Below are 56802 nucleotides of genomic sequence, written 5' to 3' on the forward strand. Positions count from 1 at the left end.
AGCAGGCCCCGTTCGTCACCGGCGAGATCCTGCATGTCGACGGCGGCCAGAGCGCCGGTTTCTGATCCTCATTCCGCCCTGCCAGGGAAGGCAGGCGCCCAGTCCCCCCTCGGGTCGGTGGTCTGCCCCACCTCGATCAGGTGGCCGTCGGGATCGCGGAGGTAGCAGCGGGTCTCGTACGGGTGCTGCTTCGGCGGCGTCAGGAACTGGGCACCACGGGCGCTCCACTCGGCGTACACGGCCTCGATGTCCTTGACCCGGAAATTCAGGAAGCTGGTGACCCGGTCGGGATCGCGCGGGGTCTCCAGGGTGACCGTCGGCTTGTCGTCGGTCGGACCGCCGCCGGTGTTGATGACGATCCAGGTGTTGGACACAGCGACGACGGTCGGCACTCCGTCGAAGATCGTGGTGCCGCCGAGCACCTCGGTGTAGAAGCGCCGAGAGCGCTCGACATCGTCCGAGACGATGAAGTGTCCCAGCAGAATGCCCTCGAGGGGCGGTGGGAGCTCGACCATCGGATACCTCCATAGCAAGGAGCCGCAGACGTCAGAAGGCGAGTTGCTGGCCGCCGTCGATGTCGTAGGTGGCTCCGGTGAGGGCGGTGTTGGTCATGAGGTGGACCGCGAGGGCGGCGACGTCGCCGGGGGTGACGACGCGTCCGATCGGGAGCTTCGCGGTGAGTTCGGTCCGGCGTGCGTCGAGTTGGTCCTCGAGCAGTGAAGCCGACAGCGGGGTGTCGACGAATCCCGGGGCGATGGCGTTGACGCGGGCTGGTGCGATCTCCAGGGCCAGCGCGGCGACGAACGGCGGCATCACGGCGCTGACCGCGGAGGCGATGCCGACGCCGGGTGCGACGCGACGCGAGCCGGAGTCGCCCATGAAGATCAGCGAGCCCCCGGGCCTCATCGTGCCGATCGCGTTGCGCGCGACCTCGAGTCCCAGCTCCACGTGGCCGGCGAGGGAGTCGCGCAGCTGTGCCGAGTCCATGGTGAGCACAGGGCCGTAGTGCGGACCCCCGGCCGTCACCATCACATGGTCGATCGGTTCCGGCAGGTCCTGGAAGAACCGCTTCAGGGCCGCGGAGTCGGTGGCGTCGAAGGCTGCGGTTTGTCGCGCGCCGACTTCGTCTGCCGCCTGCTTGAGCCGGTCTGCGTTGCGACCGGTGAGGACGACCTCGGCGCCCTCGGCCCGGGCGCGCAGGGCGGTCTGGAGACCGATCCCCGAGCTGCCGCCGATCAGGACGACGATCTGGCCGAGGAGCTCCGGGTCGTGCCGGGGCGAAGCGGTGTCGGTCGTGCCGGTCATCAGCGCTCCTTGGTGGATTGGTTTGGTGGATTGTCGCGGTTCGGGTCCGGACCTCGGGCGGTGCGTGGTTTGTCAGGGTTCTGGGTCACTGGCGCGAGGTGGATCGTGCAGTGCGGACTTGAGTGCGTCCACGGCCAGGCGGCGGGCGAGGTTGGCGGCGTTGGTGTCGCGCAGGCTGTCGAGCATCAGGAAGTCGTGCACCATCCATGCGCGCACGGACGGCTCCCCACTCGCCGGCGTCCACCTCGACCCACTCCTCGTGGATCTCGGGCTTCGCCACGCCGGCGCCCGACTGCAGCTGATCGAACAGGGCTCTGGCTTGGTCCAGGGCCATCTCGTAGATCCGCGGATGCGGGTCGGTCTCCTCGGCCAGCCGCTTCGCGTCCGGCTCCAGAACGGGTGCGGTCGGCGCGAGTGTGGTTGTGGCCGTCATCGGGTCTCCTCACATGCGCTGGACCGAGGCTGTACGCGGACGTTGCGCGTGCCTGCTCCTTCCAGGAGAACCACGCCACCGGAGGTCATGCCTTCGTGATGGTTCTGCCTGGCATCGGCTCGGCGAGTTCGGTTCGCCATTCGGGCGCCCCGAAGGGGTCGGCGAAGTACTGCGTCTCGTGGACCACATGCTCGTGGTCGAATTCCATGACGCTCACCGAGTAGCTGGGCACGCCGTCGTACGTGATGACGCACTCGCTCACCCACAGATCCCCGGCGCCGGTGATTCGCAGGACTGTGAAATGGCGGTTTGCCGGGTGTCCACCGCGTTGCGCCGAAATCGCCTCGCGGCCGCGGAATCGCTCACCCGACTGCGGGTAGTCGAGAACCGCGTCAGCGTCGTACACAGCGTGCTCGGCTTCGATGTCCCCGCCTTCTGATGCTCGCCAGTGTTCCTCGATGGCGGCCCTGATGCGGTCATCCCGATCCATCGAGCCGCCCCTTCTGCCCTATTTTGGCTACTTGACGATGTTTGCTCACGTCCACCGTAAACGCGCGCACGACCGTGCGCATCGGGACTGCCGTCCCGTAGCGGCGTCAGAACGTTCGGCGCCACAAGTTGCCCGATCTGAAGCCCGGCATATCGTGGGGTGTGTTCACGGGAACGTCTCAGTGATCAACGACGATCTGGGCGCCGGGCCCGAGCCGGGCGGGAGGCAGATCATGGCGGACCCTTCGTATGACGTCATCGTGATCGGCGGCGGCGCGCCCGGAGAGCACTGTGTGGGAGCGCTCGCCGACGGAGGTCTGCGTGTCGCCCTCGTCGAGCGAGACCTCGTCGGCGGCGAGTGCTCCTATTACGCGTGCATCCCCTCCAAGTCGCTCCTGCGTCCGGGCGAGGCGGTGCGGCACGCGCGGGATGCGGGCGCGACCGCGCAGGTCGACGTGAAGGCAGCGCTTGATTGGCGCGATTTCATCGTCTCCGGCTATTCCGACAGCGGCCAGGCCGACTGGCTGGCGGACAAGGGCGTCGACCTGCTGCGCGGCACCGGCCGCCTCGCGGGGCCGGGCGTGGTGGACGTGGACGGGCGGCGCCACACGGCCCACGACGTGGTCGTGGCCACAGGTTCGGACGCCGTGATCCCACCGGTCCCGGGCCTGCGCGAGCTCGCGGGCATCTGGACGAATCGCGAGGTCACCGGCATGAAGACGGTTCCACGGCGCCTGCTGATACTCGGCGGAGGACCCGTGGGCGTCGAGATGGCCCAGGCCGTACGCCGGCTCGGGGGCGAGGTGGCGCTTGTCGAGGGAGCTTCTCATCTGCTGTCCCACGAGCCCGAGCCGTTGGGCGAGGCACTCGGCGACGTCCTGCGCGACGACGGCATCGAGCTGCATCTCGGCGTGCAGGCGACCGGAGCGCGGCGCGAAGGCGGGGACTACGTTTTGTCTCTCGAGGATGGCGTTGAACTGCGCGGCGACCATCTCTTGGTGGCCACAGGCCGTCGCCCGAGGCTGCCCGAGGGCCTGGACACGGTCGGTGTCGAAGCGGGCCGCCACGGCATCGAGGTGGACGCGCGCCTGCGCGCCGGGGAGCGGCTGTGGGCGCTGGGCGACGTCACCGGCGTGCGGCTGCTCACCCATGTCGGCAAGTACCAGGCCGAGGTGATCGCCTCGAACCTCCTGGGCGAGCCGCGGGAAGCCCACTACGAGGCCATCCCGGACGCCGTCTACACCGACCCGCAGGCGGCCTCGGTGGGCGTGCACGAGGATCGGTTCAGCGCGACGGCGCGGCTGTCCGAGGTGGCCAAGACGGCCACATACACGCACGCCTACGCGAAATCGAACGGCTTCCTGACCCTGCTCAGCGATGGCGAGGTGGTGACCGGCGCCTACGCGCTCGGTCCGGAGGCCGGCGAATGGCTCCAGCAAGCCACGCTCGCCATCCGTGCCCGGGTCCCGATCGACGTGCTCCGCGATGTGATCCAGCCGTTCCCGACCTTCTCAGAGATCTATAGCGACGCTCTGCGCGCGCTACGCATCCAGATCGTCGGCGCACGCGATGCGGTGAAGTCATCGACGCATGCCGGGCACTGACGCATGCCGGGCACTGATTCGGCTTGAGCGCCGGAGAGCATATCGACTTCACCCGAATGGCGGCTGCTTACGGGAGGAGGATGTCGTATGGCCACGCTGGTCTCGGTGAACGTCGGCATGCCCAAGGACGTCGCTTGGCGTGGCACGACGGTTCGCACGGGCATTTGGAAGCAGCCCGTTACCGGGCCTGTGACGGTGCGGCGGCTCAATCTGGACGGCGACGGACAGGGCGACCTTGCCGGACATGGCGGCGAGCAGCGCGCCGTCTTGGTCTACCAGCTCGAGTCCTATCGCCACTGGCAGCAGTACATGAAGCGGGACGACTTCGTTCACGGGCAGTTCGGCGAGAACTTCACCGTGGACGGACTGGCCGACGACGAGGTCTGCATCGGCGACCGCTACGGGATCGGCGAGGCGGTGTTCGAGGTCACCCAACCCCGCGTGACGTGCTACCGCGTGGGGCTTCGGCTCGGAGAACCGCAGATGGCCGCGCTGCTCGTATCCCACCATCGCCCGGGCTTCTACATGCGCGTGTTGACGGAAGGGCGGGTACGGGCCGGGGACGAGATCGTGAAGATCGCCTCAGGCCCCGAGACGATGACCGTCGCGGAGATCGACGCACTGCTCTACCTGCCCGGCCACCCCAGGCAGGGACTCGAACGCGCCCTGCGCATCCCCGCGCTGAGCCCTGGATGGCAGACCTCGTTCCGGGCCCTGCTCGCCGACGCGGACGGCGATTCCCAGAGCGAGAGCGGTAACAGTGGTCTGACGATCACCGCTCCGCCCCCGGCCTGGCCCGGGTTCCGTCCGCAGGAGATCGTCGGCATCGAACCGGAGAGCGCGAGCATCTTCTCGCTCACCCTGGCATCCGTCGACCACGAACCCCTCCCGGCCGCGCTGCCGGGGCAGTACCTCGGGATCCGCCTGCAGCCGGACCCGCAGGGACCGCCGGTCATCCGCAACTACTCACTGTCCGGCCGGCCGGGCGCCGAGACGTACCGCATCAGCGTCAAGCAGGAGCCGCACGGCGTTGCCAGCACCTACCTGCGTCAGCACGCAAGAGTCGGTGACACTCTCGATGTGGCCGCTCCGCGGGGCACGTTCCTGCTGAAGGATGCCGATACCCCGGTTCTGCTGCTGTCCGCCGGCGTCGGCGCCACCCCGGTCCTGGCCATGCTCCAAGCCCTGGCCGCGCAGCGTTCGCCGCGCAGGGTCTGGTGGCTCCACGCGGCTCGAGACGGCGCGAACCATCCGTTCGCCGAGGAAACGCGCACGCTGCTCGGCCGGCTGCCCGCGAGTCGGTCGTTCATCTTCTACAGCGCTCCGCGCGACACCGATCGCCCCGGCGTCGACTACACGTCCGCCGGACGACTCGAACTCGAGCGGGTCCGTGACCTGCAGCCGCCTCAGGACGCTGATGCCTACATCTGCGGCCCGGAAACGTTCATGAAGGACATGACCGAGGCGCTGGCGGCCTGCGGACTGTCGGCCTCGCGGATCCACATCGAGATCTTCGGGGCCAGGTCCGCCATCACCCCCGGCGTGGTGGCCGGACCCGCTCCGGCGCCACACCAGCCGGCCCGTGTCCCCGGCGGACGAGCGGGGCCGTCCGTGTCCTTCACCCGCAGCGGTCTGACAACCCCCTGGCACCCCGAATACGGGACCCTGCTCGAACTCGCAGAAGCCTGCGACGTCCCCGTCCGCTGGTCCTGCCGTACAGGCGTATGCCACACCTGCGAAACCGCCCTGGTCACCGGCAGCGTCGGCTACTCACCGGAGCCCGTGGAGCTCCCGGCTGAGGGAAGCGCCCTCATCTGCTGTTCAACACCCACTGCCGATATCGGTCTGGACCTGTGAACAGGATCGTGCACCCCACCAGCCACGAGAGCCGTCGGACGGCTGGAACGGACGGACCGTAGCGGACCGTCTGGCGCGCGGGCGGTACGCACCCGTGCTTATGGTGGCGAAAAGGGTGAAGAAGGAGGTCTTTTCCATGGCCAAGGTGCTTTTCATCGTCAGCGGAGCTACCTATTGGGTCCTGAAGGACGGCACGCGGTATGCGACCGGCTACTGGGCCGAGGAGTTCGCGAATCCGTACAAGATCCTTACCGAGGCCGGTCACGAGGTCGTGGTCGCGACGCCGAGGGGCGTGACGCCGAACGTCGACATGATGAGCCTGCGCCCCGAGATGGTCGGCGGCAACGAGGCGGCCCTGGAGCTGGAGGCCATCATCCGTTCCGCGGAGGCGATGCGTCGGCCGCTGCAGTTGTCGGACGTGCGCCTGGAGGACTACGACGCCGTCTACCTGCCGGGCGGCCACGGACCCATGGCGGACCTGGCGTTCGACGCCGACGTGGGCCGACTGCTGACCCAACAGCTGACCTCGGGCAACCCGCTGTTCATCGTCTGCCATGCCCCCGCCGCACTCCTGGCCACCAGGATCCACGGTGAGTCTCCGTTCAAGGGCTTCCACATCACCTGCTTCACCAACGATGAGGAGGAGGGCGTCGGGCTCGCCCCCCTGGCGCCGTGGCTGCTCGAGACCGACGTGAAGGAGAAGGTCGGGGTGAAGTTCAGCCGCGGCCCCATGTGGAAGCCGTACATGGTGGAGGACCGCAACCTGGTCACGGGGCAGAACCCGGCCTCGGCGGCGATCCTTGGCAACCGGATGCTCGAAATTCTAAAGTGACCCAGCCCTAAAGTGATCCAGCCCTAAAGTGACCCAGCCTCCTGGACGATCGCGGCATGAGCCGCTCTCCGGTCGCCGGTACCCGCACCGACGCCGTGAGCCCCTCCGCCCTTCCTCGTCCGGAGCCGCCCCCGCACGCCCGCCGCCAGCAGCATCAAGACCGCGGCCGCGGTCCACATGCCCAGCACGACCTCAGCGTGCCCGCCGCCGTGCCCGTGAAAGAACGCCGTCGAGCGGATCAGCGTGGCGGCGGCGCCGGCGGGCAGGTCCTGGCCGATCCGGCCCCAGGGGGTGGGGAGGAGCTCGGGGGCGCTCGACGCTGCCGACAGAGGGTTGGAGAGCAGCATCATGATCGCGCCGGCGGCGGCGAAGCCGAAGCGGCCGACGAGCGAGGCCGTGGCGGTGCTGAAGAGGCTGATGGTGGCGATCGGCGCCGCGGTCGCCGCGGCCAGGGGGAGGAACGCGCCGGGCAGGAAGGCCAGGGCGTGGCCGGCTATCAGGGCGACGGAGGCGCCGCCGCCGAGAGCGAAGAGCAGGGTGCCGAGGGCTCTTTCGCGCAGGCGGGGGAGCTTGATGGTGAGCAGGACTCCGCCGATCAGGGAGGACATCACCACCGGGAGGACCATCGAGGTGAACGCCGCGCCGTGCGGGTCGGCCGTCGATGCCGGGACCACGTCGGTCACCTCGGCCGGGGTGCCGGTGGACGCTGCCGAACCGGTGGAGTCGGGGGACGTTGCCGAACCGGTGGAGTCGGGGGATGCCAGATGTGAGCCGACTTCGGTGAGCAGGGCCGCGACCGTCGGGCTGGCGGCGGAGGCGACGAGCATGTGCGGGCCCTGACTTGTCACGACCACGGCCCCGTACGCGTCCCGATCGGTGAGCGCGGCGCGTGCGCTCGCCTCGTCGGAGACTTCGCGCACCGCGAAGGCGCCCGGCGCGGCGTGCTCCAGCCGCTGCTCGATCGTCGCGCGCAGCGGGGCGGGGGCGCTCACCACCAGCGGGACCTTGTGCGGGGCGCTGTGGGCGGCCGGTGCGGTGAACGCGAACACCATCAGCGCCTGGATGCCGACGGCGGCCAGGGCGACACCGGTCGGACGGGTGAGATGCCTCATGGCGGTCCCCTTAAAAAGAATGCTCGTTTTGTTTTATCGCCGACACCCATGCTCACCGGATCGGCCCGCATTGTCAAGAACGAGCGTTCGTTTTAGGTTGTACCTGTGCCCAAGGTCTCCGCAGAACACGCCGCCGCCCGACGGGAGCAGATCCTGTCCGCCGCGCAGCGCTGCTTCGCGCGCAAGGGCTTCCACACCACCTCGATGAACGACGTCTTCGCCGAGGCCGGACTGTCCGCCGGCGCCGTCTACAGCTACTTCAAGAGCAAGGACGAGATCATCGCCGCGATGGCCGAGCGGGCCGTCCGCACGATCATCCCGTTCTTCGACACAGTGCTGGCCGAGCACCCCGCGCCGGCCCTCGAAGACGTGATGCGCCGCTACACGCTCCAGCTCCAGGACCTGGCCGCCGGCCCCGGCTCGGTGGCCCCGCAGGTGTGGGCCGAGGCCACCCACAACCCGGCATTGGTCCCCATCGTCACCGCCAACATGCAGCGGATGCGCGACTTCTGGACCGAGATCGCCCGCCGCGAACTGGCCGCCGGCCGCCTCGCCCCGGACGCCGACCCCGAGGCGGTCGGCACCTTCCTGTTCATGACGACCCCGGGCTACATGTTCGGCCACCTGCTACTCGGCGACCTCAGCCCCGAGACGATGGAGCGCGGGCTGCGCGGCCTGCGTAGGCCGTAGCGCAGAACGCCCCCAGCCCCCTGAAGACCGTCCGGACCGGCTGCGGGGTCGTAACGGTGGACCAGCGAATCAGAGATCAGATGGCCGGCACCCACAGCGCCGTGCGGCTGGTTGGGTCAGGTTCACTTGGCTGAGGAATCTTCGTTGGTCAGAGCCCTTCTGTCGTCTAGCTCGCGAGCACCGGCAGCTCTTGTCTGAACCGTCCCGACGATCTTGTTACGGGCGAGGTGTAGGGCATGGAAAGCGAGCGCGTATGCTTCCGAGGCCGCATATCGCCGGTGATCGCCGGACTTGCTGATGCAGGCGCCGGCCGTATACGTATTTGGGGAGGGTTCCGCACGTCATGAGCAGCCGCTTGAAGCCATCTGCGACTCGCCTGTCGGCTCTTGCCGTCGGCACGTCCCTTGCCGCTGCCGGCTTCGGGGCCGGCGGCACCGCAGTGGCGTATGCCGCCGTCGCGACGACCGCGGCTGTGCCGACGCTTACTGAGCCGAGCCGCATGACGGTCCACGCCGACCTGACCGGCTCGTTCGCCGACACGGATATCGACGCGGCCAAGAGCGTCGTGCAGTGGGGTGATGGCACGACGTCGTCGCTCACGATCGATCCGGTGACCCGTGCTCTGTCGGTCGGCGACCATACGTATACGACTACGGCCGCCCGTGGGTACACCGTCGTGCTGTATTTGGTCGAGCAGGGTGCCAGCACCTCGATCGTCAACGAGGCCGATATCGTCGTCGGCGACTTCGCGTATATGTGGGTCCCGCAGAACGCGCACTACGGCAGCACAGTGACCGCCCTCCCTGACGCCTTTGCCGACAAGTTCGACACCAACGTGACCTACTCCATCGACTGGGGCGACGGTCACACCGACACGACCAAGCCGGGTGAGCCGTTCTCCGCGCTTACCGGCACGCACGTATACGCGACTCCGCGGATGACGCCGTATACCGTCGTCCTCACTGTGTTCGACAACGGTGTCGCGGCGGCCACGTCTTCGCAGTCGATCACGATCAACCCCAGCGCGGTCCAGGCTGAGCTCCAATCGCGAGGGGGCAGGCCGTTTACCGTTTACGCCTACCTGGACGGCTCGTCGGTGGACAGCCTCGCGACGCCCGCGACCTACACGATCAACTGGGGCGACGGCACGCCACAAGCCCCTGACATCCAGACGCTCCATGCGACCGGTGCCGCGCTGCCGGCGGACCCGAGCCACAAGTACGCCGCGGCCGGCACCTATACCATCACGCTCACCATCCACGACGCGTTCGGCAGTACCGGGACCGCGTCGACGACCCAGGTCGTGGACGCCCCATGGAATCCGGCGCCGATCACCCAGTACGCGGGCGCCGACCGCTACCGGACGAGCCTGCTGGCCTCGCAGGCGCGCTGGGCGGATCACGGCGTGACCGGTGGCCCGGCCGGCCGCGTCCAGGCGAACGCGGTCGTCCTCGCGACCGGCACCGCGTTCCCGGACGCCTTGTCCGGCGTCCCGCTGGCCAAGGCCAAGAACGGCCCGCTGCTGCTGACCGACGGCAAGCAGTCTTCCGTCGACCCGGCAGTTCTGGCCGAGATCCAGCGCATCCTGCCGGAGGGTGGTGCGATCTACATCCTCGGTCAGACCGGGGCGGTCAGCCAGGGTATCCAGAAGGAGCTGTCAGGCCTCGGATACCAGATCACCCGCTACGGCGGCGCGGACCGCTACACGACATCGCTGGAGATCGCGCAGTTGGGGATGAACAACCCCTCGCACGTCGTCGTTGCGCGGGGCGACCAGGGAGCGGACAACGACGGGTTCGCCGACGCTCTGTCCTCGGGCCCGTTCGCGGCCGACGTCTTCGGCGGAGGCGGCGCAGCCGTCGTCCTGTCGGACGACAAGACCCTCACCCCCGCGGTGGCGACGTACGTGAAGAGCAAGTTCTCAACCACCGCTGTCGACGTGGCAGCCGTCGGGGGCGCAGCCGTATCGGCGGTCGGAACACTACCGGGAGCCGGCAAGGCGGCCACGGACATCGCGGGCGCGGACCGTTACGACACGGCGTGGCTGGTGGCCCAGAGGTTCGCCGTCAACGCCCCGATCGGCATCGCCACCGGCCTGCAGTTCCCGGACGCGATGACCGGTGGCGCTTACCTGGCATCGGTCGGCGGGCCGCTGATCCTCACCGATCCGGCCAGCGAGACAGTCGGCGACGGAGGCACAGCACAAGCAGTGTTCCGGTTCCGCTACACAACGTCGGCCGTGAGCGTATTCGGCGGCGATGCGGCCGTGAGCCCGGCTGTGGTCAAGCTGATCATGGCGCAGCTCGGGCAGACCAATCTGGACAGGATCTCGTGAGCCGACTCCGGCCGCATGGTCTGCTCACCGCGATACTCGACCCAAGGCACGCCCTGACCGGCCATACTGAATCATGGCGAATATCCAGCTACGCGACGTGGCGACCTGGTACGAGGTGCACGGCGACGGCGAATCGGTGCTCCTGCTCCACAGCGGCTTCGTGGATTCGCGGATGTTCGCACCTGTTCTGCCCTTCTTCGTCGGCAACTTCCGCGTCTACACCGTCGACCGGCGCGGCCACGGCCGCACCCCCGACGTCGAAGGTCCGCTCACCTACGAAGCAATGGCCGATGACACCATCGCCTTTCTCGACAAGGTGGTGGGCGAGCCCGCCCATCTGGTCGGCCACAGCGACGGAGCCAACGTCGCCCTGCTGGTGGCCCTGAAGCGCCCCGACCTGGTCCGAAAACTAGTGCTCGTCAGCGGAACCTTCCACTACGACGGCAACCTGCCCGGCACCCTCAGCGAGTTTGACGAGGAGACGCTAAGCCGCATGAGCTCCCGCCACGGGGAGGTGTCCCCTGACGGCGGAGAACATTTCCCCGTCATCGCCCGCAAGGTCCTCGACATGGCTGCGACGGAGCCCACTCTCACCTCCGACGACCTGCGAGCAGTCGCGGCCCGCACCCTGGTCATAGTCGGCGACGACGACACGGTCTCACTGGAACACACCATCGCGCTCTATCACGGCATCCCGGATTCCGAACTGGCCATCGTCCCCGGCACATCGCATCTGCTGGTCATCGAAAAGCCCGACGCGGTGTACTCCCTGACCGCCGAATTCCTCACCACGCAGCCGACGCCGACGCTCATGCCCATACGCCGAGCCACGTCGACCTGACACAAAGATGTGGGCCAGTTGCAGCGCGACCGACCCACACGCGTCCGGCGATGGAGATGTCCTGTCGCTCCAATGCCAACCGAGGCTCATGCAGCCTCCAGCAGGGGATATTCGTGAGTTGATCTCCGTTCAGAATGAGTTCGGTCGTGACACACCACGAAGCGGATCAAGACCACCACCGAAGATCCCCACAGCGTCGGGCGGAGCTACCCTGAGGCATGCTTGTCTTCCGTGAGGCTGGGATTGAGGACTTCGAACAGATTCGACAGCTTTACCGACAGCTGAACCCGGACGACCCGGAGCTCACGGACGGCTCGGACGCAGCGGCCTTTGCCGCGATCATCGATCGGCCGGGATTGCACCTGTTCGTCCTCGACACCGGCGGCGCCATCATCGCCACGGCCTACTTGAATCTGATCCCCAATCTCTCGCGGTCCGCGTCGCCCTACGCTGTCATCGAGAACGTCGTCGTGGAGAAGGAACTGCGTGGTACCGGCCTGGGCAAGCGCATCATGGCGGACACCCTCCAGGTCGCTTGGGATGCCGGCTGCTACAAGGCCATGCTGATGACCGGTTCCCGAAGGTCGTCCACTCTCGCGTTCTACAAGGCATGTGGCTTCGACCCCGACGCCAAGTCCGCATTCGTTGCCCGACCTCCGCGAGCTCGGTGACCCAACCGCGCGGTCAGCTAGGCCGAGCTCGGCAACTCTCCGCTGGAAGGGGCTGTTGAGTTGCTGATTGCGAAGTCGTGCATGAGGAGCGTGTAGACCTTGCGTGCGATGTGGCGCTTGAGCGCTCGATAGGCTTCACGGCTACTGTCCCCTTGCGATCGTCGCCGAGCGAGGTAGTTCGTCGCAGGCTCGTACATCCACGATTGAGTGATCGCGATTCGATGGATGGCAGCGTTGACCTGCCGATTGCCGCCGCGGTTGAGTCGCTGTCGATGTGAGGCTCCCGAGGACGCGGGTATCGGCGCGGTGCTGCTGAACGTTGCGAACGCCGCGCCAGAGGTGAACCGGTCGGGCCGGCCGGTCTCGGCAACCAGCTTTGCTGCGGACAGCGCACCACAGCCTGGGAACGGCAGGTCTTCGGGGGCGGGCAGCACGCAGATGGTGCGGCGAGTGAACCGGCCGTGACCGCGCTCGGTGCTCTCGTGCCCTGTCGGGGCGGTCTCCCAGGGCAGTACGTCCGGGGCGTCAAACAGGCGTGGCTGGTTGCCCTTGACGCAGAACACGAACTTTGCGTTCCGGCCGTGCTGGTATTCGGCGTGGCCGCGCTGGGTGTGCAGGGCGTCGGCGGTGACGGTACGCCCGGCCACCCGCAGGCGGTCCAGCAGCGGGGCGAAGCCGGTGATCTCGTTCGTCTTGGCGGCCACGTCGTCCTGGGCCAGCACCACGCTGGTATCGGTGACGGCCGCCAGCAGGTGGACCTGGTCGCCGTCGGCGTCGATCGCGCCGCGCTGCGTCTTGCCGACTACGTGGACTCCTTCAGCCGGTGCCGGATCACGGTCGGCCAGCCAGCCGGTGACCGCCACATCGACCGCGTCGGCGTCGGCCGCGGTGACCATCCGCCAGATCGTCGTCTTCGACGGCGCCGCCGCGTCCGGCTCACCGCAGCGGGCGTACCGCGAGTCCAGCAGGCAGCCCGGGACGTCGGCCACCCATCCGGCGATCGCCACGAACGACCTCATCCCGGCCACCGTCGCCGCTGCGGCCAGCGCCGGCACCGCCGCCGCCGGGATCCCAGCCGGTATCCGACCTGCCGTCGGAGACTATCCGGAACCGATCCAGCAGGTCGACCACGGACCTCCCGGGATCGGCATCCCGCGCCACCGCGGCGCCATCCACTGCGCGGGCGACCCGCGCCACGAACTGCGAAAACCCCGAGGCGGCCATGGCAGACTCGTTAAACACCGAAGCTCCTGTGCTGACGAGAGGTCATCGAACAACCCTTCGTCATACGGGAGCTTTGCCATGCCCAGCAGCGGAAATGGCAAACGACCACCCGATCGAGTCACCCCAACCGATCATGGAACGGCCGTGGCTCGGCTGCGGACAGTCAGGACGTCAATCGGGATGGGCGGGCAAGCCGGCTCGGACGTTCTTCGCCGACGTGATCACGGCGTGCCGGCGCTGCTGCTCGGCCAGGCTCGGCCGGGCGACGAGGCTGCGGACGGGTTCTTCGATTCCCACCAGGTGTCGACGGGCGGCGTTGATGAAGGCCAATCGACTGGCCTCGATGGGCTCACGGACAGCGGCCCACTGATCTTCGGTGGTTATCAGACGGTCTCTGATGATGGAGTTGTAGTCCCAAAACCTCTGGTCCATTTGTTGGGCGGCCTCGACGATCCTGCTGTCAGCAACCATCTGGGTCCCCGGCCGATCAGATCACCGACCGTCAACGACGCAGCGGCGCCAGCGGTAAACCGCCGAGCTTCGACAGGGTCACCTTCCGTCGGCGCAACACCATCGAACGCTGCGTCAACCAGCTCAAGCAGTGGCGTAGCCTTGCCACCTGCTATGACAAGACCGCCATCGTCTACCCGGCCGCACTGCACATCGCTGGGATCTTCACCCGGTGGGCTGGTTGTGGTGGGAGCAGATGCGCCAGGAGTCTGCGGATTCCCGCCACAGTGAGCGCGATGACAGGTTGTGAACTTGGCCGGCCTCCTTTTCGACGGTGGTGACGGCCAGACAGGCGAGGAAGGCATGGGCGGGCACGCATCGCCGAGGTGATGTGCCGATACCAGCCGATGTAGCGCCGGACTTCGTACTGGTATCAGGCGGTTCCGGTACAGGTGCCCTGCGCCTCGGCTGTCCAGGCGCCGCCCAGCGGGTAGCTCGCGATGAGGACTATGTTCGTACACCCGGTGTACCTCGCGTTGAGCGCGCGAAAGGCGGCCTGGTCGGCGCTCGTCGCGGTTGCGCCCAAACCCCAGGCCGTGGCCGTGAATGTGGCGGGTGTGGCTATGGACGCAGTGGGCTCATTCGCAGACGCCGCGGATTCGGTCGCGGACGCCGTACCGCTCGCCAAGCCGACCGACAGAACACCGGCCGCGACCAATATCGCTGGACGCATTCGCATGTCGCTTCTCCGTTCATCGCTTGATACCTGGCAGTCCGCCCGAGCACCGGATTACCTCCTTAGGATTGTCAGAGAGTCACGTTCCGAAACAGTCGTTGGCAGAAAACCAGCGGTGATGTCCACGAGGCGCGTGGTCCATGCGGGACAGTGGCTCGCTCGACGGCTGTGCTGGTTGACGCACGCTCGCGATAGACGAAGGCAATCTGACCCGTCGCGGTGGAGGAGCCTGACGCCGATACCGCCCGACGACTTTCACGGACGCCCTCGCGCCTGCCATACACGGGTGAGGTATTCGGCTCCGGCAAGGATAATGATCGACTATCGCCCGAAACACCTCGCCCAGCTCGGCCGTCGGCGTCAGCCCAGCTATGCGCCGTGAGTGCGTCCGCCGACTGTGGAAGCCACGAATTCCGCGGCCGGTCTCAGCGCATTGTCGCGGAAGTTGAGAAAGACAGGGATGCTGCGGGCTCCGGGCCAGTCCTCGGGCAGGATCGAGCGTGGCAGGCCCGGGTCGAGATAGGGGATGGGCCGCCAGGCGTCGAGGACGGTGATCCAGGCCCGGAAGGCCGTTCGTGGTGTGGGGTCGGTGTGATAGTCGTCGATCGCGTCTTGGGCACGGCCCAGGAAGTCGTGGTGCAGAGCCCGGATCACGTCCAGGTCCCACCACTTTCCGACGGCCGCGCGCAGGTCGTTCACGCCGCGTACCCCGTCGACGAGGAAGAGTGTGACCCGGTCCTCGAGTCCCAGATCGGCGACGATTTCCTCGACCTCGTCGGCGAGGTAGGCCGGGCAGATCCACAGGGCGCCTGCCACCGTTCCGCAGCCGATCCAGCTGAGCCGGCGCCTCAGCTGGTGGCGTACCTCGCGGCTGCTCTCGGGGACGGAGAAGGAGATGAGGCACCAGCGGTCCCCGTCGGCCATGAACCGCGGCTGGTAGATGCGCCGGTCGCCGCGGGCGAGCATCGGCCACGCACCAGGTGCGAGGGCGTAGCCGGGGAGACCGTCGCGGTTCTCCGAGAGCAACAGGCCGCCGGCCTTCACCCGGGTGAGGGCGTTGCGGGTCCGGGAGGGCGGTGAGTCGACCGCCTCCATGAGGGCGACCAGGTCGGCGGACGAAAGCCAGCCGCCCTGGTCGCGCAGGGTCACGCCGACGACGGTCCGCAGCAGGGAAGTGGTGCTTCCCGGCCGTGAATCGAGATCGTCCAGCGGGACCACGGCCTCCTCAGCCATGGGTCGCGGCCTCCGCGAGCAGGAGACGGACGTGTGCCAGGCCGGTGGCGAGCTCGGTGAACCCGGTGCTGAGCGGGGAGAGCCCGACGCGCAGGCCGTGCGGCGGCCGGAAGTCCGGGATGACGCCCCGCTTCCACAATTCGGCGGTGATCCCCTTGAATCCAGGGTGGTCCAGCGTCACATGGCCGCCCCGGACGGCCGCGTCGCGCGGGGACACGACCCGGACGCCATACGGGGCGAGCGCCTCGTCGGCGATCTCGATCGCGAACTCGGTGAGCTGCACCGACTTGGTGCCGATGGCGGGCATGCCGACTTCCTCGATCAGCGCGATCATGTCGTGGATCGGCAGCATCCCGGCGATCGGCGGGGTGCCGCTGATGAAGCGGCGCATGCCGGGCGCCGGCCGGTAGCTGTCCGCCATGGTGAACGGGTCGGCGTGCCCCATCCAGCCCTGGATCGGCTGGCGGAGTTCGTCCTGGAGGGCGCCGGCGACGTAGCCGAAGGCAGGAGCGCCGGGGCCGCCGTTGAGATACTTGTAGGTGCAGCCGACGGCGAGGTCGACGCCGGACCGGTCGAGGGCGACTTCGATCGAGCCGGCCGAGTGGCACAGGTCCCACAGCACGAGTGCGCCGGCTTCGTGGGCGGCGGCCGTGATCGCCGGCATGTCGGCCACATAGCCGGACTTGTAGGCTATGTGGCTGAGCAGCAGCAGGCCTGTGCGGTCGGAGAGCTGAGCTTTCGTTTGGTCGAGGGTCACGCCGGCCGCGGGGTCCGGCGTGATCCACCGGATCGTCAGGCCGCGCTCGGCGGCGATGCCCTCGAGCACGAACCGGTCGGTCGGGAAATTCTCGGTGTCGGCGACGATCTCGTTCCGCCCGGGGCGGGCGTCGACGGCGGCACGGGCCAGTTTGTAGAGCATGACCGTGGTCGAGTCCGCCACCACGGTCTGGCCGGGTGCGGCGCCCAGAACGGCTCGGCCGATGCGGTCGCCCAGCTCGGTCGGTGCGTCCATCCACTGCTCATCCCATGCCCGGATCAGGCGGGAGCCCCAGGCGCCGTCGACGAAGTCGCACAGGCTGTCGCGGGTCGCCCTCAGCGGGCGGCCGAGGGAGTTCCCGTCCAGATAGGCGACCAGGCCGTCGGCTTGGACGAACCTTGCCCGGTAGGCGCCGAGCGGGTCGGAGACGTCGAGGGCCTGGGCCTTGCGGACCAGGTGTGCTGGAAGGGCTGCGAGTGCGTCGTTCATCTGGCTCAGCCCCCGATCGAACTGCGCACGCTGTAGAGCTCGGGGAAGAAGGTCAGCCCGAGTGCCCGCTGAAGGAAGGCGACACCCGACGAACCGCCGGTGCCGGTCTTGAAACCGATCGTGCGTTGCACCGTGCGCAGGTGTCGGAAGCGCCAGAACTGGAAGGCGTCCTCGAGGTCGACCAGGTCCTCGCACGCGGCGTAGGCGGCCCAATGGGCCTCGGTGTCCTCATAGATCTTCGCGAACATCGGGACCAGCTCGGGCTGGGGGACCCACGCCTGGGCCACGTCCCGCTCGAGCACCTCCGCCGGGATGTCGTGCCCGGCACGGGCCAGGTGGCGCAGGAACGCCTCGTACACGGTCGGGGTTTCCAGCAGCTCGCGCAGCATCGCCTGCTCGCCCGGGCGGGAATCGAACACGGCGAGCATGGCGGCGTTCTTGTTGCCGAGGATGAACTCGACCGCACGGTACTGATGGCTCTGGAAGCCCGAGGACGAACCGAGGCTACCGCGGTATTCGGCGTACTCGTTCGGGGTCAGTGTCGCCAGCACCGACCACTGTTCCGTGAGCGTGCGGAAGATGTGCTTGACCCTGGCCAGCCCCTTACGGGCGCGCGCGACGTCGTCGGTGTCGAAGTGTGCCCGCACCTCGCGCAGCTCGTGCAGGACCAGCTTGAACCACAGTTCGGTGGTCTGGTGCTGAATGATGAACAGCAACTCATCCGGGTGCGGGCCTTCGCTGACCGGGTGCTGTGACGCGAGCAGAGCGTCCAGGTGGAGATAGCTCCCGTAGTCCATCGTCGAGCTGAAGTCTGTCCGTACACCCTCTTCAAGCGGACGGACGCCGTTCTCGGTCGTCACGGTAGCCTCCCATCGCGACCGTCAAAGTATCACTATCATGACGACCGTCGCAATCGTGGGACTCGAATGTGCGCCAAGCCGCCAGCCTTTGGGCGCACCGCTGCCGCTGATTCCGTGCTGACCTGTCCCGAGGTATGCGGACAGTCCGCGCGGCGCCGGTTCGCCAGTGATGGGATGTCCGTGCCCGACTCGGAGATGCGCTCGCCACGCGGGCAAAGGTGTGAAGCGTCCGACGGCGGCGAAGAAGACCAAGCAGATCCTTACCGCCGCCCAGTTCGACCGGATCCATGCTGCGATCGGCGCCTGCGAGAGCAGCTGCCGGATCCGATCACGCTGGGTTGGACTGACCGGCATCCCAAGTCCGGTCGGCAGTATCGGCACGGGACGATCTCGGCTTACTCCGGCATGAAGTGCGGAACTGCTGAAGATGATGGCAGCCGTCAAGGGCGCATATGACCGCTCAGCGCCCTAGCCCGCCGCGAGGCTGAGCCGTTCTCGGGCGCGCCGGATGTGCGTGCGCATGGCGCCCGCTGCGGTGTCCGGGTCGGCTTCCCGCAGGGCTTCGACGATCCGCTCGTGTTCCCGGCAGGTGGTCTCGGCTATTCCGCTGCCGAAGTACAGCCGGTACAGGTGGGCGTGGGAGTGGAAGCGGCGCAGGGTGTCGGCCATCAGGGTGTTGCCGCCTGAGGCCGCGATCTGTTCGTGGAAGGCCGCGTCGTGGTGGAGGAACACGAGCAGGGTCTGTTTGTCGGTTTCGCTGTGGGTGGCGCGGCGCATCTCGACCAGCAGATCGTCCAGGACGGCCAGGTCCGGGCCGGGGATCCGGACGGCGGCTCGTGCGGCGGCGGCGGGTTCGATGAGCAGGCGCATCTCGAACAGGTCCTCCAGCTGCTGGTTGGTCAGCAGCGGGGCGGCGGCGTAGCCGGCCAGGTTGCGTTTGACGACCAGTCCGTCGGCTTCGAGGCGGGCGAGGGCTTCGCGGATCGGGGTGGGCGACACGTCCAGCTCGGCGCTGAGGGTGGCGATGTTCAGTTTGCTGCCCGGCTCGATGTCGTGGTCGACCAGGCGCTGGCGGATCAGCTCGTAGGCCGTCTCGGTCAGCACCGTTCTCTGTGTCGACGCCATCGCGTCCCCTCCTGTCTCCCGTGGGCCGATCCTATCGTCTCGTCTCAGTAAATAATATAGGATCTGGCTCCGTTGTGTGGCGGGACGCCACCTCTCATTCTCCGTCGGGCAGATCTGTCCGGGGGGTCATGACGGGCCTTCTGGGTCGATGTTTTGGCTGACTGACAACCATCTGTCGAGCGAAGAGCCTCCGTGTTGCGATCGGGTAACACCTCTTGACTGTCGCGCTGATCACACCGCAGGGTAAGCGGAAAATATACGATCCGAATCCTGATGGAGGTGGACAGCATGACGCGCTCATCCCTGACCCGGGCCCGGCTGGCGGCCGGAGCGGCCGCGGTGCTGATGGTGGCGGCGGCCGGCTGCAGCACGAAGTCGTCGGGCGGCACGGCCGCCGCGGGCGGCGCGAAGGGTTCCGGGGCGAAGGTGCCGATATCGAGCGTCAAGGTCGCGCTCGTGCCCGGCGGCGCGCACCCGTACTTCCAGCCGTGGATCGCGGCCGGCGCCAAGGCCAAGAGCGACTTCGGTCTGGGCGGCGTGACGTTCAACGAGACCGCCGAGTGGGACCAGGCCAAGCAGAACAGCCTGCTGACCTCGCTGGCGGCACAGGGCTACAACGCGTTCGGGATCTTCGGGGTGTCCCCGACCGACATCAACGCCACGTTCGGCGACCTGAAGTCCAAGGGCTTCGCCGTCGCCTCGCTGGCCTCCTGCCCGGCCGGGGGCACCGACGCCGCGGACTTCTGCCTGTCCACCGACGTCCAGCAGGCCGCCTACCAGGCGGCCAAGGCCACGATCGCCGCGATGGGCGGGCACGGCGTGCTGGTCCACATGACCGGCAACAGCGTCGACTCCAACACCCAGCGCCGCGAGGCCGGCGTGCAGCAGGCGGTGGACGAGACCCACGGCCAGGTCAAACTGCTGACCACGATCACGGACGTGGACACGGACCTGCAGACCGCGCAGAAGGCCGTCTCCGATCTGCTGACCGCGCACGGTTCGCAGATCAACGGGATCGTCAACACCGCCTACAACCCGGCGGTGGCCTCGGCGGCCGCGGTGAAGGCCGCGGGCCTGCCGATCAAGGTGGTCGCGATCGACGACGACCCCAAGGTGCTGGCCGGCATCAAGGACGGCTCGGTGGCCGCCACGGTCGCGCAGAACCCGGTCGGGCAGGCGTACGTCGGTTCGTGGGCCCTGGGCCAGCTGGCCAGCAAGGCCTGCACGGTGAAGAACCCCGGCGTCGTCGTCGACTCCGGCGAGTTCGTCGTCACCGCCGCGAACGTCGGCACCTATGACACCCAGCGCCAGGCCAAGACCCAGCAGCTGATGGCGTACTTCAAGAGCGACGTCCTGTCCTGCTCCTGACCCTGATCCGCCGTCCGGCCCGGACCGGCGGGACCCGCCGGGCGGCAGCGGCCCCGAACGAGAAACGAGTAAGCACATGATCAAGGTCGTCGACGCGGAAGCCTGGCTGGCCGACTTGGAAGTGGAGACGGTACGGACCGACGCGGTCCAGGCCTTCCTCAAGCAGGAGACCGTCTTCGTCCGCCTGACCACCGACGACGGCAACACCGGTGTCGGATACTCCTACACCATCGGCACCGGCGGCTCCTCGGTGCTGGCGATGCTGCGCGACCACCTGCTGCCCCGGCTGGTCGGGGCCGATGCCGCACTGGTCGAGCAGGCCTGGTCCGACCTGTTCGCCTCGACCAGGGCGACGACCGTCGGCGCGATCACCTCGCTGGCGCTGGCCGCCGTGGACACCGCACTGTGGGATCTGCGCTGCAAGCGGGCCGGGGAGCCGCTGTGGCAGGTGGCAGGCGGATTCCGGCAGAAGGTGCCGCTGTACGACACCGAAGGCGGCTGGCTGCACCTGGGCACCGACGAACTCGTGGCCGGTGCGCTGGCCTCTCGTGCCGCCGGCTGGCGCGGAGTGAAACTCAAGGTCGGCAAGCCCCGGATCGAGCAGGACGTGGAACGGCTGTCCGCGGTGCGGGACGCGGTCGGCGCCGGGCTGGACATCATGGTCGACGCCAACCAGTCGATGACGCACGCCGAGGCCCGGCGCCGCGCCGCCGCCTTCGAACCGCTGGAGTTGGCCTGGTTCGAGGAGCCGCTGCCGGCTGACGACGTCGAAGGCCACGCCGTGCTGGCCCGCTCGACGACGATCCCGGTCGCGGTGGGGGAGTCGATGTACTCCGTCGGCCAGTTCCGCGACTACCTCGCGCGCGGCGCGGCCTCCATCGTGCAGGCCGACGTCGCCCGGGTCGGCGGGATCACGCCGTGGCTGAAGATCGCGCATCTGGCCGAGGCGTTCAACGTCCACATCTGCCCGCACTTCCTCATGGAGCTTCACGTCAGCTTGGTGGCCGCGGTCCCCAACGGCCGCTACGTCGAGCACATCCCGCAGTTGCGCGCGATCACGCGAAGCCGAATGCGCGTCGAGGACGGCCACGCGGTCGCCCCGGAGTCGCCGGGGCTGGGCATCGACTGGGACTTCGACGCGATCGACGACCGGAGGGTGGCATGAGCGCCATGGAACTGAGGGAACCGGACCACGTCGACGAAGCTGTGAGCGGGCCCGCCAAGGCAGTCCGCCGCTTCGGCCGCACACCGGGATTCGCTCAACGGGTCGGCCTGCTGCTCGTCATCACCATACTCGTGCTGTTCTTCGGGTCGGCCCGCAGCGCGTTCTACTCCCAGCAGTTGAGCGTCTTCCCGCTGCTGCGCGACATCGCGACGTTGACGGTCGTCGGCCTGGCACAGCTGGCGGTGCTGTCGATCGGCCACATGAACCTGGCCGTCGGGCGGATGGCCGCGTTCTCGGCCATGTTCATGGGCCTGGCATATCAGGACTGGCACTTGCCGCTGTACGCCGGCCTGCTGGTCGGCTTGCTGGCCGGTGCCGCGATCGGGGCGCTGACCGGCTGGATCATCACCGTCACCGGCGTCAACTCCTTCGTGGTGACCCTGGCCATGGATTTCGTTCTGCTCGGCCTGGTGTCCCTGGTCTACTCGCAGTTCACGACCGCGGCCGCGTTCACCGCCAAGCCCGCCGGGATGGATCAGCTGCGCAACCTGTCACTGGGCGATCTGTGCGCGGGTCAGGTGTGCGGTTCCCCGGCAGTGCCGCAGCTGATGCTGTTCGCCCTGGCGGCCATGGGAATCGTCGGCTACCTCTACAGCCGTACTCGTGTGGGCCGCGAACTGCTGCTGGTGGGCTCGAACGTCACGGCGGCGCAGCTGTCGGGCATCCCCGCCTCGCGCCGGATCGTCACCGCGCACGCGATGTCCGGTGCCCTGGCGGCGCTCGCGGGCTTCATGCTCGCGGTGACCGCCGGCTCCTTCACGGCCGACATCGGCGGCGACTTCATGATCCCGTCCTTCCTCGGCCCGGTCCTCGGCGGCACCCTGCTGGCCGGCGGCGCGGTGTCGGTCGTCGGGACGCTGCTGGGAACCTCGCTGGTCCAGGTGATCCGCCAGGGCCTGACCATGATGGGCATCGGGTTGGAGAGCCTGAACATCTATCTGGGCGTGATCCTCCTGGTCGCGCTGTCCACCGACCGCGTTCGCGACGCGATCTCGACCCGCAGGACGGTGGCTTCCTCATGAGCGCCCCGATGACGTCCACCCTTCGCACCCTGACCTCCCGGCTGCGTCCGGCGGCCGGAGCCGGCCGCTCGACGGCGGCGACCCTGGCGGCGGTCGGCGTCGCCGGATACGCCGTCCTGACGGCCACCTCGCACGGGAGTCTGCTGCACGGCAACGCCGTGCGCGGCGTGCTGACCTATCTGACGGTGCCGATCCTGATCGGCCTGGCCCAACTGGTCGTGTTGGCCGTCGGCCAGATGAACCTGTCGGTCGGCGCGCTCGGCGGTTTCCTGTCGGTGGCGATGGGCGTCCTGATGGCCGACCACGGCGTCCCGGCCTGGCTCGCGGTGCTGGTCGGGCTGGCCGCCGGCGCGGTCTTCGGCGCCCTCAACGGTGCGCTGGTGGTGGCCACCCGCATCAACGGCTTCATCGTCACCCTGGCCACCATGACCATTCTCTCCGGGTTGCAGTACCGGGTGGTCGGGACGCGCACCGTGAACGTCCCGGACCGGGCGCTGACCGACTTCGGCACGGCGGCGGTGGCGAACGTCCCGGTGATCTTCCTGGCCGCGCTCGCGGTGGCCGCGGTCCTGGGCTTCTTCCTGCGCCGGGCCGTTGCCGGGCGCCGGCTGCTGGCCAGCGGCGGCAATCCGCTGGCCGCGCAGCTGTCCGGCATCTCGAACAACCGCAGCCTCGTGCTCGCCCACACCCTGTCGGGGCTGATCATCGGTGTCGCCGCCGTGCTCACCACGGCCTCCTCGCCCGGTGTCAACAACAGCATCGGCGGAGACTGGCTGCTGCCCAGCTTCGCGGCGCCCATCATCGGCGGCGCCGCGCTGGCCGGCGGCGCGGTCTCGGTGGCCGGCACGGTCTTCGCCGCGTTCGTCGTCCGTCTCGTGGACATCGCCCGCGCGCAGTACTCACTGGATCCCAGCTGGGTCAACTTCACCGTCGGCGCGGTCGTGCTCGGCACGGTGATCCTCGGCCGGCTGCGCCAGACCCGGCAGGACCGCGCCGCCGCCCCCACCCGCACGCCGCCCACCCGGCCGGCCGCCGCCGTGCAGCCCACCGCAGGGAGTTCCTCATGACCACGACCTCCGAACCGGTCCTGCTCGCCGACCGCCTCGTCAAGCGCTTCCCGGGTGTGCGCGCCCTGGACCAGGCCACCTTGCGCATGCACCCCGGATCGATCCACGCCCTGCTCGGCGAGAACGGCGCCGGGAAGTCGACTCTCATCAAGATCCTGACAGGAGTGCACCGCCCCGACGCCGGGACGCTCACCCTGGCCGGGGAGCAGCGAAGCTTCCATTCTCCGCACGACGCCCTCACCGCCGGGGTCGGAGTCGTCCACCAGGAACGCAACCTGGTCCCGGAGTTCTCCGTCGCCGAGAACGTCACGCTGAACCGCACCCCGGCCCGGCGTGGACTCCTCGACCGCGATTCCATGCGGGAGCAGGCCCGCGCGGCGCTGGACCTGATCGGGCTGGACGTGGACGTCGACACCCCGGTCCGGACCCTGTCGGTGGCCCAGATGCAGCTCGTCGAGGTCGCCAAGGCCCTGGCCACCGACTCCCGCGTGCTGCTGCTCGACGAGCCGACCTCCGCGCTGACCCTGGCCGAGACCGACCGGCTCCTGGAGGTCATGGCCCGGCTGCGCGACCAGGGCCGGTCGCTCCTGCTGGTCAGCCACAAACTCGACGAGGTCTTCGCGGTCTGCGACACCGTGACGGTGCTGCGTGACGGGGCCTCGGTGCTCCAGGCCGCTCCGCTGGCCGACCACCCCCGCGCCGAGGTCGTCGACCTCATGGTCGGCCGCCGCCACGAGCAGGCCGAGTTCGCCGCGCGGGAGTTCGACCGCACGGCGGTCCCGGCCCTGGAACTGGCCGGCGTCGCCACCGGATACGGTCACCGCGCCGTCGACCTCGACGTCCGCCGGGGCGAGATCGTCGGTCTCTACGGTCTGGTCGGGGCCGGCCGCACCGAGCTGGCCAAGGCCGTCCTCGGGCTGGACCGGATCACCGCCGGCGAGGTCCGGGTGGGAGGCACGCCGGTGCGCATCGCCGGCGTCGGACAGGCGCTGGCCGACCATCGCATCGGCTACGTCCCGGAGAACCGCAAGGAGGAAGGACTCTTCCTCACGCAGCCCCTGACCATGAACATCGCGGTCACGGTGTGGCGTCGGATCGGCAAGGCGCTGGGCTACGTGCCCCGCGCCGCCGAACGCTCACTGGCCCAGGAGTACATCGAGCGGCTCGGCATCCGCGTCTCGGGCCCGGGCCAGCTGGCCGGCCAGCTCTCCGGCGGCAACCAGCAGAAGGTCAGCCTGGCCAAGTGGCTGGCCGCCGACGTGGAGATCCTCATCGTCGACGAGCCGACCGTCGGCGTGGACGTCCGCACCAAGGCCGCGTTCCACCAGGTCATCTGGCAGCTCGCCGCCGACGGCATGGCGATCCTGCTGATCACCAGCGACCTGCCGGAAATGGTCACCCTCGCCGACCGCATAGCCGTCATGCACGAGGCGCGGGTCGTCGGGACCGTTCCCAATGATCACGACTACCCGAGCACCAGCCAGGCCGTGATCGGCCTGGTGCACCGAGCCGGCTGACAGACCGGAAGGGAAGCCGCACCACCGTCATCACCACGACAACGAGTTGGAGAGTCTGTGTCTGTGTTCGCCAGCAAGACAGCGAGATCGCTTGTCGTCATCGCGGTCGCCGCATCGTTCGTCGACGGGGCGCTCGACGTCGCCACCACGTCCGCCACGCGGGCGGTCTCGGTCTACGCCTCTCCCGGCGGCAGCGGGACCGCGTGCCAGACCGCCAGCCCGTGCTCGATCACCCAGGCGCAGACCACTGTGCGCAGCCTGAAGGCGAGGAAGAGCTCTGATATAGACGTCATCCTCGCCGACGGCACCTACACCCTGACCGCGCCGCTGTCGCTGTCGCCGCAGGACTCGGGGAACGGCGGGCACAAGGTGGTCTGGCAGGCCGCCGCCGGCGCCCATCCGGTCATCAGCGGCGGGACCGCGATCACCGGGTGGACCCAGACCGCTCCGGGGTCGGGCATATGGTCGGCTCCGGCTCCGGCCGGCCTGCAGACCCGCCAGCTGTACGCCGACGGGGCACGCATCCCTCGCTCCACCGGCACCTTCGGCTCCGGTGCTCTGGCCGGTGTGAGCCTGACCCAGAACACCAGCGGCGGGTTCACCGCGAACACGAACTCGATGTCGACCTGGCGGAACCCGGGCAACATCGAGTTCGTGTTCGCCGGCGGAAACGGCGCGTGGACCGAGCCGCGGTGCGACGTCTCGTCGATCTCCGGCACCGCGGTCACGATGGTGCAGCCCTGCTGGGACAACCTGCACCTGCCGTCCACGCCCACGGCCCCCGACGGCGACAACCCCTCCGGCGGATTCCCCGGCCTGAGCGCCTCGGCGACGCCCAGCCGCATCGAGAACGCCTACGAGCTGCTGACACCCGGATCCTGGTACTACGACACGGCCGCGAAGACCATCTTCTACGACGCGCAGTCCACGGACCACGTGCCGGCCATGAACTTCGTGGCCCCGGCGCTCCAGCAGCTCGTGACGAGCACCGGCACGCCCACCGCGCCGGTGCATGACCTGACCTTCTCCGGCATCGAGTTCGCCTACGCGACCTGGCTCCAGCCCAGCAGCCCCGACGGCTTCGCCGAGATGCAGGCCAACGAGACGGTCACCGGCACAGGCGGGGCCACCACACAGGGGTTGTGCGCCTATGACACGGGCGGCACCTGCCCGTTCGCGGCGTGGAGCCGCGAGCCCGCGGCGGTGGACCTGGTCGGCACGCGGAACGTGTCCTTCCTCGGCGACAAGTTCGACCACCTCGGCGGCGCCGGCCTGGCCCTGTACCACGGGGCGAACTCGGACCTGGTCCAGGGCAACGAGGTCACCGACGTCTCCGGCAACGGCATCGAACTCGGCACCATCGACGATCCGCAGCCGCTGGACGACCTCGCGCTGGGCAAGACGGCGACACAGTCCTCGAACTACTCCACCACCGGTGGGGGTGCCTCGCTCGCGGTCGACGGCGACACCGACGGCGCCTTCACCGACGGTTCCGTGACGCACACGAACAACAACCCGAATGCGTGGTGGCAGGTCGATCTCGGTGCCGCGCGACCGCTGACGTCGCTGAACATCTGGAACCGCACCGACACCTGCTGCGCCAGCCGACTGTCCGACTACTGGGTGTTCGTCTCGGCCACGCCCTTCGACACCTCGCTGACCCCGACCCAGCAGGCCGCCCGGCCCGGCGTATGGTCCAGCCACCAGAGCACCCAGGCCGGAACGCCGACGACGATCCCAGCTGCCACCACCGGCCGATACGTCATGGTGCAGCTGTCCGGCACCGGCTACCTGAGCCTGGCCGAGGTCCAGGCCGGCGCCGAGGTCGCGTCGCACAACACGATCAGCGACAACTACGTTCACCACACCGGCGCGGAGTTCCCGGGCGCGGTCGGCATCTTCGGCGGCTACTCGCAGCACACCACCATCACGCACAACCAGGTGAGCGATGAGCCCTACAGCGGCATCAGCTTCGGCTGGGGCGGCTGGCACACCAACGCCAGCACGCCGGACGCCAACGCCAACATCGACGCCGACAACGTCATCTCGGACAACGCCATCTTCAACGTCATGGGTGTGCGCTCCGACGGCGGTGCCATCTACACCAACGGCTCGCAGGGCACCAGCTACGCCCACGGTCTCACCCTCAGCGGAAACGTCGCCTTCAAGATGAACAACACCGACAACGTCTATTACCAGGACGAAGGCAGCCGCTACGTCACCATCGACAGCGACGTCCAGTATGGCGGCGGCGGGAGCTTCAACGGCGGCTGCTCCACCACCGGGCCCATCATCGTCAGCAACAGCTACCACTCTTCCCCGCTCAACAGTTACGGCTGTGACAACGTGGGTGCGCCGAGCCAGTTCGTCGACGCCGGCACCAACGTCGCGATCGCCTCGAACCCGGCGCCCGGCGTCATCCCGTCCTGGCTCCTGACCGGCGCCGGCCTGGAAGCCGCTTACACCGGCCTGACCACCGGCGAGATCCCAGCCGTCGACCTGGTCAGCCCGGTGGCCGACAACAGGGTCCTGATCTCAGGGTCCGGTTTCACCCCGAGCGCGACCGTGGCGTTCGCCGGACAGGCCAGCCCGAGCGTGACCTACGTGTCGTCGAACTACCTGACAGCCGCGGTGCCGGCCGGGGCCGCCACCGGAACCGCGACGACAGCCGTGACCACCGCCTCCGGCACCAGCCCGACCCCCTATGCCGTCACCGGCGTCGACCTGGCGCTGGGCAAGACCACGAGCCAGTCGTCGAACTATGCCGACACCACCCCGGCCTGGCTCGCGGTCGACGGCGACACCGACGGCGACTACAACGACGGCTCGGTGTCCCACACCGGCGACGACGCCAACGCCTGGTGGCAGGTGGACCTCGGGTCGGTCCGGCAGCTGTCGTCGGTCAGCGCCTACAACCGTACGGACTGCTGCTCCAGCCGCCTGTCGGACTACTGGGTGTTCGTCTCCTCCACCCCCTTCAACACGTCCCTGACCCCGACCCAGCAGGCGACTCAGCCCGGCGTGTGGTCCAGCCACCAGACCACCCAGGCCGGCTTGCCGACCACCATCCCGACGTCCGCCTCCGGTGAATATGTGATGGTCCAGCTGTCAGGCACGAACTATCTGGCGCTGGCCGAAGTGGTCGTGAGGTGAGGCAGCCGTGCAACGGTTCGGAATGACCATCGGGGTCCGCCCCGAGGGGCTCGCGGAATACAGGGCTCTGCACGCCGATCCTTGGCCGGGAGTCATCGAGGTGTTCCTCATGGAGTGAGACGGAGCACGCATCCCACGCTGTCGGCGTCGTGTCCCAGCGACGCCGACAGCGTTCCCTCAGCACAGCAAGGACGGAAGGACACAATGAAGCTGCTACGTCTCGGCGCGGCGGGACAGGAGTCCCCGGCGCTCCTCGACGACACCGGCCGCGCCTTCGATCTGAGCCCGGTGACACCGGACATCGACGGCCGGTTCGCCGAGGGCTGCGTCGCCGCCGCCGCACGGCACGCCCTGGCTGCCGGCCTTCTCCCCGAACTCGAGATCGCCGGGCAGCGGCTCGGCCCGCCGATCACCCGCCCCGGCAAGGTGGTGTGCATCGGGCTGAACTACCGGGACCACGCCGAGGAGACCGGCGCGGCCGTCCCCGACCGACCCGTGGTGTTCATGAAGGCCCCGTACACGGTCGTCGGTCCTCGACCTGGACCCGTCCCCGGCCGTCGCCGCCGGGCTGTACGGGTTCACCGCCGACGTGTCCGACGACGCCTCGGTCCGCGCCGCGGTCGAGGCCGCCGCGCAAGTGCTCGGCGGGATCGACGTCTTGGTCAACAACGCCGGCATCGGCGCGTCCGGGACCGTCGAGGACAATCCGGATGAGCAGTGGCACCGCGTGTTCGACGTGAACGTCGTCGGCCTGGTGCGGGTGACCCGCGCGGCTCTGCCGTATCTGCGCGCGTCGTCGAATGCCGCGGTCGTCAACACCTGCTCGATCGCGGCCACCGCCGGTCTGCCGCAGCGTGCGCTGTACTCGGCCACCAAAGGCGCCGTGCAGTCCCTGACCCTGGCCATGGCCGCCGACCACATCGGCGAGGGCATCCGCGTGAACTGCGTGAATCCCGGCACCGCCGACACCCCCTGGGTCGCACGCCTGGTGGAAGCCGCCGAGGACCCCGAGGCGGAGCGCGCTGCGCTGAACGCCCGCCAGCCGATGGGTCGGCTGGTCACGGCCGAGGAGGTGGCGGCCGCCATCTGCTATCTGGCCAGTCCGATGTCCGGCCTACCCGGCCCTGGAACGACTGCGCGACCAGGGAATCGTGGGAGCAATCGGCGCCGGCATGAACCAGACCGCGATGCTCACCCGCATCGTGCGCGACACCGATGTGGACGTGATGCTGCTGGCCGGCCGCTACACCCTGCTCGACCAGACCGGCCTGGCCGAACTGCTGCCGACAGCCCATGCCGACGGCGCGTCCGTGGTGATCGGAGGCGTGTTCAACTCCGGCCTGCTCGCCCGCCCCGTCCGCGGCGCGACCTTCGACTACGGACCGGCCCCCGAAGATCGACTCACCGCGGCGATCCGCATGAAAACCGTCTGCGAACGACACGGCGTGCCGCTGCGCTCCGCAGCCCTGCAATTCCCATTCGGACATCCCGCCGTCGCCAGCGTCCTGATCGGCGCGCGCAGCCCCGAAGAAGTCCGCGACGCGGTGGTCATGGCGACTCGACCGATACCGCCGGCGGTGTGGACGGGGCTCCGCGATTTCGGGCTGCTCCCCGACGACGTCCCGACACCCGACTCCAACCCCCCCCAGCAGGAGGGCGGTGACGTGCGCATCGCGTTGTTCATGACCTGTTTCAACGATTCCTTGTTCCCCGGGACCGGCAAGCCTCGACGCGGCCGACGCCGTCCTCACCACGGCGGCGCTGGGCATCGCCGTCACCGGCACCCTCGTGCTCGACGCCGGTCCGGGTCAGGGCCGGCGGGCCGCGACCCTGCTGCCAGATCGGCATGTGTGCGTTCTGCCCGCCGGTCAGGTCGTCGGCGACGTCCCGGAGGCACTGGCCCGGCTCGACCCGACACGGCCGCTCACCTGGATCTCCGGCCCGTCGGCGACCAGCGACATCGAGAACGACCGGATCGAAGGCGTGCACGGCCCCCGGCACCTCCACCTGATCCTCACGACCCCCGGCCCGAACGAGAAGGAGGAGCCGTGACGGCGAACCTCATCGACGCCCACCACCACCTGTGGGACCTGGACGTCCGCGACCAGCCGTGGCTCACCGGCCCCGACCTGGCGCCACTGCGGCGGAGCTTCCTCGCCGCCGACTTCGCGGACGCGGCCGGGCCCGCCGGGGTCGTGAGCAGCGTCGTGGTGCAGACGGTCACCGACCCCGACGAGACTCCGGAACTGCTGGCGACAGCCGAAGACAGCCCACTGATTCTCGGCGTCGTCGGCTGGACCGACCTGACCGCGCCCGACGCGGCCGACCGCCTCGCCCGGCTGCGCGCCGGGCGAGGCGGGGACCGGCTGGTCGGCATCCGCCACCAGGTTCAGGGCGAACCGGACCCGGACTGGCTCACCCGCCCCGACGTGCTGCGTGGCCTGGCCGCCGTCGCCGCCGCGGGCCTGGTCTACGACCTGGTCGTCACCGCAGGCCAGCTTCCCGCCGCGACCCGGGCCGCCGCCGCGGTACCCGACCTGAGATTCGTCCTGGACCACCTCGGCAAACCACCCATCGCCTCCGGGCAGCTGGAGCCGTGGGCCTGCGCCGTGCGCGACCTCGCCGCGCTGCCCAACACCGTCTGCAAGCTTTCGGGCATGGTCACCGAAGCCGACTGGCATCACTGGACACCCGCCGGCCTGCGCCCTTACGCGGATACGGTTCTCGACGCTTTCGGGCCCGACCGTGTGATGTTCGGCTCCGACTGGCCCGTGTGCACCCTGGCCGCGAGCTACGACGAGGTCGTCGCCACGGCTGGCGAGCTCACCGCCGCCTTGACGGAGGCCGAACGCCGAAGCGTGTTCGCCGGAACCGCCGCCGACGTCTACGGACTCTGACGGTGGCCGTCGTGGTCCCGGACCTGTCGGCGGGATCGGCCCCGCACGCCCGGCGTAGTCGGTGCGCTTCGCGTGCTGTCACCGCAGCGGCAGGTTCTCTATGGTGAACACCGGGCTGGTCAGCGGGGCGCCGTAGAGGTAGGTGTCCATCTGGGAGTTGGTCACCAGCAGCCGGTCCCCGCTGACGGCGACGCCGGTGGTGGTGTCGGCGCCCGGGTAGGTATGCTCGGAGACGAGCGTGCCTTGGGTGTCGTGGTGGGACAGCCGTACGGTGGCGACTTCGTTGTCGACGGAACGGGCGATGTAGAGGGTGTCGCCGCGCATTGCGATCCCGTCGTCACTGGTCAGCGGCGGTGCGTCGATCTTGCGGTCCTCGCCGGTGGCCAGGGTCAGCCGGTAGAGGGCGCCGCTGGACCAGTAGCCGATGATCAGTGACTTGCCGTCCGGGGTGGCGACGATGCCGTTGCCGTTGGAGGTGCCGGTCACGTAGTCCGGCAGGTGGTAGGCGACCTGCAGTGTGCGGTGGTTTCCGGTGGTCTGGGCGTGGACCTCGGCGGCCGGGACGCGGTAGACCACCGCGCGCAAGGAATCGGTGATGTAGACGTCTCCGTTCGGGGCCACGGCCTCGTCGTTGACGAGGGTCTTCTCGCCGGTGTCGGGAACGGTGTAGGAGGCGACGAGCTTGCCGGTCTTGGTGTAGATGAAGAAGCGGCCGGTGAAGGCGCCGGCGACCAGGAGCCGGTCGCCGGCGATTTTGATGCCGGTGACCTGGGTGCGGCCGTCCGAGCCGGCGGGGAGGAAGGGTTCGAGAGTCTTGGCTCCCAGGCGTCCGCGGTAGACCGTGCCGTCGTCGATGCTGCCGGTGTACATGTCGTGGCTGTCGGCCGCGATGCTTTCGGGGAAGGCGTTGTGGCCGTCGATGGTGATCGTGTAAGGACCCTGTTTGTGGTGTTGGGCGGTCGCGCTCGTGGCCAGGGCCGTGGCCGGGACCGCGGTCAGGGCGACAGCCGTCGTGGCCAGGGTCACCAGTGTCTGTCGCAGCATTACCGCACCGCCTTGTCGATCGCGGTGGCCAGGGTGGTCGTGGGGCGGCCGATGAGCCGGCTCAGGTCGCCGGAGTCGCTGTACAGTTCGCCGCGGCCCAGCCCGAGATCGGCGTCGGCGAGGGCATGCGCCACCTCGGTGGGCACGCCCGCGCCGGCCAGTGCTGCCGCGAACTGCTCGGCTGGTAGATCGGTGTACGTGATCGGCCGGCCGGTGCGGTCGGCGACCGTTGCGGCGAGTTCGTCCAGGGTGAACGCTTCGTCGCCGGCGAGTTCGTACACCTTGCCGACGTGCCCTTCTGTGGTCAGCACGTGTGCGGCGGCCTCGGCGTAGTCGGCACGGGACGCCGCGCTGATCCGCCCCTGGCCCGCGGCCCCGATGAACGCGCCGTGCTCGAGTACCACGGGCAGTTGGGAGGTGTAGTTCTCCAGATACCAGCCGTTGCGCAGCATCACACTGGGGACCGCGTGCTCGCGCAGGTACTCCTCGGTCGCGCGATGCGTCTCGCCGATGATCGTGGCGGTGGTGTCGGCACGGGTCATGCTCGTGTACGCCACCAGCGAAACGCCCACGGACTGCGCGGCGTCGATGGCCCGCCGATGGTTGGCGAAGCGGTCCGCCACCGGCACCGAGGCCGAGATCAGCAGCAGCTTCTCAGCCCCCTCGAAAGCCGCCGCGAGGCTGTCCGGGTCGCCGAAGTCGGCCCGCCGGACCACCACCCCGCGATCGGCCAGGTCTTTGATCCCGGCGACATCCCGCCCGGTGGCGACGATCCGCGAGGCCGGAATCCCGCGTCGCAGCAACGCCTCCACAGCAAGCCGGCCCAACTGCCCTGTGGCCCCGGTAACGACGATGGACATGGACGAATCCTCGTTTCCGCCGCGGCCCCTCCGCGGCACACGCCCATGCTGACCTGGTGACTAACCGACGGGAAGTAGCCACTTTTCGGTAAGGTAGCCACCCGATGGAAAGAAACGAGGTGAGCCCGATGGTACCCGCCACCGCAGTGACGCAGGCAACATCGACCTGGGACCCCTACGAACGTGGTTGCCCCTCTCGCAATCTCTTGGACCGCATCGGCGACAAATGGTCCATCCTCGTCCTCGGCGAACTGGCGCAAAACGGCACCGCCCGCTTCACTCAGCTCCGCAAGCGCCTCGAAGGCGTCAGCGAGAAGATGCTCACCCAGACCCTCCGCGCCCTCGAACGCGACGGCCTGGTGCTCCGCACGGTCCACCCCGCGGTCCCGGTGCGCGTGGAGTACGAGCTGACGGCACTGGGCCAGACGCTTCGCGGGCCGCTGAAGGGCCTCACAGAATGGTCGACTGAGCACACGGCGGACGTTCTCGCCGCCCAGGAGAGCTACGACGCCCGGGATCGTACGGCGGGTGGCTGATTGAGCCGGCACGCGGTTGTCCGGTTACCCGGCGCGACCGGCGTCGCCGTCCTGCTCTTCGGACGCCCCGGTGCTGTCGGGGGCCGGGCCGGTGCGGAAGATCGCCAAGACCGACCCCAGGCTGTGGCGTGCCTACCTGCTCAAAGAGGGACTACGCCACGTCTTCAAGGTCAAAGGCGCCGCCGGACGCGCCGCGCTGGACCGCTGGCTCATCTGGGCCACCCGCTGCCGCATCCCCGCGTTCGTCGAGTTGGCCCGCACCATCAAACGCAACCGCACCGAGATCGACAACGCCCTCGACCACAACCTGTCCAACGCCCTGATCGAATCCATGAACACCAAAATCCGGCAGATCGCCCGCACCGCCTACGGCTTCACCAACCCCGAAGCCCTCATCGCACTCGCACTCCTCGCCCACGGCGGCTACCGACCCCAACTACCCGGCCGAACCACCCACACATAGGTCAGAGGCGCCACTTTTTACCCTCCTACCCGCGAAAGATCAGACGGTTCCGGTACAGGTGCCCTGCGCCTCGGCTGTCCAGGCGGCGCCCAGCGGGTAGCTCGCGATGAGGACTACGTTCGTACACCCGGTGTACCTCGCGTTGAGCGCGCGAAAGGCGGCCTGGTCGGCGCTCGTCGCGGTTGCGCCCAAACCCCAGGCCGTGGCCGTGAATGTGGTGGGTGCGGCTACTGACACGGCGGGCGCATTCGCAGACGCCGCGGATTCGGTCGCGGACGCCGTACCGCTCGCCAAGCCGACCGACAGAACACCGGCCGCGACCAATACCGCTGGACGCATTCGCATGTCGCTTCTCCATTTGCTTGATACCGGGCAGTTCGCTCGAGCACCGGATTACCTCCTTAGGATTGTCAGAGAGTCACGTTCCGAAACAATCGCCCGCAGAGCGGTGTGCGACGCCGGTGCGGTTCGAGTGTGAGGGGTGCGGCGTTCCGGTTCCCGCCTCGGGTCTGTGCCGATCCTGTCGGGAAGTTCGGCTTGCGGGTGCCCGAGCGAAAGCTGATGATCACGTGCTGGCCCGTGGCGTCGCGATGGCCCGCGCCGCCTTGCGTGGCTTGTCGATGGAGCCTGGGAAGGCCATGCCGGCGTGAGAGCTTGATGGCAGGTCGAGGCCCGGTGCTGCGGGCCGGGCCAAGCGGTCCAGCACAGCCAGGCAGTGGTTGGAACGCCCCGTGGACCGGAGTATAGGAGCTCATCGTTGTTGGCCGTGGTATCAAGTGGCCGATTGTCTGTGCGCTGGTCGCGCAGCCCCGCGAAGGCTGTCTATCGCATGGCCACTGCGATGACCAGGATGACGACCGTGTCGGTCGATCGTCTCTCGATGATGACGTTGCCGGATGACGCTCCATCCCACTGGTAGACCGCAGATCCTGCCGTGGCGGTCTTGTCCCAATCCGGACCGAGTCCCTCCACGAACGACTGGGATCGGAAAGTTCCCGACGTCACCTCAGCCGGGGTCTTCGCCGCTGGTGAAGCTGCGAGCGTCTTCAGGAAGGCTGCCATGTCTGGTGCCCCGACGGAGAAATGCAGGAGGAGGGTGTCTGGTCCGTTGAATGAGTCGTCGTCGCTGTAGTAGCGCACGTCGCTGGCCGCTGGGGGCAGTGCAAGGCCGTAGTACTGCAATGCCCCGGTCAGCGTGTTGGTTGACGAATTGGTCCAGCCTGACGAACACTCGTTGCGGTGATAGGCGTGCGGGTCGGTTCGCACGGGATCGTCCGGCCAGCATGGGGCTACTGCCTGCCTGGTGGTGTAGCCGGCTGCGCTCAGCACCATGATGACTATCAGCACCCAGAGACAGCTTCGGCGGCCCCGACGAGTTGGGGCCGGCCCTTCAAATCCTGTGCTCGGCTCGGCCATGTCCAGATACTCGCAGGGCAAGCGCCTGGAATATGTCGGCGCAGTCGTATCTTCACAAGTTCTTTCGCGGTTGGCTGTGCGGTCCGCTGGTGCGGGTTGTGAGGTGTCCTCGGGCTCGGCGGGCGGTGGCGCAGCGTGCGCGTAGCTGGTTGGCGGGGTTGCGGTAGCCGCACGCGCAGCGGGCGTCGGTCTTGATCAGCCGGTTGATCCCTTCGGAGGCGGCGTTCGTCACGCCCGTGGTGATCGCGGCAAGTATCTGGGGCCACCAGGCGGAGACGGTGTTCGCAAGCCGCTCCATCTCCGGCAGGCCGGACGCGGTGGCAGACTCGTAGAAGCGGGCGGGCAGCGCCGATATCCATGCTCGCTCGGGGTGGGTGCCGTGCAGCGCTAGCAGGTCCATCAGGTCCTCTTTGACATTCCACGCCGCCAGGATCGGTGCGCCGATCCTGGCGGGCAGCGCCTTGAGATCCTCGACCATGGGGTCAAACCGGTCCACCACGAGCGTCGCGTGCGGCAGCGATTGCCGGACTGAGGCCATGAACACGCACGCGAACGCCTTCACTAGTGCGCGCTGGCCGGGGTCGAGGGCGTCGCCAGCTTTCTGCTCGTGATCGGCCAACACCAAGTCGGTCGTTTGCCCGTCATGAGGGGCGGAGTGAGAGCTGATTGCCGGCATCGATCAAGCTCGGCGTCGCCTCCACCGAAGCCGTCGGCGGCCGCGTCCAAACCTGTTCGCGCAGGTCGTACTGCACTGGAACGATGACGTCGTGTCCGCATACCCGAAGCTGACGATCGACGACTATGAGCGGCTCGTCGCCGGCCTGCCCGGCCGGACGATCGAGGCAGTTGACTACTACGTGCTCATGGTCGGTGCGGACGGCATGGAGCCCGACGACTGGGACTTCGGCAGCTGGCACGAGCCGACCATGGGGATCGAACTGGTCACAGGTGGCGGCGGTGTCTTCTCGGCGATCTGGGGCAACGTGTTCGACTGCTACGGGCTGGAGGTGTACTCCGATCCCATGAGCGAGCACATCCGAGGTGTCGGCGAGCAGGGCGGCACAGCGCGCGTCGCGGTCGCCTCACACGCCGCGTGGGCAGGGATCATCGGTGAGCCGATCGAGACTGCGCGGATTCTTTGGTGGCAGGCCGGTCAGGGCGTCCGTCGGGATCCGCTGCCTCTGGCGGTCCACCTGGGAACTGCGGAGGGTCAGGTTTGGATCGGTGTCGGACGGTCTGAGACCCGAACGCCGGAGAGCCCGTTCTACCTGGGCACCGATGACGTTCTCGTCGTCTTTGACGCGGAGGCGGCGTCGCGTATGGGTCTCGAAGCCGCGTCAGAGGCCAACGGTCCGGCCTGAGCTCGCCGCCGAATGTGCACGGTCAAATTGACCAACCCAACGCATGGCCGTGCAGCTCGATCTTTCATCGCGCGGGTCAGGCCACCGGGCTATGCAGGGGTCGACTGCACGGGACAGCCTCAGTCCTGTGGGCGGTTCGCCGGGTGCGGCTGCGCTTGATTACAGGGCCTGTGGTGCGAGTACGGCGTCAGTCATGGTCGTGGCGAGCCAGGCTTGGTACCTGTCCCAGGTCCAGGAGCGTTCGGCGACCAGGCGGCGGGCGAGGTCGGGCGCGGTGAGCGTCCACAGGATGTCGGCCGCGTCCTCGGTGTCCAGGCCGTCGCGTAGTCCGAAGTGCTGTGCGAGGTGGCCGGCGGCGTTGGCGGTCCCGGTGGCGCGTTCGCCCTCGATGGTCTCGGCGAAGGCGCGCAGATCGGGGTCTCCGGTGGCGGCCTGCGCGAGGACCATGCTGACCAGGGGTTGTACGCGCTCATTGAGGTGGCGGGCGATCGCGGCGTAGTGGTTCAGGAACTCCCGGCCGGTCTTCGCCTGGATCATGGCCTGGAAGACGGGGCGCTGGGCCATGGGCACCGGCTCGTCATCGCCCGCCAGGGTGACGTCGTAGACCACTTTGAGCAGTGCGCTCTTACCGCCGACGGTGTTGTAGATGGTCTGCACGCTGACTCCGGCGGTCTTGGCGATCCCGTTCAGGGTCGTGCCGAGGTAGCCCTGCTCGACGAACATCCGTCCGGCGACCTCCAGGACACGGCCTCGGGTCAGGGCCATCTGCTCGGTGCGCAGCGCGGCGGAGTAGCGGCGCTTCTCCATCAGTCCTCTTCCTTGACAGTTGATTGGAATCACGTTCAAACTAATAGAGCGACGTTCCATCGTAGCTTACGGATGGGGGGCGGACGACGGCTGCCATCCAGCCGCCGTCCACGCTACGCCGCTCTACACGCCGCCCGCGGTGGCGGGCGGACCAGCCACCAGTGGAGGGAACTGAACCATGAAACTGCCCTACCGGATCGGTCTCACAGCATCCGTACTCGCGCTCGCCTCAAGCCTGGCGGCGGGCACCGCATCCGCGGCGACGGCCGCACCCGTCAAGGCCGGGGCCGCCACGGCGACCGCCGCCGCGGCGCCCGCGTTCAACGCGGCGGGCACCTGGACGCTGAATCAGAGCAACGGTTACACGGTCACGCTCACCCTGACCCAGGACTCCGCCGGCAACCTCTACGGCTACGCCGCCTCGGCGCCCGACGGCCTCAGCGGCCGCATCGAGGACGGCTCGATGGTGAACGGCACCAGCATCGTCTTCGTCATCGGCTGGAGCAGCGGAATCTGGGGCAAGTACACCGGCTCCTTGAACGCGGACCGGACGCTGTCGGGCAACACGGAGGCCATCCAGCACCCGTGGGTCCAGGCCACCTGGAACACCTTCCAGACCTTCTGACGAGCCGGCGACGCCAGCCTGAGCCGAAGCACCGCGGGGCGGTGCTTCGGCTCAGCACACGAAGTCACATGCGAGATGTCTGTCGATGCTGCGGCGAGGCTTGTTTCGCGGCTGTGATGACGGCGCTTTTCACTCGTGAGCGCGAGAAGGGCCAGATCTGCGAGCGCGAGAGGTGCCGGGCTCGGTGGTGCTCTGCCACCGCGAGGTTGAGGCACTGCCATGATCGGTAGCCGGCGTGCGTCGGTGTTAGCCGCCGGGAACCAGCGGTGATCACCTGAACGTTGACCACCTGATCCATGCTCATGATCGGCACCACGGCTCGTGCACGAGGGGAAAACTATGACAGACATGACAACGTTGGTTGACCGGGCCGCGCTCATCGAGCTCGTCGACAGCATCTTCGATACCGTCGATGCCAAGGACTGGGATGGTGCCGAAGCCCTGTTCGCCGACAAGGTCGACGTCGACTTCACCAGCCTTGCCGGCGGTGAGCCCGCGGAAATCACCAACGTGCAGCTGGTCGATGGCTGGCGCGTGGGGCTGCACGCGAAGAAGGCCAGCTTCCACACCGTCTCCCACTATCGCGTCGTCGTGACTGGCGATGAGGCATTGGTCAAGGTCAAGGGCTACGCCTACAACGTCCTGGACGCCTCGCTCGGCGGCGAGATGTGGGAGGTCTGGGGCCGCTATGAGATCCCGGCACGTCGCACTGCCGAGGGCTGGAAGGCGACCGGACTTACATTCGTCGCGCTGCACACCCGCGGCGACGACGCAGTGCGGACTCACGTGCTTGAGGCGTAGCGGAGAGCTCACCATCGCGGGGGAGTGGGTGGCCCTGGGCTGAACCGATCGAGGCCACCCAGCCGGGTGTCAGTACAGCAAGATGTACGGTCGTGTTTCGGTGAGCTCTTGGGAGGACGCGTTCTGAGCATCGCCGGACGGCTGCCGTGTCGAAGTCACTTTCGATGGTGAGTACGTCGGCGAGCCACTGACCGGCAGCCATCTCGCGGACGCGTTCGGCGAGCGTGTTGTGTGCCGTGTCCAGCGACCGTAGTGCCAGGCCGTCGGCCAATTCCCAGCGGCCCAGGCTCGGCGCGCACCAGCCTGCGGCGCTCAGCGCTGCGGCGCTGGCCGGGCCTTCGTGGCGGTCCATCCTGGCGAGGTCGAGCGTCAGCATCAGGACTCGGCGTGCCCCCGCCTCAGTGCGGGCGAACGTGGCGAGGTAGTTCCGGACCACAGAGTCTTCGCCGATGCGGCGCAGTACCGTCGCGGACCGTGGGTGGCCATCGACGAGGTGTGGCCTGGGGTGTCGCTGAAGACAATTCGGTCAGTTGTTGTGCGGTCTTCGTCAGGAGGAGGGGGACCTCTTAAGGCATCAATGAAAGTTCATGCAGGGTGGTGATGGAGCGGGGCGGGAAGCGCAAATCACTCGGACGGCCGAAGGGCTGGACTGGTAGCTGAAGCGCTTCTGGGTGGCCGTCTACTGGAGGTCTGTTTGCCCTGGTGGACGTGGCACGACGAGCGGGAGCATCAGCACGGATCCGGGCGCTGACCAAGGCGCGGGAAGCCACGTTGGCCGACTACTACCAGGCGCAAGGGGAGATAGAGCGGATACATGTCGCCGCCGAGGCGTCAGCGGCACCGTTCGAGGCTGCTGTTCGCGAAGCCGTGCTCCTCGTGGACCGTCTGGGAGAGACCCGCGCCGGTATTGCCGGACTGACCGGGCTTTCGCTGCTTCACGTGCGGGACTATCTCTCCGAGGCGACTGCGTAGCTGGGCTGGTGGGCGTTGTGCGCCGTGGGGTCCTTACCGAGTGATGAACTATGCGGGTCGTGCAGGGCATGTCGCCCGGCGGCGTGTTTGGCTGAACCCATGACGGACACGGACGGCTGGCGGTTTGACGGGCTTCGGGCGCTGTTCATCAACTGCACCCTCAAGAAGTCGCCGCAGACCAGCAACACGCAGGGGCTGATCGACATCAGTCGAGCCATCATGGACAAGCACGGTGTGCGGTCGTCGGTGCTGCGGGCCGTCGATCACGACATCGCCACCGGGGTGTGGCCGGACATGACCGAACACGGGTGGGCCTCGGATGCCTGGCCCGGCATCCATGAGCAGGTGATGGCCGCCGACATCCTGGTGCTGGCAGGGCCGATCTGGCTGGGGGACAACAGCTCGGTGATGAAGCGCGTCATCGAACGGCTGTACGCGAACTCCAGCGTTTTGAACTCTGCCGGGCAGTACGCCTACTACGGCCGGGTGGGCGGCTGCCTGATCACCGGCAACGAGGACGGCGTGAAGCACTGCGCGATGAACATCCTCTACAGCCTGCAGCACCTGGGCTACACGATCCCGCCGCAGGCCGACTCCGGCTGGATCGGCGAGGCCGGTCCCGGGCCGTCGTACCTGGACCCGGAGTCCGGCGGTCTGGAGAACGACTTCACCAACCGGAACACGACGTTCATGACCTGGAACCTGATGCACCTGGCGAAGCTGCTGAAGGAGGCCGGCGGGATCCCGGCGCACGGCAACCAGCGCTCGGAGTGGGATGCCGGCTGCCGGTTCGACTTCGAGAACCCCGATTACCGGTGAACGCTGCGCACTGAGGTCGGGCCGGCGACGCGGTCGGGCTGCCGGAGTCCTTCGAAAACGATCAAGGGCTCGGGATCGCGTGGCGGCGGAGGAACTGGTGTCAGCGGTGGTGAGCCGTCTTGCTGGCGCGGGCCGTGTGTCGGCACCATCGAGCGGTGGCAGAGTGAGGCAGGCGGCCGGGGCGTTGGTTGCAACGCCGCGGCCGCCCTGGTCAGCGGTGACTACTTGCTATAGGCCTCGATCTCCTGCAGTCCGACGTTGCTGCCGGAGCCGCCGGTGACTTGGAACTTCAGCGAGGTGATGCCGGTCTTGGGCGTGAAGCTGACCGTGTGCGGGTCTCCGTCGTTCGGGATGTCGTTGACGGTGACGGTGCTGCCGTCGCTGAAGGTCAGCGTTCCGCCGGGGGCCCAGTCGGTGCTGTTGCTCCGGTCGGACAAGGTGATGCTGCCGATGGTCTGGGGTGTGCTCCAGTTCAGCTGGATCCAGGGGTTCAGCTCGCCCTTGGACACCCATTCGGTGGTGCCGTCGCCGTCGATCGCGTTGCCGGCCGGGTAGCGGGAGTCGTACACCGACGATGCTGTGGCCGTGGCGTTCAGCGCGAGGTCCGGGTACGGCGACACCGCGGAGACCGAGGCCAGCACTCGGTATTCGCGTGGTGCCCCCTTGTACGTGGTTTGAGCGGTGAAGGTGCTGGAGCTGCCCGCGCTCTCGCCGGCCGGCGGGGTGAGGGTCCACAGGGTGCTGACGGTTCGCCCGGGCGGCACGGTTTTGAAGGTGGCCGGGGTCGTGGCGGTCGCTTTCCAGCCGGTCGGGGCGTCGAAGACCGTGGCCACGCCGGTCTGCGCACCTGCGCTCCTGTTGGTGTAGCTGGTGGTGACCTTCACCGTGGCGCCGGCGGTGACGGTCGCGGGTGCCGAGATGGTGGCCGGCGCGGTGACCTTCTCGGGCGTGCCGAGAGTCAGGAACCTCACCTTGGACGTGCCGCTGCCGGTTCCGGTCAGGGTGATGTCCTGGGTTCCGGCGACGTAGGACGCGGAGCCGCTGACCGTGGCGGCACCGAGCTTGTGCCAGGTGCTGTCGTAGACGGTGGCGGACCCGGTCCCGTCGGCGACCAGGTAGCCGCCGGAGGGCACGGTGGCCGTGTAGGTCACGGTGGACCCGTTGAGCGCGACGACGACCTTGTTGACCGCGCCGCCGGAGGCCTGGAGCTGGAACTGCAACGGCTGGGCGGCGTGCGTGTTCGTGTACGACCACGTGTTCGCCGCGCCGTTGTTGCTCGCGCTCAGCGCCGACGGGTACTGGACGTTGTACAGGTTCCAGGACTTGCCGGGCGCCGTGTTGACCAGGTGCCAGTAGGAGTTGAGGTCCTTCATCTCGGCCTGCTGGGCCGGGGTGAAAGCGCCGGCGTTGCGCGCGGTCTCCCACTGGTTCCAGGTGCCCATGATCTGGTTGGCGTCGCCGGCGTCGTTCAGCTCCCCGACGCTGGTCTCCAGGCCCGCCCCTGCGTTGTAGGCGGCCATTTTCGACAGCTGCCATTCCTGGTACTGCATCGTGTCCCCGGCGCCGAAGCCGAGCCAGCCGAGCATCGCCGGCATGTAGTTCCGCTGGTAGTACGGCTGCAAGGAGATGGGGAGGTTGTCGGGGTCGGTGTTCAGGCTGTGCTCGCCCCAGCTGACGCGTCCCTGGGCGTCCCAGGTGTTGGGCAGCAGGTTGCTGGCCTCGGTCACGGTGTCCGGGACCGAGCTCTCACCCTTGTAGACGCCGTTGATCAGGTTTGCGGTGCCCAGCAGGCCGTACCCGGCCAGTGAGCCGTCCTCCAGGCCGTCGAACGACAGGGCCTTGATGCCGGGGATGTCGAGTACCTGGGACAGGCGTGAGGCGATCTGCGGGATCTCGCTGATGCCGCCGGTGAACATGCCGTAGGCGTACTGCTGGATCCGTGAGGCCTGGCTTCCCGCGGAGTGGGCCGCGGCGGTGGTGCCGTAGGCTCCGCGGCTGTTGACTGTCACCTTCCATTCGGTGCCGGACACCTGCGACACCGAGCTGTAGGTGACCAGTTCGCCGCCGATCCGCAGGATGCTGCCCGCGTCGCCGGCGAACATGGCGTTGTCGTCGACGTAGAGGGTGGTGTCGGTGGCGCCGGCGGGCCGGGTGAGGGCTGCCGAGCCGGTGGTGGCCAGCCCGCTGTCGGCGTTCGGCCGCACGTAGGAATCGCTGGTGTCGACCAGGTTCGACAGGGTGTGCACACCCACGTTGATCCCGTAACGAGCAGCTGTGGCGGCCAGGCCGGCCGCGCCGGTGTCGGATCCGCCGAAGGACCCGTCGAACTGGTAGTGCCCGGCCGACTGCCAGGGGCCGTCCACACCGGGCAGGGAGTAGATGTACTTCATCCCGGCTTCGCGCGCGTACCAGCTGGCCTGTGCGGCGTTGCCGGTGTTGAGATCGGACAGGACGAGCCAGGACTGCGAAGCGCCCTGGGACTCCTTGCCCCACTGTCCGTCGATCATCGGATGCGGCAGGTTCTCACCGGTCTCGATGCCCGACAGGGTCGGCAGGACATTGTCCGGGGTGGTGCCGAACAAGGCTATCTTCGAGCCCTGGATGCGGCCGTCCGGACCGGTCAGCGGCGGCACCGCGACGTTGGGCTCGTGAGTGTCTCCCCAGCCGACATAACGGTTACGGGTCTTGCTGTAGTCGTAGGTGTAGGCCTGCAGGAAACTGCCCCACGGCGTCTGGTGGGCGGCGAACCACCCGAACGGCCAGTTCGAGATCTCGGGGCTGACGTCGGTGAAGGTCTGGCTGTCGAGCTCGTCCGGCCAGCCGCCGACGGTCTTGTCATTGAGCTCGTGGATGCCGATGGCGAAGGTGTCGTCGTGGACGACGCCGACGGTCTCACCGACCGTCTGCGTGATGGTGGTGGTTATAGGCCCCCACAGCAGGGTCTGCACATCCACGCCGGACGGCGCGGAGACGCTGGTCGCCTCCAGGGTGGCATAGCCGGCTTTCGAGACCGCGTGGACGCCGACTTTCACCCCTTTGCCGCCGAAGGTGAAGGTGTAGGTCGACGATGCGGCGTCGAAAGTCAGCTTGGTGGGAGCCTGTTTCGATCCGTCGACCATGAGCTGGATCAGCGGCTCGGGGTTGGCGGAACTGGCGTAGTCCCTGCGGTTGGCCGTGTCGGTCAGATGGGTCACCGTGCCGGTCGAGTTCAGCGCGATGTCCAGTGATCCGGCGTGCAGGGTGAACGAACAGGAAGTGGCGGCGCGTGCCGTTGTGGCCGCCACTGTTCCACAGGCCAGGACGATTGCCGAGGCCACGGCTATGTGCCTCGGCCACCGCCATCGTGTGGTTCTCATAGTGCTCTCCTTACTCTCGCGGCCGGTATCTCCGGCGGCGAAAACTGGATTGCGCGGTGAGCGGTCCGGACCGGTCAGTCGGCGGTCTCCCAGCCGATGCCGGGCGCGCTCGGGGCCCTCACCAGTCCGTCTGGGCCGACCAGCGGCTCGCGGACGACCGGGTTGGTATAGACGAGGGACTCGTAGTAGGTGGTGTTCGGTATGGCCATGCACAGGTGGGCTGATGCCAGGCCCGAGCCGTGGACCTCTGCGCGCAGCTGGAAGCTGTCGGCGAGGTGGGCGATGCGCATGGCGCCGGTGATGCCGCCCTTGAACTTGTCACTGGTGCGGACGTGGGTGGCGGTGCCGGCGGCGATGAAGTCTGCGACGTTCCAGTGCGCGCCGTCGGAGGTCTCCGCGACCAGCAGCGGGATGTCGACGCGTTCGGCCAGGCGCCGATAGGCGGTGATGCTGAACTCGCGCATCGGCTCCTCGTACCAGAGGTATCCGGCCTCTGACAGGGCCCGGCCGAGATAGACGGCGTCGGCGAGGTCGAACCCGGCCGAACCGTCGTACATCAGCGGCACGGCGTCGCCGACGTGGGCGCGCAGCTTCTGGCACAGCTCGGCGTCGCGGCGGGCGTCGCCCCAGGCGTGCAGCTTGACCGCCGGGTAGCCGAGGGCCAGGCACTGGTCGGCGACGTCCAGGAACTCCTCGACGGATCCGAAGGTGACGGTGCTCGCGCAGGCCGGGATCGCGTCGCGGAACGTGCCGAGGAGTTGGTGCACGGGTAGTCCGGCGTGTTTGCCGGCCAGGTCCCACAGCGCGGTGTCGACCAGGCCCAGGGTGTAGACCGGGAACTCCTCGATGCGGTCGAGCTCCCACATCCGCTGCCACAGCGCCTCCCGGGCCAGCGGGTCGCGGCCGGCCAGGTCGGCGCGGATTCGGCGCTGGACCAGGTCGGCGACGATGACGCCGCGTGGCGTGCGGGATTCGCCGACCAGGCCGGTATCGGTGTGGATCCGCAGCACGCCGCCGATCCCGGCCGGCTCCGAGCCCGGCAACCCGGCCCGCCACTGGAAGGACGGCATCGCGGGAGTGTCGACGAGTTCGACGGTGACGTCGGTGATGTGCATGGGGACCGGGGCCTTTCGGGATTGCGGGACGGCGGGCCCGGAAGGGGCGGGCCGGGAAGGGTCAGAAGCCGGCGTCCTCGATGAGGCGCCGCTGGATCGCGGTCTGGATCTGCCGGGCGGTGACGTCGATGTGCTCGGCCATCAGCCGCTGCGCCAGCTCGACCTCGCCTGAGGCGATCGCCTCGGCGATGGCGATGTGCTGCTGCGCGGCGACTTCCAGCGAACCGGCGGGGTTGTCGGCCAGCCCGATGGTGGACACCTGTTGCTGGACGCGGCGGATCGAGTTGACGGTGCCGGAGTAGAACATGTTGGCCGACGCCTGCCCGACGCGGTCGTGGAAGTCGTTGTCGGCGGCGATGAAATCGCGCAGGACACCGGTGGCCGCGGCGTCGGCCGTCGACGCGGCGGCCTGCCGGATCGCCCTCACCTGCCCCGGGGTGGCGCGTTGTGCCGCCAGCCCGGTCGCGGCGGTCTCCACATCGCGCCGGAACTCCAGCAGTTCGTCGACCTGCCGCAGATCGGCCGGCAGGAACTGCGCGAACGCGTCCTGGAACAGCCCGCCGCGGGGCTCGGCGACGAACATGCCGCGTCCCTTCTGCACCGACAGGCGGCCCACCGCCGACAGGACCTTCACGGCCTCCCGGACCACGGTGCGGCTCAACCCGAGGGTCTCGGCCAGGGCCTTCTCGGTCGGCAGCCGGGAGCCGGGGCTGAGTTCCTCGCGGACGATGTACTCCAGGATCTGCTCGGCAGCGAGCTCGTAGCCGGGGCGGTAGCTCGCGGCCGGGTCTGCGGCTTGCGGGTCGGGGCCGGTCAAGGTTCACCTCGTCTGGGTCGAATGTTTCGCATCAATCTCTTCTGCTGTTGGCTGTTATAGCAGAACTAAGGTCTTGACGCGAGAGGCTTCGTGGGTCAAACTCAAGGCCACTCCAGCAGGATCGATCCGTGAGTCCTCTGTTGAGCTCAGATAGATGCGAAGTATTGGCGATCTCCGTCCTCCACCGCCGACCCTCGGGCGGCGCCCCTCAAAGGATCACCATCATGTTCAGACGCTCGCGTCGAATCGCATATCTCGCCGTGGCGGCCGCGGCCGCCCTCGGGCTGACCGCCGGGTGTGCCGCCGGAGGGAGCTCGTCCGGATCCTCCGGCGGCGCTTCGTCCGGCAAGGGCGAGGTGACGCTGACGTTCCTCACCTTCGAGACGCCGAACCTGACCGCCGCGTACTGGGACGCGGCGATCGCGCGGACCAGCGCGCAGGTTCCGGGTGTGAAGATCAAGAAGCTGGTGTCGCCGACCGCCGACCGGGCCTCGTACGCCAAGCAGCTGCTGGCCTCGGGCCAGCTGCCGGACATCATGATCGGGATATCCCCGACCGACTTCGTGAAGGCCGGGGCACTGGCCCCGTTCTCCGCCGACCAGCTGGGCAGCTTCCTGTACCCCGACGCCGGCGCGATCGACGGCAAGACATACCAGCTGCCCTGGGCTACCCAGGCCCAGCCGATGGTGTACTACAACAAGGACGACTTCACCAAGGCCGGCATCGCCGCTGCGCCGACCACGTGGTCGGACTTCCTGGCCGACTGCGGCAAGCTCAAGGCCGTCGGCATCACGCCGATCGAGATCGGCGGCGGCGGCACCGACACCTGGGCCGACGCGTTCCCCCTGGTCGCCGCCGTCAGCGCCGATCTGTATCCGTCGGACCCGACCTTCCTGGCAGATCTGGCCTCGGGCAAGGCGTCCTTCACCGATCCGCGCTTCGTCGCCGCCGCGCAGAAGGTCGCCACCCTCGCCTCCGACGGCTATCTGGACAAGGCGGGGCTCAGCCGCAGCTACGCCAATACCGAGCAGGCCTTCCGCGACAACAAGGCCGCGATGTACCCGATGGGTACGTGGTTCCCGGCCTCGGCGGACACCAAGGCTCCGTCCTTCGGGCTCGGGGTGTTCTCCTGGCCCACCGACAGCGGACAGACGGTGCTGCCGATCACCACCGGCGGCGGCGCGATCGTCAGCAGCAAGGCCCCATCCGTGGCGCTGGCCCAGAAGTGGGCGCTGGCGTTCAACACCGACAAGACCAACCTGGACGCCGAGGCCAAGGCCGACGGTGAGTTCATGGCGGTCAAGGGCTACACGCCGCCCTCCGACCTGGGCGCCAACTACCTGGCCAGCTACCAGCTGTTCCAAAAGGCCGCGGCGAACAACCAGACCGTCGAGGCCTTCAGCACCGAGACCGGGACCGGGGCCCTGCCCTCCGGCGTCGTCTCCGACATGCAGAAGGCCATCGCCGACCTGATCAACGGCAGCAAGTCCCCCGCGCAGTTCGCCCAGGCCCTCCAGGACTCGTACAAGAAGAACAGCAACGGCGGCTGACCTCTGGTCAGCACCCCTGAGCCGGTGTGGCGCTACGTGAGGGCGCGCCACACCACCTCCTTGCGGAACACCGTTCGCCGACGAGTAAGGAAGACCCGTGTTAAGAGCAGTCGGGATGACATCGAGGGGAAAGCGGCTACGGACCGGAGGGTTCTGGTTCGGCTTCGCCGGTCCCGGAGTTCTCCTCTACCTCGTATTCGTAGCCGTGCCGGCTGTCATGGCGCTCCTGCAGAGCTTCACCAACAAGAACGTGTTCAACCCGCCCACCCGGTGGATCGGGCTGGCCAACTACCGGAACCTGTTCGGCGACCCGGCGTTCCAGCACGCGCTGACCAACACCTTGACGCTGGCCGTGCTGACCATCGTCATCCCCAACGCGCTCGGGCTGGTCCTGGCGATGATGATCGACCGGTCCGGCCGCTTCTACCGGGCTCTGCGCAGCGTGTTCTTCGTGCCGGTCATCCTGTCCGGCGTCGTGGTCAGCGTCATCTGGCAGTCGATACTGGCCGACGGCGGCATCCTGGACACGGTGCTGAAGCACGTCGGCGTGGGCAATCCGCCGGGCTGGCTCACCGACCGCCACCTCGCGCTGTACAGCGTGGCGACGGTCAGCATCTGGCAGAGCCTCGGCTTCTGCATCGTGGTGTACCTGGCCGGCCTTCAGACCATCCCGACCGAACTCAGCGAGGCCTCCGCCCTGGACGGCGCGTCGGCCTGGCAGCGGTTCCGCACCGTCACCTGGCCGCTGCTCGCGCCGGCGACGACCATCAACACCGTCATGCTGCTGATCGGCGCGTTCAAGACCTACGACCAGGTCCAGGTGATCACCAACGGCGGTCCGGGGACGGACGCGACCACGACCCTGGCCTACAACATCGTCACCGTCGGATTCATCGACAACCGAGCCGGCTACGCCTCCACCTACGCGGTGGTCATGCTCGTGCTGACCGCCGCGGTGTCGGCCCTCACCCTTCGGCTGCTCCAGCGGCGGGAGGTGTTCTGATGGCCGTCCGCATATCGCCTAAGGAAGCTCTCATCGGCACTCACCCGGAATCCAGTTCTGAGGACTCATCGCCCGCCGGCGTCGATCCGGTCCGTCGCCGGCATCTTCGCCGCTGGTCCGACGACCGGATCCCGTGGCTGCGTCCGGTGCTCGCGCTGCTGGTCGCAACGGTCTATGCCACCCCGCTGTACCTCGTCGTGGCCAACGTTCTCAAGCCCTCATCGCAGATCACCGCCGCACCGTGGACGCTGCCGCTGCATCCCACGCTGGCGAACCTTCGCCAAGTGCTCAGCGGCCCGGACCACCTGTTCTGGAGCGGCCTGCTCAACAGCATCCAGATCACGGTGACCTCCATGGTCGCCATCACGGTCGTCTCGGCCATGCTCGGCTACGCGATCGCCCGGTCCCGGAGGGCCGGAGCCAGAGTGCTGCTGGTCTTCCTCCTGGCCGGCCTGATGGTGCCGGGAGTGGTGATCCTCAACCCGCTGGTCCAGATCCTGCGCGACCTCGGCCTGATGAACACGCTGCCCGGGCTGATCCTGTGCAACATGGGCTACTACGTCCCCTTCGGGGTGTTCCTGTTCGCCGGCTTCATCCGCACCATCCCGATCGAACTCGAGGAGGCGGCCGCGATCGACGGCGCGAGCCGGATGCGGATCTTCTGGCGCGTGGTGTTCCCTCTGCTGCGTCCGGCCACCGCCAGTGTGCTGATCTTCCTGGGCGTCTACCTGTGGAGCGACTTCCTGACGCCGCTGATCGTCCTCGGGCCGGCAAACGGCACCACGGTCACTGTCGGGGTCTACCGGGCGGTCGGGATGCACTCCGCGGACTACGGGCAGTTGTTCGCATTCATGCTGCTGGCCTCGCTGCCGGTCCTCCTGCTGTTCCTTGCCTTCCAACGGCATTTTGTCAAGGGTCTGACCAGTGGAGCAGCGAAATGACCGGGGTCGGCACGCCGGACCTGAGACTGGGCGTGGTGGGCCTGGGCATGCGCTCGGACCTGGCCGAACTCGCCCATCGGCCGGGCGCCGGATCACGCGTCACAGTGGTCTGCGATCGCGACCCGCGCCGGCTGGCCGGGGCTCGGGACCGCTTCGGTCCCGACATCGTGGCGACCGACGACCATCGTGCCCTGACAGGACTGGACCTGGACGCCGTCTTCGTCCTGAGCCCGGATCACACCCACGAGCAGATCGGCGTCGACCTGCTCGGCGCAGGCCTTCCGATATTCGTGGAGAAACCGCTCGCCATCACCACCGAGGGCTGCGACCGGCTGCTGTCGGCGGCGCGCGCCTCGGGGGCCGGACTGTATGTGGGGCACAACATGCGTCACATGCCGGTGATCACCGCCATGCGCGACCTGATTGTCTCCGGTGCGATCGGCGAGGTGAAGGCGATCTGGTGCCGCCACTTCGTCGGCAACGGCGGTGACTTCTACTTCAAGGACTGGCACGCGGACCGTCGCAACACCACCGGGCTGCTGCTCCAGAAGGGTGCGCACGACCTGGACGTCATCCACTGGCTGGCCGGCGGCTACACCCGGCGAGTGACAGGGATGGGCGGACTGGTCGTCTACGGCCGGATCAGCGACCGCCGCGTGCCCGGCGGCGAGTTGATGATCGAGTGGCTGGACCCGGAGAACAACTGGCCGCCGCTGAGCCAGACCGGCCTGAACCCGGTCGTGGACGTCGAGGACCTGTCCATGGTGCACATGCAGCTCGACAACGGCGTCTATGCCAGCTACGAGCAATGCCACTTCACTCCCGACTACTGGCGCAACTACACAGTTATCGGTACGGGGGGGCGGCTGGAGAACTTCGGCGACGGCGGCGACGGCACCGTCGTGAAGGTGTGGAACCGGCGCGGTGACTACCGCCCGGAGGCCGACCTGGTCATCCCGATCAAGACACCCGAGGGAACGCACGGGGGAGCGGACCCGCTGCTGGTCGAGGAGTTCCTGGGCTTCGTCCGCGACGGCCGAAGGACGCTCACCTCACCGGTCGCGGCCCGCGAAGCCGTCGCGACCGGATACGCCGCGACGGTGTCGCTGCGCGACGGCAGCCGTCCGGTGGACATCGCACCCGTCCCGGACGACCTCGCCGAGTACTTCGCCGCCGGACAGAGGAAGGACATCGATCGCTGATGCGCGGATACGGCATGGTCATCGGGATCCGCCCCGAAAAGCTCAACGAATACAAGGCGCTCGACGCCGACGCCTGGCCGGGTGCCGTCCATCCCGACAGTGCGGATGCAGTCGCCGCGCGGGTTCGGCGGACGCGGCCGTCACGTCCGCCGAACCCCTACAGTGCTCAGACGGCCTTGCCGTGCACCGCGGTGACGATCTCACCGTCCACAGTCGGAGTGATCGCCTTCTCCCCGCCGAACAGCGTCACAGCAGTGAGCGAGTACGCCCAGCCGGCCAGGAGGGACCGGGTCGGCCCGGACAACGTGCCGGGAGCGGTGATCAGCAGTGGTATGCCGGCGTTGGCGGCGAACGCGCCGCCGGTGAGTGCGTCCGGGAATGCCATGCCGCTGGCGACGCCCACTGATGTGGGGACGTGGCCGGACACCCGTGCCACCATGCTCGCGACGCCCGCGCCGGTGGTGTAGCGGTCCGCGCCGCCCAGTCGGGTGACGGTCTTGCCGGCGGTGGGCAGCGCGTCGATTGCGGTGATGGCCTGGTCGCCCACTGCCTCGATGGCGTTGTGGGTCTGGATGAAGCGCGCGGTGTCGGGGTCCAGCGTGTTGTCGTCGGACAGCACGATCGGCGAGCCTTCGACGGCGCCCAGGGGACCGGCGGCCAGCGCGTCGGGGAAGTTGCGGCCGGTGGCGACGATGACGTGCGGTGTCGGCCCGAAGGACTGCGCGATCTTCAGTGCCGTGGCGAAGCGGTTGTCCCCGGCATAGCGCACGACGGTGTAGCCGGCTTTGCGCAGGCCGGACTCCACCGCGGGCGACACGGCGGACGCGCCGCCGAGGATGTAGACGGTCTTGCCCGAGTGCGGCCCGCCGAGGACGCGGTCGATCTCGGCGCGGGTCGCCGGGTCGAGGGCGGTGGGATCGGTGAGCAGCAGCGGCCCGTGCACGCGCGCGGCGAGCGGGACGCCGGCCAGCGCGTCCGGTGCGGCGTCGCCGCGGGCCAGGACCACGGCGTTCGCCGCACCGTCGTGCCACTGCGCCTGGGAGAGCTCGCGGCCGGTCGCGTATCGGTCGGTTCCACCGATGCGACGCACGGCGGCTCCAGTGCCGGCCGACGGGGGCGGCGGCGGGGGAGAGGTCTGCGAAAGGTGCGGCCCGACCCATACGTAGGCGATGACCTCGTCCCAGTTGTTCGCCGAGTCCATGACCATGAGGTCCAGAAGACGGGGGCCGCCCTGGCTCTTCTCGTCGAACCAGATGGTGCCGGTCGGGCTGGATCCGTACTGCTGGTGGCTGGAGTCGCCGTACACGCCGATGGTGTAGCTGGCTACCGGGGCGACGTGGCTGGTGGAGCTGCTCAGGTTCACCTGGAACCCGTCGTCGAGGCCGCCGTAGATGCTCGGCCTGGTCGTGGTCGTGATCTGGACCCCGACGGTGGGGCCGCCCTGGAACTCGCGCGCGCCGCGGTCGCCGTAGCTCACCGGGCCGGTGCCGCTGTTGGGGACGTCGGGGTCGTCGAAGCGCGCGACCGAGGACTGCCAGCCGGGGGCCGAGGAGTCGGCCGAGTCGATCGCGGGCGAGGTCGGGCGCAGCTGCGCGTCGCCGAGCTCGAACTGCGGATCGGCGTTGATGTCGGCGGTGCCCTGTCCGGTGTGGGAGAGCAGGGACGCCGCGTCCGGGTAGGTGGTCCCGGCCCAGCGGTAGGCGGCGTCCGTCGAGACCAGCGTTCCGCCGAGGTCGGTCACGGCGAGTACGCGCGGTCCGTCCGGGGCGTTCGGAGATTCGCCGCCGCCGTCGGAGTCCACGACGGGGGCGTACACGATGTTGTGGTGGATCGAGGTGCCGGTGGTCGAGGTCGCGTCCACGTCCACGAGCGGGCTGGCCGCCGGGACGTTCAGGTGGATGTCGCGGTTCGTGTAGACGATGTCGTCGGCGACGGTGAGGCCGGTCGAACCGCCGGAGGCGATGATGCCGTGCCCGCCGTGCTCGATGGTGTCGGAGGTGATCGTGTCCCCGGTGGATCCGGTGACCGCCACGCCGGTCCCGGTGGGTCCGGCGAGGATGAAGTCGTCGGCCATGGTCGTGCCGACGGACCCGTTCTGCAACGACACCGCGGTGAACCCGAAGGCGGCGTTGCCGATGGTGTCGCCGACCAGGCTCGTGCCGGACGTCTTGGCCCCGGACACCACGACCGCGGCGCCGTTGCCGACGGCGCCGAGGGTGCTGGACGTGACGCTGGTGTCCGTGCTGTCCGTGACGGTGAGCCCGGGCCCGCCGTCGAGCGTGGACCCGGTGACCGAGACGCCCTGCGACCCGGAGACCGTGAGCCCTGTCGGGTTGCCGGCGGGCGCCTGTGACAGGTCGATCAGGGAGTTGAAATGAACCGCGCTGGAGTTGTTCACGACGACCTGGCCGCCGCCGATGCGCAGCCCGGTGACGGCGACGTCGTGCACCCCGGAGATGGTCAGCGCCGGCTTCCCGTTCTGTCCGATCAGGGTCCCGTTGCCCGCGATGGCGAAGGGCATCGAAGGCGTGCCAGAGCGGGTGATGGACACGCTCTCCTGGTGGACGCCCTCGACATCGATCCAGACGCCGGGCACCAGCGAAGGCGAGGCGAGCGCCGCGGCCACGGTGCAGAACGGCTGGGCGGGCGTGCCCGGGTTGGAGTCGTTGCAGGCCATCCCCGGCGAGTTGTCCACGTAGAGCGTCGTGGGCGTGTCGGCGTGAGCGGTCGCGGCGGAGGCCAGTCCGGCTGCCGAGACGAGCGTGGACAGGGCTAAGGCGGTTGTTCGGCGTGCCTGGGACATGGGTTCCCCCCCATTGTCGGTTGTCAGAGTGCGATAGCGCCGAATCGTAGTCCTGCCGATCTTCTGTCGGCTACGTGGTCTGACTCGTTTCGACGAGGCTTGCGCGGTGGCCGGTTCGGACGCCTCGCCCGCGTGGGTTAGACCGCCCGGTCGAACGGCACCGCCCGCCAGGTGTCGGTAACCCCGTCGGACGCCGCACGCTGGTTCAGGAACATCCGGGAGTCGTCGGCGTGCGGAGGCGGACGGTGGGCGAATCGGCAGCTGCCGCGGCGACGCCGGGCAGACCTACGATCACGCTGGCAAGTACGCGGCCGGGGTGTTGACGGTCCGCTGGAACGCGGCGGTCATTCTTCCGAGCGTGTTCGAGGTGCAGGTGCGCGATGGCGCGTCGGCGGTCACCGCCGTGGCGGTCGGTAGCGAGCGTGTCCTTGAGATCTCCTGGGCGGTGACAGAGCCGCCGGAGCTGACCTCTGTGCAGCCGGTCCTGCGCTGGGACGGCACCGAACTCGCGCTGGACCCGCTCGCGCCGACTCCGAACGCGGCCTCGGTCCGGCTGCCCGGGGAGGTGCCGGATACCGCCACCCTCGCACTGCGCGGACTGGCCGGCGTCGCCACCGGCCCGACCGGCAGCACCGTCGCGCTACTCACCACCGCACCCACCGGCCTCGCGGTCGACTACGACGGCACTGACCTTCCCGCCCGTGCACATCGCGAGCTACCAGAACGCCACGTCGAGCGCCCGGGTGATCCGCAACGCGCGCCTGCTGGGCGAGGGCTGGCCGGCCACCGCACCGGCCTTCGTGTACCAGACCCCGGAGATCGGCCATCCCGAGCCGATCGTGCCGTTCATCGACATCACCAGAGCGATCCCGATCGGCGTGCGGTACGCGTGCACCCTCGCGAACGGCGTCCCGCCGGTCTCCGCGCTGCTGACGAGGACCCGGCGAGCCAGGGCGCGGCCCTGGCGTTCCGGGTGAGCCTCCACTCCTCGCTGGACCCGGTCCTGCAACGCCCGGTGCTGCAACTCAGGCAGCTGACTTCACCGTTGGTCGAGTGACCACCGATCGCCTCCTGCCGTTCGACCCGCCTCAGACCGTGTGGGGGACTGTCACGAGCCTGATTTGCAACCTCGAGCGATCGCTGCCTGGGGATCCACGGCCACGTAGAGATCGTTTGTTCCGCCGTCACCGCAACTGACGATCGACGTCTGAGGGGTGGTGAACGAGACGGTCGCCGCGCCCTGCCCGATCGATGCGACCGGTCGGAACAAGAACCAGTTCGCCTGGCTCTGCGGACTGTCCAGGGCAGGTGACCCAGGCGTGACCTGTTCGGGGATGACCAGCCATGACTGCCAGCTGTCCGTGGCGCCGGGGCTGAGGCTGCTCCATTTCACATTCGCCCAGGTGCTGCCGTCGCCGTCGGATGCCTGGTCGCACTGGGGGCCGGAAGAGGTGTATGTCGTCGCCCAGTACATGGGCACCGCGCCCGCGGCGGTATCCGGCATCACGTCCTGCTCCGACGCGGACAACAACTCTCCGGTGGACACCTGAAACGCCTGCCCGCTGAACACCTCGGACATCGCGCTGAGCAAGTTCACGGTCATCGGGACGGGGCTTGCGGACTGCAAGGAGGCATCGAGCTTCACCGGTATGGCGACCGATCGTGCCAGCGTTGAACCGCCGTTGGTCAGCTCCGTTCCGCATGCTTGGACGGCCGGGTCTTGGACGGTGCTCGCCGCAGCGGGGGACCCCAGTGTCAGGCTCAGGGAGACCCTGTCACCGGCCGTGTCGCTCAGAGCTGCTTCGGCCGAGGAGCCCGCCGCCGTCGTTGCCGCCGCCGTCGTTGTCGAGGTGGACGACATTGCCGGGATGTCCACGGTTGTCGTCTGGGCTTGGGTGACCTGGGTGTCCGTCGATGAAACAGGCGGCGGTCCCGGGTTGGCAGCGGAGCCGGTGCTGCCGGCGCAGCCGCCGCACGCGGCCATGACCACCACGGCTGAGGCGATCAGTCCTCGACTTTGTCTACCGGTTTGTCCATGGCCGAACAAGTCCATCCTGAAGCCTCCGCATCGCGTTTTCTGGCGGATCGTAATGAAGCGGTGGCCTGTCGTGCAGCGAAAAGGAAACTTTGCAGCGTCTGTTCGGGGTTATTACCGACGTCGTTCTGATCCCGAGAGTGCGGCATTGATTGATGGCCTCAAGTGCCTGGCGGTTACGGTCGATTCAGATAGCTCGCAGGGTGCGTTCATCAAGGTCGGAAGCATGTCTATGCCGTGAGATGCCTATCGGTGAGTCGGTTCGGGGGAATTATCGGAAGGCATTTTGCCGACCGAGGCCCCTGACAGCGGCATCGCTCGGTGTTTCCGTTGCCCCAGCCATCTGGCAGCGGATCTCAAACTGTCGTGTTTGAGGGGGCGGGGAAATGGGATTCATCGCCAAGAACGCAACGAGGAAACGGGTGATGCCGGCGAGCGGTCCGCTCAACGGATCATTGTCCGGAATGCCGTGGACGACGACCGGCGCGATTCCGGTCGGAGCGCTGGTGCGCTCGGCCGTGTTCGCCGTCGGGATCGATGGCGTGAAGACGACCAGCGCGTCGGCCATCGGGACGTTCACTCCGACGTACCAGGCGCAGGTGTGGCTCTCATCGGCCGATTCCAGGAGCTGGCGGATGGTCCTGGGCATCCCGGCCGGCCAGCGGGCGATCACCGCGGACTGGGTGGTCGACCTGGTGCTGGACACCCAGGGCCGGACGGCGACGGTGGTGACCTCGCAATACCGTGCGGCAGACGGCGCGCTCATGCACGCCGACGAGCACGACAAGCTTCGTGCCGAGCTGCTCAGGTCCCTGTCGCTCGGCGTGCAGAGCGATGCCGACGCCGAAGCCCGGATCACCGCCATGTCGTTGCCGGCCGAGCAGCCTTTCGACGAACAGCCGCCGGAACCGTTCGACATCGACTTCGACATCTCGACCTCGCTCGACGAGGCAGCGGTGCGGGACCGGCTTCGGCTGGTGGGCC

Annotated in this window: 49 protein-coding genes and 6 pseudogenes (2 of these 55 running past the window's edge); 32 read left to right on the forward strand and 23 right to left on the reverse strand. The window is 68.4% G+C overall.

Going from position 1 to position 56802, the window contains the following annotated elements:
* Positions 1–65, forward strand: the final stretch of a protein-coding gene (locus ABIA35_RS12160; RefSeq protein ID WP_370357908.1) for an SDR family NAD(P)-dependent oxidoreductase. It extends 649 nt beyond the left edge of the window; the window shows 65 of its 714 coding nt (coding positions 650–714); its start codon lies off the left edge, out of view; it ends in the stop codon at positions 63–65.
* Between the two features lie 3 nt (positions 66–68).
* Here ABIA35_RS12160 and ABIA35_RS12165 read toward each other — a convergent pair whose 3' ends face one another.
* From ABIA35_RS12165 to ABIA35_RS12180, 4 genes and pseudogenes are all read right to left on the reverse strand, one after another.
* On the reverse strand, positions 69–515 hold the full coding sequence (locus ABIA35_RS12165) for a VOC family protein (protein WP_370357909.1): 447 nt from the start codon (positions 513–515) through the stop codon (positions 69–71).
* 31 nt (positions 516–546) lie between these two features.
* Positions 547–1305, reverse strand: a complete 759-nt coding sequence (locus ABIA35_RS12170; RefSeq protein ID WP_370357910.1) for an SDR family oxidoreductase — start codon at positions 1303–1305, stop codon at positions 547–549.
* Positions 1306–1377: 72 nt separating this feature from the next.
* Positions 1378–1515: pseudogene (locus ABIA35_RS12175) on the reverse strand (esterase); the annotation flags it as partial.
* Between the two features lie 308 nt (positions 1516–1823).
* Positions 1824–2228, reverse strand: coding sequence for a nuclear transport factor 2 family protein (locus ABIA35_RS12180; RefSeq protein ID WP_370334565.1), 405 nt, complete (start codon positions 2226–2228; stop codon positions 1824–1826).
* Between the two features lie 232 nt (positions 2229–2460).
* Between ABIA35_RS12180 and ABIA35_RS12185 the strand changes: the two genes are divergently transcribed.
* The 3 genes from ABIA35_RS12185 (at position 2461) to ABIA35_RS12195 (ending at position 6520) form a co-directional block, all read left to right on the forward strand.
* Complete coding sequence (locus ABIA35_RS12185; protein ID WP_370357976.1) at positions 2461–3831, forward strand: NAD(P)/FAD-dependent oxidoreductase; 1371 nt, start codon at positions 2461–2463, stop codon at positions 3829–3831.
* 87 nt (positions 3832–3918) lie between these two features.
* Entirely contained in the window at positions 3919–5688 is a 1770-nt protein-coding gene (locus tag ABIA35_RS12190; protein WP_370357911.1) for an MOSC domain-containing protein, read from the forward strand.
* A gap of 136 nt (positions 5689–5824) precedes the next feature.
* Complete coding sequence (locus tag ABIA35_RS12195; protein WP_370334570.1) at positions 5825–6520, forward strand: type 1 glutamine amidotransferase domain-containing protein; 696 nt, start codon at positions 5825–5827, stop codon at positions 6518–6520.
* A gap of 23 nt (positions 6521–6543) precedes the next feature.
* Here ABIA35_RS12195 and ABIA35_RS12200 read toward each other — a convergent pair whose 3' ends face one another.
* The gene (locus tag ABIA35_RS12200) at positions 6544–7632 is read right to left on the reverse strand and encodes a hypothetical protein (RefSeq protein ID WP_370357912.1); all 1089 of its coding nucleotides are present in this window, start codon (positions 7630–7632) and stop codon (positions 6544–6546) included.
* Between the two features lie 105 nt (positions 7633–7737).
* Between ABIA35_RS12200 and ABIA35_RS12205 the strand changes: the two genes are divergently transcribed.
* From ABIA35_RS12205 to ABIA35_RS12220, 4 genes are all read left to right on the forward strand, one after another.
* Positions 7738–8322: a TetR/AcrR family transcriptional regulator gene (locus ABIA35_RS12205; RefSeq protein ID WP_370334574.1), complete on the forward strand. Its 585-nt coding sequence runs from the start codon at positions 7738–7740 to the stop codon at positions 8320–8322.
* Positions 8323–8665: 343 nt separating this feature from the next.
* Positions 8666–10657, forward strand: coding sequence for a cell wall-binding repeat-containing protein (locus ABIA35_RS12210; RefSeq protein ID WP_370357913.1), 1992 nt, complete (start codon positions 8666–8668; stop codon positions 10655–10657).
* 97 nt (positions 10658–10754) lie between these two features.
* The gene (locus ABIA35_RS12215) at positions 10755–11498 is read left to right on the forward strand and encodes an alpha/beta fold hydrolase (RefSeq protein ID WP_370357914.1); all 744 of its coding nucleotides are present in this window, start codon (positions 10755–10757) and stop codon (positions 11496–11498) included.
* A 218-nt stretch (positions 11499–11716) separates the two neighbouring features.
* The gene (locus ABIA35_RS12220; RefSeq protein ID WP_370357915.1) at positions 11717–12169 is read left to right on the forward strand and encodes an N-acetyltransferase family protein; all 453 of its coding nucleotides are present in this window, start codon (positions 11717–11719) and stop codon (positions 12167–12169) included.
* 17 nt (positions 12170–12186) lie between these two features.
* Here ABIA35_RS12220 and ABIA35_RS12225 read toward each other — a convergent pair whose 3' ends face one another.
* The 6 genes from ABIA35_RS12225 to ABIA35_RS12250 form a co-directional block, all read right to left on the reverse strand.
* Positions 12187–13224 (reverse strand): ISAs1 family transposase, encoded by a 1038-nt coding sequence (locus tag ABIA35_RS12225; RefSeq protein WP_370357916.1) that lies wholly within the window; start codon positions 13222–13224, stop codon positions 12187–12189.
* Positions 13225–13564: 340 nt separating this feature from the next.
* Positions 13565–13864, reverse strand: coding sequence for a hypothetical protein (locus ABIA35_RS12230; RefSeq protein WP_370357917.1), 300 nt, complete (start codon positions 13862–13864; stop codon positions 13565–13567).
* 1084 nt (positions 13865–14948) lie between these two features.
* Positions 14949–15812: a PaaX family transcriptional regulator C-terminal domain-containing protein gene (locus ABIA35_RS12235; protein ID WP_370334582.1), complete on the reverse strand. Its 864-nt coding sequence runs from the start codon at positions 15810–15812 to the stop codon at positions 14949–14951.
* Positions 15805–17058: a kynureninase gene (locus tag ABIA35_RS12240; RefSeq protein WP_370357918.1), complete on the reverse strand. Its 1254-nt coding sequence runs from the start codon at positions 17056–17058 to the stop codon at positions 15805–15807. The genes ABIA35_RS12235 and ABIA35_RS12240 overlap by 8 nt, the downstream gene beginning before the upstream one ends.
* 5 nt (positions 17059–17063) lie before the next feature.
* On the reverse strand, positions 17064–17918 hold the full coding sequence (locus tag ABIA35_RS12245) for a tryptophan 2,3-dioxygenase (RefSeq protein WP_370357919.1): 855 nt from the start codon (positions 17916–17918) through the stop codon (positions 17064–17066).
* Positions 17919–18386: 468 nt separating this feature from the next.
* Positions 18387–19043, reverse strand: coding sequence for a GntR family transcriptional regulator (locus tag ABIA35_RS12250; protein WP_370334588.1), 657 nt, complete (start codon positions 19041–19043; stop codon positions 18387–18389).
* Between the two features lie 288 nt (positions 19044–19331).
* On the opposite strand from ABIA35_RS12250, the gene ABIA35_RS12255 reads away from it, so the two are divergent.
* The 12 genes and pseudogenes from ABIA35_RS12255 (at position 19332) to ABIA35_RS12310 (ending at position 31292) form a co-directional block, all read left to right on the forward strand.
* Positions 19332–20411 (forward strand): substrate-binding domain-containing protein, encoded by a 1080-nt coding sequence (locus ABIA35_RS12255; RefSeq protein WP_370357920.1) that lies wholly within the window; start codon positions 19332–19334, stop codon positions 20409–20411.
* Positions 20412–20487: 76 nt separating this feature from the next.
* On the forward strand, positions 20488–21576 hold the full coding sequence (locus tag ABIA35_RS12260) for a mandelate racemase/muconate lactonizing enzyme family protein (protein ID WP_370357921.1): 1089 nt from the start codon (positions 20488–20490) through the stop codon (positions 21574–21576).
* Entirely contained in the window at positions 21573–22658 is a 1086-nt protein-coding gene (locus ABIA35_RS12265; protein WP_370357922.1) for an ABC transporter permease, read from the forward strand. The genes ABIA35_RS12260 and ABIA35_RS12265 overlap by 4 nt, the downstream gene beginning before the upstream one ends.
* Before the next feature lie 8 nt (positions 22659–22666).
* Positions 22667–23725 carry an ABC transporter permease gene (locus ABIA35_RS12270; RefSeq protein ID WP_370357923.1) on the forward strand — a complete coding sequence of 353 codons (1059 nt, stop codon included), beginning with the start codon at positions 22667–22669 and terminating at the stop codon, positions 23723–23725.
* Positions 23722–25242 (forward strand): sugar ABC transporter ATP-binding protein, encoded by a 1521-nt coding sequence (locus ABIA35_RS12275; RefSeq protein ID WP_370357924.1) that lies wholly within the window; start codon positions 23722–23724, stop codon positions 25240–25242. Before ABIA35_RS12270 ends, ABIA35_RS12275 begins: the two co-directional genes overlap by 4 nt.
* 57 nt (positions 25243–25299) lie before the next feature.
* A complete protein-coding gene (locus ABIA35_RS12280; protein ID WP_370357925.1) occupies positions 25300–28395 on the forward strand; it encodes a discoidin domain-containing protein in 3096 nt (1031 codons plus the stop codon).
* A 7-nt stretch (positions 28396–28402) separates the two neighbouring features.
* Positions 28403–28513 (forward strand): L-rhamnose mutarotase, encoded by a 111-nt coding sequence (locus tag ABIA35_RS12285; protein WP_370334601.1) that lies wholly within the window; start codon positions 28403–28405, stop codon positions 28511–28513.
* An 86-nt stretch (positions 28514–28599) separates the two neighbouring features.
* Positions 28600–28929 (forward strand): annotated as a pseudogene (locus tag ABIA35_RS12290) (fumarylacetoacetate hydrolase family protein); the annotation flags it as partial.
* A pseudogene (locus ABIA35_RS12295) lies at positions 28922–29504 on the forward strand (SDR family NAD(P)-dependent oxidoreductase); the annotation flags it as partial. The pseudogenes ABIA35_RS12290 and ABIA35_RS12295, both read left to right, overlap by 8 nt.
* 42 nt (positions 29505–29546) lie before the next feature.
* Positions 29547–29918: pseudogene (locus tag ABIA35_RS12300) on the forward strand (aldo/keto reductase); the annotation flags it as partial.
* Positions 29919–30111: 193 nt separating this feature from the next.
* Positions 30112–30447 (forward strand): annotated as a pseudogene (locus ABIA35_RS12305) (lactate utilization protein C); the annotation flags it as partial.
* Positions 30444–31292 carry an amidohydrolase gene (locus ABIA35_RS12310; protein WP_370357977.1) on the forward strand — a complete coding sequence of 283 codons (849 nt, stop codon included), beginning with the start codon at positions 30444–30446 and terminating at the stop codon, positions 31290–31292. The pseudogene ABIA35_RS12305 and the gene ABIA35_RS12310, both read left to right, overlap by 4 nt.
* Positions 31293–31370: 78 nt before the next feature.
* On the opposite strand, the gene ABIA35_RS12315 is transcribed toward ABIA35_RS12310, so the two are convergent.
* Both ABIA35_RS12315 and ABIA35_RS12320 read right to left on the reverse strand, forming a co-directional pair.
* The gene (locus ABIA35_RS12315) at positions 31371–32336 is read right to left on the reverse strand and encodes an SMP-30/gluconolactonase/LRE family protein (RefSeq protein ID WP_370357926.1); all 966 of its coding nucleotides are present in this window, start codon (positions 32334–32336) and stop codon (positions 31371–31373) included.
* A complete protein-coding gene (locus ABIA35_RS12320) occupies positions 32336–33196 on the reverse strand; it encodes an SDR family oxidoreductase (protein ID WP_370357927.1) in 861 nt (286 codons plus the stop codon). Before ABIA35_RS12320 ends, ABIA35_RS12315 begins: the two co-directional genes overlap by 1 nt.
* Positions 33197–33300: 104 nt before the next feature.
* Between ABIA35_RS12320 and ABIA35_RS12325 the strand changes: the two genes are divergently transcribed.
* Entirely contained in the window at positions 33301–33732 is a 432-nt protein-coding gene (locus tag ABIA35_RS12325) for a winged helix-turn-helix transcriptional regulator (RefSeq protein WP_370357928.1), read from the forward strand.
* A 100-nt stretch (positions 33733–33832) separates the two neighbouring features.
* A pseudogene (locus tag ABIA35_RS12330) lies at positions 33833–34195 on the forward strand (transposase); the annotation flags it as partial.
* 822 nt (positions 34196–35017) lie between these two features.
* Here the strand turns inward: ABIA35_RS12330 and ABIA35_RS12335 are convergent.
* Positions 35018–35542 (reverse strand): hypothetical protein, encoded by a 525-nt coding sequence (locus ABIA35_RS12335; RefSeq protein ID WP_370357929.1) that lies wholly within the window; start codon positions 35540–35542, stop codon positions 35018–35020.
* Between the two features lie 121 nt (positions 35543–35663).
* Positions 35664–36230 (reverse strand): transposase, encoded by a 567-nt coding sequence (locus tag ABIA35_RS12340; RefSeq protein WP_370357930.1) that lies wholly within the window; start codon positions 36228–36230, stop codon positions 35664–35666.
* Positions 36231–36378: 148 nt separating this feature from the next.
* Here ABIA35_RS12340 and ABIA35_RS12345 point away from each other — a divergent pair, with 148 nt between their 5' ends.
* Entirely contained in the window at positions 36379–36972 is a 594-nt protein-coding gene (locus ABIA35_RS12345; protein ID WP_370357931.1) for a hypothetical protein, read from the forward strand.
* A gap of 159 nt (positions 36973–37131) precedes the next feature.
* Here ABIA35_RS12345 and ABIA35_RS12350 read toward each other — a convergent pair whose 3' ends face one another.
* Positions 37132–37779: a TetR/AcrR family transcriptional regulator gene (locus tag ABIA35_RS12350; protein WP_370357932.1), complete on the reverse strand. Its 648-nt coding sequence runs from the start codon at positions 37777–37779 to the stop codon at positions 37132–37134.
* A gap of 178 nt (positions 37780–37957) precedes the next feature.
* On the opposite strand from ABIA35_RS12350, the gene ABIA35_RS12355 reads away from it, so the two are divergent.
* The 4 genes from ABIA35_RS12355 to ABIA35_RS12370 all read left to right on the forward strand — a co-directional run bounded on the left by ABIA35_RS12355 (position 37958) and on the right by ABIA35_RS12370 (position 40996).
* Complete coding sequence (locus tag ABIA35_RS12355) at positions 37958–38404, forward strand: hypothetical protein (protein ID WP_370334618.1); 447 nt, start codon at positions 37958–37960, stop codon at positions 38402–38404.
* A 339-nt stretch (positions 38405–38743) separates the two neighbouring features.
* Positions 38744–39205: a nuclear transport factor 2 family protein gene (locus ABIA35_RS12360; protein ID WP_370357933.1), complete on the forward strand. Its 462-nt coding sequence runs from the start codon at positions 38744–38746 to the stop codon at positions 39203–39205.
* A 771-nt stretch (positions 39206–39976) separates the two neighbouring features.
* Complete coding sequence (locus ABIA35_RS12365; protein WP_370357935.1) at positions 39977–40177, forward strand: hypothetical protein; 201 nt, start codon at positions 39977–39979, stop codon at positions 40175–40177.
* A 99-nt stretch (positions 40178–40276) separates the two neighbouring features.
* Positions 40277–40996: a flavodoxin family protein gene (locus ABIA35_RS12370; RefSeq protein WP_370357936.1), complete on the forward strand. Its 720-nt coding sequence runs from the start codon at positions 40277–40279 to the stop codon at positions 40994–40996.
* A gap of 221 nt (positions 40997–41217) precedes the next feature.
* On the opposite strand, the gene ABIA35_RS12375 is transcribed toward ABIA35_RS12370, so the two are convergent.
* The 3 genes from ABIA35_RS12375 to ABIA35_RS12385 all read right to left on the reverse strand — a co-directional run bounded on the left by ABIA35_RS12375 (position 41218) and on the right by ABIA35_RS12385 (position 46284).
* Positions 41218–44352: a discoidin domain-containing protein gene (locus ABIA35_RS12375; RefSeq protein ID WP_370357937.1), complete on the reverse strand. Its 3135-nt coding sequence runs from the start codon at positions 44350–44352 to the stop codon at positions 41218–41220.
* Between the two features lie 74 nt (positions 44353–44426).
* Positions 44427–45467, reverse strand: coding sequence for an enolase C-terminal domain-like protein (locus ABIA35_RS12380; protein WP_370357938.1), 1041 nt, complete (start codon positions 45465–45467; stop codon positions 44427–44429).
* A 61-nt stretch (positions 45468–45528) separates the two neighbouring features.
* Positions 45529–46284, reverse strand: coding sequence for a FadR/GntR family transcriptional regulator (locus ABIA35_RS12385; protein ID WP_370357939.1), 756 nt, complete (start codon positions 46282–46284; stop codon positions 45529–45531).
* Positions 46285–46508: 224 nt separating this feature from the next.
* Here ABIA35_RS12385 and ABIA35_RS12390 point away from each other — a divergent pair, with 224 nt between their 5' ends.
* The 4 genes from ABIA35_RS12390 to ABIA35_RS12405 all read left to right on the forward strand — a co-directional run bounded on the left by ABIA35_RS12390 (position 46509) and on the right by ABIA35_RS12405 (position 50980).
* Positions 46509–47834, forward strand: a complete 1326-nt coding sequence (locus tag ABIA35_RS12390; protein WP_370357941.1) for an extracellular solute-binding protein — start codon at positions 46509–46511, stop codon at positions 47832–47834.
* Between the two features lie 115 nt (positions 47835–47949).
* A complete protein-coding gene (locus ABIA35_RS12395; protein ID WP_370357943.1) occupies positions 47950–48837 on the forward strand; it encodes a carbohydrate ABC transporter permease in 888 nt (295 codons plus the stop codon).
* Positions 48837–49778, forward strand: a complete 942-nt coding sequence (locus ABIA35_RS12400; RefSeq protein WP_370357945.1) for a carbohydrate ABC transporter permease — start codon at positions 48837–48839, stop codon at positions 49776–49778. Before ABIA35_RS12395 ends, ABIA35_RS12400 begins: the two co-directional genes overlap by 1 nt.
* The gene (locus ABIA35_RS12405) at positions 49775–50980 is read left to right on the forward strand and encodes a Gfo/Idh/MocA family protein (RefSeq protein WP_370357946.1); all 1206 of its coding nucleotides are present in this window, start codon (positions 49775–49777) and stop codon (positions 50978–50980) included. Before ABIA35_RS12400 ends, ABIA35_RS12405 begins: the two co-directional genes overlap by 4 nt.
* A 166-nt stretch (positions 50981–51146) precedes the next feature.
* On the opposite strand, the gene ABIA35_RS12410 is transcribed toward ABIA35_RS12405, so the two are convergent.
* Together ABIA35_RS12410 and ABIA35_RS12415 are read right to left on the reverse strand one after the other, a co-directional pair.
* On the reverse strand, positions 51147–53783 hold the full coding sequence (locus tag ABIA35_RS12410) for a cell wall-binding repeat-containing protein (protein ID WP_370357947.1): 2637 nt from the start codon (positions 53781–53783) through the stop codon (positions 51147–51149).
* A gap of 291 nt (positions 53784–54074) precedes the next feature.
* A complete protein-coding gene (locus tag ABIA35_RS12415; protein WP_370357948.1) occupies positions 54075–54431 on the reverse strand; it encodes a hypothetical protein in 357 nt (118 codons plus the stop codon).
* Between the two features lie 53 nt (positions 54432–54484).
* Here ABIA35_RS12415 and ABIA35_RS12420 point away from each other — a divergent pair, with 53 nt between their 5' ends.
* Positions 54485–54760 (forward strand): hypothetical protein, encoded by a 276-nt coding sequence (locus ABIA35_RS12420; RefSeq protein WP_370357949.1) that lies wholly within the window; start codon positions 54485–54487, stop codon positions 54758–54760.
* A gap of 131 nt (positions 54761–54891) precedes the next feature.
* Here ABIA35_RS12420 and ABIA35_RS12425 read toward each other — a convergent pair whose 3' ends face one another.
* Both ABIA35_RS12425 and ABIA35_RS12430 read right to left on the reverse strand, forming a co-directional pair.
* The gene (locus tag ABIA35_RS12425) at positions 54892–55836 is read right to left on the reverse strand and encodes a hypothetical protein (protein WP_370357950.1); all 945 of its coding nucleotides are present in this window, start codon (positions 55834–55836) and stop codon (positions 54892–54894) included.
* 253 nt (positions 55837–56089) lie between these two features.
* Positions 56090–56802, reverse strand: partial view of a hypothetical protein gene (locus ABIA35_RS12430; protein ID WP_370357951.1) — the 3' portion only. It continues 202 nt past the right edge of the window; the window shows 713 of its 915 coding nt (coding positions 203–915); the start codon falls outside the window, past its right edge; the stop codon is at positions 56090–56092.

The organism is Catenulispora sp. MAP12-49 (genome assembly GCF_041262705.1).
Lineage (GTDB): Bacteria > Actinomycetota > Actinomycetes > Streptomycetales > Catenulisporaceae > Catenulispora.

Excerpts from the sequence above, each read along its gene's own strand:
- ABIA35_RS12165 (WP_370357909.1), bottom strand. The coding sequence starts at position 515 with ATGGTCGAGCTCCCACCGCCCCTCGAGGGCATTCTGCTGGGACACTTC.
- ABIA35_RS12170 (WP_370357910.1), bottom strand. The coding sequence starts at position 1,305 with ATGACCGGCACGACCGACACCGCTTCGCCCCGGCACGACCCGGAGCTC.
- ABIA35_RS12180 (WP_370334565.1), bottom strand. The coding sequence starts at position 2,228 with ATGGATCGGGATGACCGCATCAGGGCCGCCATCGAGGAACACTGGCGA.
- ABIA35_RS12185 (WP_370357976.1), top strand. The coding sequence starts at position 2,461 with ATGGCGGACCCTTCGTATGACGTCATCGTGATCGGCGGCGGCGCGCCC.
- ABIA35_RS12190 (WP_370357911.1), top strand. The coding sequence starts at position 3,919 with ATGGCCACGCTGGTCTCGGTGAACGTCGGCATGCCCAAGGACGTCGCT.
- ABIA35_RS12195 (WP_370334570.1), top strand. The coding sequence starts at position 5,825 with ATGGCCAAGGTGCTTTTCATCGTCAGCGGAGCTACCTATTGGGTCCTG.
- ABIA35_RS12200 (WP_370357912.1), bottom strand. The coding sequence starts at position 7,632 with ATGAGGCATCTCACCCGTCCGACCGGTGTCGCCCTGGCCGCCGTCGGC.
- ABIA35_RS12210 (WP_370357913.1), top strand. The coding sequence starts at position 8,666 with ATGAGCAGCCGCTTGAAGCCATCTGCGACTCGCCTGTCGGCTCTTGCC.
- ABIA35_RS12220 (WP_370357915.1), top strand. The coding sequence starts at position 11,717 with ATGCTTGTCTTCCGTGAGGCTGGGATTGAGGACTTCGAACAGATTCGA.
- ABIA35_RS12230 (WP_370357917.1), bottom strand. The coding sequence starts at position 13,864 with ATGGTTGCTGACAGCAGGATCGTCGAGGCCGCCCAACAAATGGACCAG.
- ABIA35_RS12235 (WP_370334582.1), bottom strand. The coding sequence starts at position 15,812 with ATGGCTGAGGAGGCCGTGGTCCCGCTGGACGATCTCGATTCACGGCCG.
- ABIA35_RS12240 (WP_370357918.1), bottom strand. The coding sequence starts at position 17,058 with ATGAACGACGCACTCGCAGCCCTTCCAGCACACCTGGTCCGCAAGGCC.
- ABIA35_RS12250 (WP_370334588.1), bottom strand. The coding sequence starts at position 19,043 with ATGGCGTCGACACAGAGAACGGTGCTGACCGAGACGGCCTACGAGCTG.
- ABIA35_RS12255 (WP_370357920.1), top strand. The coding sequence starts at position 19,332 with ATGACGCGCTCATCCCTGACCCGGGCCCGGCTGGCGGCCGGAGCGGCC.
- ABIA35_RS12260 (WP_370357921.1), top strand. The coding sequence starts at position 20,488 with ATGATCAAGGTCGTCGACGCGGAAGCCTGGCTGGCCGACTTGGAAGTG.
- ABIA35_RS12265 (WP_370357922.1), top strand. The coding sequence starts at position 21,573 with ATGAGCGCCATGGAACTGAGGGAACCGGACCACGTCGACGAAGCTGTG.
- ABIA35_RS12270 (WP_370357923.1), top strand. The coding sequence starts at position 22,667 with ATGACGTCCACCCTTCGCACCCTGACCTCCCGGCTGCGTCCGGCGGCC.
- ABIA35_RS12275 (WP_370357924.1), top strand. The coding sequence starts at position 23,722 with ATGACCACGACCTCCGAACCGGTCCTGCTCGCCGACCGCCTCGTCAAG.
- ABIA35_RS12315 (WP_370357926.1), bottom strand. The coding sequence starts at position 32,336 with ATGCTGCGACAGACACTGGTGACCCTGGCCACGACGGCTGTCGCCCTG.
- ABIA35_RS12320 (WP_370357927.1), bottom strand. The coding sequence starts at position 33,196 with ATGTCCATCGTCGTTACCGGGGCCACAGGGCAGTTGGGCCGGCTTGCT.
- ABIA35_RS12325 (WP_370357928.1), top strand. The coding sequence starts at position 33,301 with ATGGAAAGAAACGAGGTGAGCCCGATGGTACCCGCCACCGCAGTGACG.
- ABIA35_RS12350 (WP_370357932.1), bottom strand. The coding sequence starts at position 37,779 with ATGGAGAAGCGCCGCTACTCCGCCGCGCTGCGCACCGAGCAGATGGCC.
- ABIA35_RS12355 (WP_370334618.1), top strand. The coding sequence starts at position 37,958 with ATGAAACTGCCCTACCGGATCGGTCTCACAGCATCCGTACTCGCGCTC.
- ABIA35_RS12360 (WP_370357933.1), top strand. The coding sequence starts at position 38,744 with ATGACAGACATGACAACGTTGGTTGACCGGGCCGCGCTCATCGAGCTC.
- ABIA35_RS12370 (WP_370357936.1), top strand. The coding sequence starts at position 40,277 with ATGACGGACACGGACGGCTGGCGGTTTGACGGGCTTCGGGCGCTGTTC.
- ABIA35_RS12375 (WP_370357937.1), bottom strand. The coding sequence starts at position 44,352 with ATGAGAACCACACGATGGCGGTGGCCGAGGCACATAGCCGTGGCCTCG.
- ABIA35_RS12380 (WP_370357938.1), bottom strand. The coding sequence starts at position 45,467 with ATGCACATCACCGACGTCACCGTCGAACTCGTCGACACTCCCGCGATG.
- ABIA35_RS12390 (WP_370357941.1), top strand. The coding sequence starts at position 46,509 with ATGTTCAGACGCTCGCGTCGAATCGCATATCTCGCCGTGGCGGCCGCG.
- ABIA35_RS12395 (WP_370357943.1), top strand. The coding sequence starts at position 47,950 with ATGACATCGAGGGGAAAGCGGCTACGGACCGGAGGGTTCTGGTTCGGC.
- ABIA35_RS12400 (WP_370357945.1), top strand. The coding sequence starts at position 48,837 with ATGGCCGTCCGCATATCGCCTAAGGAAGCTCTCATCGGCACTCACCCG.
- ABIA35_RS12405 (WP_370357946.1), top strand. The coding sequence starts at position 49,775 with ATGACCGGGGTCGGCACGCCGGACCTGAGACTGGGCGTGGTGGGCCTG.
- ABIA35_RS12410 (WP_370357947.1), bottom strand. The coding sequence starts at position 53,783 with ATGTCCCAGGCACGCCGAACAACCGCCTTAGCCCTGTCCACGCTCGTC.
- ABIA35_RS12425 (WP_370357950.1), bottom strand. The coding sequence starts at position 55,836 with ATGGACTTGTTCGGCCATGGACAAACCGGTAGACAAAGTCGAGGACTG.